This is a genomic window from Tistrella bauzanensis (genome assembly GCF_014636235.1).
GTDB lineage: Bacteria > Pseudomonadota > Alphaproteobacteria > Tistrellales > Tistrellaceae > Tistrella > Tistrella bauzanensis.
In genome coordinates this window covers 1-43,044 of record NZ_BMDZ01000049.1, presented here as the reverse complement: position 1 = coordinate 43,044, position 43,044 = coordinate 1, and the positions used below count along the sequence as shown (strand labels likewise).

At 66.2% G+C, this 43,044-nt stretch carries 37 protein-coding genes; 21 read left to right on the top strand and 16 right to left on the bottom strand.

Translation table 11 applies throughout. The features are described from left to right. The first annotated feature begins 215 nt into the window (after positions 1–215). The 10 genes from IEW15_RS18075 (at position 216) to IEW15_RS18030 (ending at position 11,477) form a co-directional block, all read left to right on the top strand. A complete protein-coding gene (locus IEW15_RS18075) occupies positions 216–2,861 on the top strand; it encodes an ABC transporter ATP-binding protein (protein WP_188580472.1) in 2,646 nt (881 codons plus the stop codon). Between the two features lie 63 nt (positions 2,862–2,924). Beyond that, a complete protein-coding gene (locus tag IEW15_RS18070; RefSeq protein WP_188580469.1) occupies positions 2,925–3,425 on the top strand; it encodes a cyclic nucleotide-binding domain-containing protein in 501 nt (166 codons plus the stop codon). A 338-nt stretch (positions 3,426–3,763) separates the two neighbouring features. Further along, positions 3,764–4,990: a 5-aminolevulinate synthase gene (hemA, locus tag IEW15_RS18065; RefSeq protein ID WP_188580467.1), complete on the top strand. Its 1,227-nt coding sequence runs from the start codon at positions 3,764–3,766 to the stop codon at positions 4,988–4,990. A gap of 200 nt (positions 4,991–5,190) precedes the next feature. Next, positions 5,191–5,448 (top strand): DUF6898 family protein, encoded by a 258-nt coding sequence (locus IEW15_RS18060; RefSeq protein ID WP_188580464.1) that lies wholly within the window; start codon positions 5,191–5,193, stop codon positions 5,446–5,448. A 521-nt stretch (positions 5,449–5,969) separates the two neighbouring features. After that, the gene (gene livH / locus IEW15_RS18055; RefSeq protein WP_188580462.1) at positions 5,970–6,884 is read left to right on the top strand and encodes a high-affinity branched-chain amino acid ABC transporter permease LivH; all 915 of its coding nucleotides are present in this window, start codon (positions 5,970–5,972) and stop codon (positions 6,882–6,884) included. After that, positions 6,884–8,206 carry a high-affinity branched-chain amino acid ABC transporter permease LivM gene (gene livM, locus IEW15_RS18050; RefSeq protein ID WP_188580461.1) on the top strand — a complete coding sequence of 441 codons (1,323 nt, stop codon included), beginning with the start codon at positions 6,884–6,886 and terminating at the stop codon, positions 8,204–8,206. Before livH ends, livM begins: the two co-directional genes overlap by 1 nt. A 19-nt stretch (positions 8,207–8,225) precedes the next feature. Further along, complete coding sequence (locus IEW15_RS18045) at positions 8,226–9,119, top strand: ABC transporter ATP-binding protein (RefSeq protein ID WP_188580458.1); 894 nt, start codon at positions 8,226–8,228, stop codon at positions 9,117–9,119. Continuing rightward, positions 9,119–9,829, top strand: coding sequence for an ABC transporter ATP-binding protein (locus tag IEW15_RS18040; RefSeq protein WP_188580456.1), 711 nt, complete (start codon positions 9,119–9,121; stop codon positions 9,827–9,829). The genes IEW15_RS18045 and IEW15_RS18040 overlap by 1 nt, the downstream gene beginning before the upstream one ends. A 79-nt stretch (positions 9,830–9,908) precedes the next feature. Then, positions 9,909–10,262 (top strand): DUF6867 family protein, encoded by a 354-nt coding sequence (locus IEW15_RS18035; protein WP_188580454.1) that lies wholly within the window; start codon positions 9,909–9,911, stop codon positions 10,260–10,262. 99 nt (positions 10,263–10,361) lie between these two features. Next, the gene (locus IEW15_RS18030; RefSeq protein ID WP_188580452.1) at positions 10,362–11,477 is read left to right on the top strand and encodes a branched-chain amino acid ABC transporter substrate-binding protein; all 1,116 of its coding nucleotides are present in this window, start codon (positions 10,362–10,364) and stop codon (positions 11,475–11,477) included. A 122-nt stretch (positions 11,478–11,599) separates the two neighbouring features. On the opposite strand, the gene IEW15_RS18025 is transcribed toward IEW15_RS18030, so the two are convergent. The 4 genes from IEW15_RS18025 to dusA all read right to left on the bottom strand — a co-directional run bounded on the left by IEW15_RS18025 (position 11,600) and on the right by dusA (position 15,342). Then, positions 11,600–12,916, bottom strand: a complete 1,317-nt coding sequence (locus IEW15_RS18025; protein WP_188580450.1) for a DUF1835 domain-containing protein — start codon at positions 12,914–12,916, stop codon at positions 11,600–11,602. A gap of 168 nt (positions 12,917–13,084) precedes the next feature. Further along, positions 13,085–13,471 (bottom strand): AzlD domain-containing protein, encoded by a 387-nt coding sequence (locus IEW15_RS18020; RefSeq protein WP_188580448.1) that lies wholly within the window; start codon positions 13,469–13,471, stop codon positions 13,085–13,087. Further along, a complete protein-coding gene (locus IEW15_RS18015) occupies positions 13,468–14,193 on the bottom strand; it encodes an AzlC family ABC transporter permease (RefSeq protein ID WP_188580445.1) in 726 nt (241 codons plus the stop codon). Before IEW15_RS18015 ends, IEW15_RS18020 begins: the two co-directional genes overlap by 4 nt. A 123-nt stretch (positions 14,194–14,316) precedes the next feature. Then, positions 14,317–15,342, bottom strand: a complete 1,026-nt coding sequence (dusA, locus tag IEW15_RS18010; protein ID WP_229708254.1) for a tRNA dihydrouridine(20/20a) synthase DusA — start codon at positions 15,340–15,342, stop codon at positions 14,317–14,319. A gap of 173 nt (positions 15,343–15,515) precedes the next feature. Between dusA and IEW15_RS18005 the strand changes: the two genes are divergently transcribed. Beyond that, the gene (locus tag IEW15_RS18005; RefSeq protein ID WP_188580443.1) at positions 15,516–16,355 is read left to right on the top strand and encodes a helix-turn-helix domain-containing protein; all 840 of its coding nucleotides are present in this window, start codon (positions 15,516–15,518) and stop codon (positions 16,353–16,355) included. Positions 16,356–16,491: 136 nt separating this feature from the next. On the opposite strand, the gene IEW15_RS18000 is transcribed toward IEW15_RS18005, so the two are convergent. From IEW15_RS18000 to IEW15_RS17950, 11 genes are all read right to left on the bottom strand, one after another. Further along, positions 16,492–17,646, bottom strand: coding sequence for an ABC transporter permease (locus IEW15_RS18000; protein WP_188580441.1), 1,155 nt, complete (start codon positions 17,644–17,646; stop codon positions 16,492–16,494). Continuing rightward, positions 17,643–18,641 carry an ABC transporter permease gene (locus IEW15_RS17995; protein ID WP_188580439.1) on the bottom strand — a complete coding sequence of 333 codons (999 nt, stop codon included), beginning with the start codon at positions 18,639–18,641 and terminating at the stop codon, positions 17,643–17,645. Before IEW15_RS17995 ends, IEW15_RS18000 begins: the two co-directional genes overlap by 4 nt. 155 nt (positions 18,642–18,796) lie before the next feature. Further along, entirely contained in the window at positions 18,797–20,821 is a 2,025-nt protein-coding gene (locus IEW15_RS17990) for an ABC transporter substrate-binding protein (protein ID WP_229708251.1), read from the bottom strand. Beyond that, positions 20,818–22,788, bottom strand: a complete 1,971-nt coding sequence (locus IEW15_RS17985) for an ABC transporter ATP-binding protein (protein ID WP_188580484.1) — start codon at positions 22,786–22,788, stop codon at positions 20,818–20,820. Before IEW15_RS17985 ends, IEW15_RS17990 begins: the two co-directional genes overlap by 4 nt. Positions 22,789–22,829: 41 nt before the next feature. Further along, positions 22,830–23,483, bottom strand: a complete 654-nt coding sequence (locus tag IEW15_RS17980) for a hypothetical protein (RefSeq protein ID WP_188580437.1) — start codon at positions 23,481–23,483, stop codon at positions 22,830–22,832. Positions 23,484–23,611: 128 nt separating this feature from the next. Further along, entirely contained in the window at positions 23,612–24,448 is an 837-nt protein-coding gene (locus IEW15_RS17975; protein WP_188580435.1) for a polysaccharide deacetylase family protein, read from the bottom strand. Further along, a complete protein-coding gene (locus IEW15_RS17970; protein WP_188580433.1) occupies positions 24,445–25,710 on the bottom strand; it encodes a glycosyltransferase family protein in 1,266 nt (421 codons plus the stop codon). Before IEW15_RS17970 ends, IEW15_RS17975 begins: the two co-directional genes overlap by 4 nt. 78 nt (positions 25,711–25,788) lie before the next feature. Then, complete coding sequence (locus IEW15_RS17965; protein ID WP_188580431.1) at positions 25,789–26,391, bottom strand: histidine phosphatase family protein; 603 nt, start codon at positions 26,389–26,391, stop codon at positions 25,789–25,791. Then, positions 26,388–27,581: a glycosyltransferase gene (locus IEW15_RS26495; protein WP_306432644.1), complete on the bottom strand. Its 1,194-nt coding sequence runs from the start codon at positions 27,579–27,581 to the stop codon at positions 26,388–26,390. Before IEW15_RS26495 ends, IEW15_RS17965 begins: the two co-directional genes overlap by 4 nt. Then, positions 27,581–28,933: a glycosyltransferase family 4 protein gene (locus tag IEW15_RS17955; RefSeq protein ID WP_188580480.1), complete on the bottom strand. Its 1,353-nt coding sequence runs from the start codon at positions 28,931–28,933 to the stop codon at positions 27,581–27,583. The genes IEW15_RS26495 and IEW15_RS17955 overlap by 1 nt, the downstream gene beginning before the upstream one ends. Further along, complete coding sequence (locus IEW15_RS17950; protein ID WP_188580429.1) at positions 28,893–30,194, bottom strand: glycosyltransferase family protein; 1,302 nt, start codon at positions 30,192–30,194, stop codon at positions 28,893–28,895. The genes IEW15_RS17955 and IEW15_RS17950 overlap by 41 nt, the downstream gene beginning before the upstream one ends. 259 nt (positions 30,195–30,453) lie before the next feature. Between IEW15_RS17950 and hmpA the strand changes: the two genes are divergently transcribed. The 9 genes from hmpA (at position 30,454) to IEW15_RS17905 (ending at position 40,505) form a co-directional block, all read left to right on the top strand. After that, positions 30,454–31,653 carry an NO-inducible flavohemoprotein gene (gene hmpA, locus IEW15_RS17945; protein WP_188580426.1) on the top strand — a complete coding sequence of 400 codons (1,200 nt, stop codon included), beginning with the start codon at positions 30,454–30,456 and terminating at the stop codon, positions 31,651–31,653. A gap of 73 nt (positions 31,654–31,726) precedes the next feature. Further along, complete coding sequence (locus IEW15_RS17940; protein ID WP_188580424.1) at positions 31,727–32,725, top strand: alpha/beta hydrolase; 999 nt, start codon at positions 31,727–31,729, stop codon at positions 32,723–32,725. Positions 32,726–32,917: 192 nt separating this feature from the next. Beyond that, positions 32,918–34,414, top strand: a complete 1,497-nt coding sequence (locus IEW15_RS17935) for a sigma-54 interaction domain-containing protein (RefSeq protein ID WP_188580422.1) — start codon at positions 32,918–32,920, stop codon at positions 34,412–34,414. 281 nt (positions 34,415–34,695) lie between these two features. Beyond that, positions 34,696–35,853, top strand: coding sequence for a substrate-binding domain-containing protein (locus IEW15_RS17930; protein ID WP_188580478.1), 1,158 nt, complete (start codon positions 34,696–34,698; stop codon positions 35,851–35,853). 139 nt (positions 35,854–35,992) lie between these two features. Next, entirely contained in the window at positions 35,993–36,790 is a 798-nt protein-coding gene (locus IEW15_RS17925; RefSeq protein WP_188580420.1) for an ABC transporter ATP-binding protein, read from the top strand. Between the two features lie 7 nt (positions 36,791–36,797). Next, complete coding sequence (locus IEW15_RS17920; protein ID WP_229708244.1) at positions 36,798–37,580, top strand: ABC transporter ATP-binding protein; 783 nt, start codon at positions 36,798–36,800, stop codon at positions 37,578–37,580. Continuing rightward, a complete protein-coding gene (locus IEW15_RS17915) occupies positions 37,577–38,584 on the top strand; it encodes a branched-chain amino acid ABC transporter permease (RefSeq protein WP_188580418.1) in 1,008 nt (335 codons plus the stop codon). Before IEW15_RS17920 ends, IEW15_RS17915 begins: the two co-directional genes overlap by 4 nt. 16 nt (positions 38,585–38,600) lie before the next feature. Next, complete coding sequence (locus tag IEW15_RS17910) at positions 38,601–39,656, top strand: branched-chain amino acid ABC transporter permease (protein ID WP_188580416.1); 1,056 nt, start codon at positions 38,601–38,603, stop codon at positions 39,654–39,656. A 3-nt stretch (positions 39,657–39,659) separates the two neighbouring features. Beyond that, on the top strand, positions 39,660–40,505 hold the full coding sequence (locus IEW15_RS17905) for an alpha/beta fold hydrolase (protein WP_188580414.1): 846 nt from the start codon (positions 39,660–39,662) through the stop codon (positions 40,503–40,505). Positions 40,506–40,780: 275 nt separating this feature from the next. Here the strand turns inward: IEW15_RS17905 and IEW15_RS26015 are convergent, their stop codons facing one another. Next, positions 40,781–42,613, bottom strand: coding sequence for a DEAD/DEAH box helicase (locus tag IEW15_RS26015; protein ID WP_229708242.1), 1,833 nt, complete (start codon positions 42,611–42,613; stop codon positions 40,781–40,783). Positions 42,614–42,728: 115 nt separating this feature from the next. On the opposite strand from IEW15_RS26015, the gene IEW15_RS17895 reads away from it, so the two are divergent. Beyond that, positions 42,729–43,010, top strand: a complete 282-nt coding sequence (locus tag IEW15_RS17895) for an isochorismatase family protein (protein ID WP_229708241.1) — start codon at positions 42,729–42,731, stop codon at positions 43,008–43,010. The last annotated feature ends 34 nt before the right edge of the window (positions 43,011–43,044 follow it).

The following is a 43,044-nucleotide window of genomic DNA, read 5'->3' as shown; positions in this document are numbered from 1 at the left end:
CTGTGGAAGCCTGTTGAATCACGCCAAACTATCGTGCGCCAGAGATTCCGATCACCGCGTTAACCTGAACTCGTTGCCCTGTCCCGCCGTCGGCGGGCTTGCAGGGACGGGCGGTGATGCTTAGGCTAAGCCGCCGCCGCACCATGATGTGCATCTGTGATGTATCTGGCAGTGGCAGTGTGTTTCAGGTCGGACGAGGAAAGGGTTGAGCGACGATGGAGCATTCCCTGTTCCGCTATATCGTACGCCACAGCCTCAGACAGCAGATCGTCCTGCTGATCATGACCGTGGCGTCCTTTCCTTTCCTCTACATCTTCCTGGATCTGCCCAAGATCATTCTGAATGAGGCGATTCAGGGAAAGGATTTTCCGAAGACGTTCTTCGGCTTCAACTTCGATCAGATGGAATATCTGATCGTGCTCTGCGGCATATTCCTGCTGCTGGTGATCGTCAACCAGGCCTTCAAATACATTATCAACGTCTATAAGGGCCTGTTGGGCGAACGGATGTTGCGGCGCTTGCGTTATGACCTGTTCATGCGGGTCTTGCGCTTCCCCTTGCCGCATTTCCGACGCACCAGCGCCGGCGAAACCATCCCGATGATCACCAGCGAGGTGGAACCGTTGGGTGGTTATGTGGCCGAAGCGATTGCGACGCCGGCCTATCAGGGCGGCACGCTGCTGACCATTCTGGCCTTCCTGTTCATTCAGGATCCGCTGATGGGGTTGGCGGCGGTTTCATTGTATCCGATCCAGATTTACCTGATTCCCAAGCTGCAGCGTAAGGTCAATAATCTCGGCAAGACCCGCGTGCGGCTGATGCGCAAGGTCTCGGATCGGATTGGTGAGACCATCGGCGGCATCCAGGAAATCAGGTCGAACGACACGGCCGCCTATGAACTGGCGGATTTTTCGGACCGGATGAACGGTGTGTTCAAGGTCCGGTACGAGATCTATATTCGAAAATTCTTTATCAAGTTTCTGAACAATTTCATATCGCAGTTGGGGCCATTCTTCTTCTTCGCGATCGGCGGCTGGCTGGTGATCCGTGGTGAATTGTCGGTGGGTGCGCTGGTGGCGGTGCTCAGCGCCTATAAGGAACTGTACGCGCCCTGGAAGGAGCTGCTCGCCTATTACCAGATGAAGGAAGATGCCCGCATCAAATACGAGCAGGTGGTGGCACAGTTCGAACCGGCGGGCATGGTCGAAGCGGAGCGCCTGCTGAACGATCCGGCCGCGATCGAACCGTTCACGGGCGAGGTGGTGCTGTCGAATGTCCGTCTGGCCGATGAGGGCGAGATCCAGCTGCTGGATGGGGTGTCCCTGCATCTGCCGCTCGACAGCCACACGGCGATCGTCGGCGGTGCCGGCAGCGGCAAGCACGAGCTTGCGCTGACGCTGGCGCGGCTGGCCGATCCGCAATCGGGCCGCATCACCATTGGCGGCAAGGATCTGGCAACCCTGCCTGATGCCGTGGTCGGTCGGCGGATCGCTTTTGTCGGATCCTCGACCGCCTTCTTCAATATGTCGCTCGCAGACAACCTGCTCTATGGCCTGAAGCACCGGCCATTGACCCCGCGTGAGCTTGACGACGAGAGCCGGCCGATCTGGGAACGTGACCTGAACGAGGCGAAACGGTCGGGCAATTGTGAATACGACGTGCGGGCCGACTGGATCGATTATGAGGCGGTGGGCGGTAAAGGTACCGAGGCGGTGGAGCGCCGGCTGGTCGAGGTGCTGAAGATCGTGCGGCTGGACGAGGATGTCTTCGCGTTGGGCCTGCGTGGCCGACTGGACCCCGCGGCTGAGCCCGAGCGGGCCGAACGGGTGCTGAAGGGGCGCGAGACCTTTCATCAGGCCCTGGCGGATGAGGGACTGGGCAAGCTGGTCGAGCCGTTCGAGGTCGACCGCTGGAACGACAATGCGAGTGTCGCCGAAAACCTGCTGTTCGGTGCGCCACGTGGCGATGGCGAAGATCTTGAGACCCTGACAGAGCACCCGTTCGTGGCCGAGGTGTTGTCGGAAGGCGGGCTCGACGCCGATCTGGTCGAGGCCGGACGTCGGATCGCTGCCACCATGATCGAACTCTTCGCCGATCTGCCGGCCGATCACGAGTTCTTCGAGCAGTACAGCTTCATTTCGTCTGAGGACCTGCCGGTTTATCAGGTGCTGTTGAACCGGATCGAGCGCGAGGGCGTGGGGACTCTGGATGCGCAGGAGCGCCGGCGTCTGGCGGGTCTCGCCTTCCGGCTGATTCCGGCACGGCACCGGCTGGACGTTCTCGATGACCGTGTCCGCGACCGTATGCTGACGGCGCGCAGGCGTCTGATGGACAACAGCCCTGACGACCTGAAGGGACGAATCGAGTTCTTCGACAGAACGAAGTATCATGCGCAGAGTTCGATTCAGGACAACATCCTGTTCGGACGGGTGGTTTACGGTCAGGCTCAGGCGCGTGGCCGGGTGGGTCAGAAACTGGCCCAGGTGGTCGACGATGCCGGGCTGCGCGACATGGTGATGGTGGTGGGCTTGAGCTTCCATGTCGGCTCGGGCGGATCGCGGCTGTCGAACGCCCAGCGTCAGAAGGCGGCCATCGCCCGGGCACTGCTGAAACGGCCCGACATGATGGTGCTGTCCGAGCCGACATCGGCCGTCGATGCGCTGGAGCAGGTGGAGATTATCGAGCGGCTGCGCGAGGCGATGACAGGGCGTGCCATCGTATGGTCCGTGCAGCGGCCGGTTCTGGCCCGGTCCTTCGATCGGGTGGTGGTCATGCAGGGTGGACGGGTGGTGCAGTCGGGGACGCCCGACGAGGTGGATATCGACGGCAGCGCGTATCGGCGTCTGGTCGGCGACGCGTGACGTCATGCAAGGCCGCGGAGCCGCGGGCCCATGGCCGCGGCCCGGGCATCGTTAGTCGTCCCGATGAGGGCATCGGGATGTGATCTGCTCCAGGTGCAGGAGGCGACAGTGAGCCTGATCCGTGACGTGGAGGTGCTGCGCAATGTGCCGATGTTCGCGAACATCGAGCCGGCGAAGCTCAAGCTCGTCGCCTTTACCAGCGAGAGGCTGACCTTCGATCCGGGCGACACGGTGTTCTCGGAAGGCGAGGTGGGCGATGCGGTCTATATCATCGTCGAGGGCAGCGCCGAGGTGCAGGTGGCGACACCGCGCGGGCCGCTGAAGGTGGCGGATCTGGGCCGAAACGACGTGGTGGGTGAAATCGCCATCCTCTGCGATGTGCCGCGCACGGCGACGGTGGTCGCGGCCTCGCCGGTCACGGCTCTCAGGATATCCAAGGAGCTGTTCTATCAGCTGATCGCCCAGGTTCCGCAGATGGCGATCGAGATCATGCGCGAGCTGGCGCGTCGCGTGGACCGCACCACTGAACGCTATCGTCTGGCGGTCAGCGGCGATGACCAGTGATCTGGCCCCGGCGATCTGATCTCCGGCTGACCACCTGACGCCGCCATGGCCGATCGGTCCGACGGGTCATGATGCCAACGCGGCGTTGTGTCGCGTTGGCGCCCGGCCTATGTTTATGGCATCAACATGCAACGCCTCGGGCGACGCCGGTCTGGTCGACCGCAACGCCGGTCCGGTGCGTGGCGTGTCCGCAGCAAGAGGAAGCGGCCGGTCTTACGGGGGCCATCGGATCTCCGATGCAACCATGTACCGGTTCAAGTCTTCCCGGCACGTGGGTCTGAAGCTCGCGGATGAACCGACGGGCAGACCACGTCACGACGTGTTGTGTGAGGTTTGTGATGGATTATCAGGCGTTCTTCGAGGCAGCCCTCGCCGATCTCAGGCGAGAGGGGCGTTACCGCGTCTTCGCGGATCTTGAACGCCGTGCCGGCGCATTTCCGCGGGCAACCCATCACGGCGCCGAGGGGCCGCGCGACATCACGGTCTGGTGCAGCAACGACTATCTGGGCATGGGCCAGCATCCCAAAGTGCTTGCCGCCATGCAGGATGCCGTGCGTGCCATGGGCGCCGGCGCCGGTGGCACCCGCAATATCTCAGGCACCAATCATCTGCACGTCCTGCTGGAAGCGGAACTGGCCGATCTGCACGGCAAGCAGGCGGCGCTGCTGTTCACCTCGGGCTATAACGCCAATGAAGCCGCGCTGTCGACGCTGGCACGCGGCATGCCCGGCTGCCATATCTTTTCCGACGCACTGAACCATGCGTCGATGATCGCTGGCATCCGCCATTCGGGTGCGGCGCGCCATGTGTTCAAGCACAATGATCCGGCCGATCTTGAGGCGAAGCTCGCCTCGGTCGACCCGGCGGCACCCAAGATCGTGGCCTTCGAGTCGGTGTATTCGATGGATGGCGACATCGCGCCGATCGCCGAGATTCTGGATGTCTGCGAGCGTCATGGCGCGTTCTCGTATATCGACGAGGTCCATGCGGTCGGCCTCTATGGTCCGCGCGGCGGTGGCGTTGCCGAGGCCCGTGGCCTGATGGACCGGATCGATCTGATCCAGGGCACGCTGGCCAAGGCATTCGGCGTGATCGGCGGCTATGTCGCGGCCTCGGCGGCGACGATCGATTTCATCCGCAGCAATGCGCCCGGCTTCATCTTCTCGACCGCGGTGCCGCCGGCGGTGGCAGGCGGTGCGCTCGCCAGCGTCCGTCACCTGAAGGAAAGCACCGCAGAGCGGACCCGCCATCAGGATCGCGCGGCCCGGTTGAAGCGGCTTCTGGCCGAAGCCGGCCTGCCGGTGATGCCGTCGGAAAGCCATATCGTGCCGGTGATGGTCGGCGATCCGGTGCTGTGCAAGGCGGCGACCGACATGCTGCTCGACGAGCATGGCATCTATGTCCAGCCGATCAATTATCCGACCGTGCCGCGCGGCACCGAACGCCTGCGCTTCACGCCGTCGCCGTTCCACGACGACGCGATGATGGATCAGCTGGTCACCGCGCTGACCGCGGTCTGGGCGGCACTCGGGCTGGCGCGGGATTGCGATGTGGCGGTCGCCTGACCAGGGTTCGTTCCCCCGGACATCATGACCAACGATCAGCGGGCGCCGGATGATGTCTTCCGGCGCCCGTTCGATTCTGCATTGGCCTATTTGCACCGGCCTGTGATCGCTCCGGGTGGCGGCTTGTCGCTTGCGCCCGCCGGGGCGTGGGAGGACACTTCGGAAGATCAGTCTTCCCGTCGCTGCCGGAGCCGACAGCCATGACCACCCCGTCCGACGACATTCTGCTGGAAATCACGGCCGCCGGTGTGTCGCTCCGCGTGGCGGCGATCGATGCGGCGACGGGCGAGGAGGTCACCTTCATTGCACCGCATGGCACCGCTGAAGCGGCGCTCGCGCGGCTGGCCCGCGACAAGCTTGCCTATGTCCGCGCCCGCAAGGCCGGGGCGGCCCCGACCCCGGCGGCTGAGCCGCGACCCGCCCCTGGACGCAAGGGGGGGCGGTCGATCATCGCCTGAACGGTACCTGTCCGATCGTGATGGCGGATCTATCCACCGGCAGTGGATCGATGCGGACAGGATGATCGAGTTGTGCGTGATACGGGGGCTTGCCGGAATGATTGCGATTGTGCAGGCCGGTTCTGGCAAATCTTCATCAACCGGCCAATCGATGCTTGCCGCACCGGTTCCCGCATGGCTACTCTTTTGTGAAGATCGATGACAGGGGATCGAGACCGCGGCTGCATGCCGCAGAGAAGTCTCGACACCGGGGGCTGCAAGACGTTTGCGGAATGACGGGCGATCTCGGATGACCAGGGGGAAGGTGTCATCCGTTCGGGCGCGGGTTCGATCGCATATGGCGGCGCGGGCAGGCATGCCGGCACGTCATGCGCGTGGACGGGGCGATGTCGCGGGACGGGGCAGTCCGGCATGACGCCCTTAATCCGCCCGGACGGACGCGATATCGATATTTTCCGGTTCAGAGACGTTCAGATGACCGCCCGTCGAACCGGCCGTGACCAAGACCGTATCGGGGGGTCATGGACTATTTTCTTCAGCAATTGGTCAACGGGCTCACGCTCGGCGGCATCTACGGGCTGATCGCCATCGGGTACACGATGGTGTACGGCATCATCGGCATGATCAACTTCGCCCATGGCGAGGTCTACATGATCGGTGCCTTCATTTCGCTCATCGCCTTCGCGGTTCTGGGCATGGCCGGCATCACCTATGTGCCGCTGGCCCTGCTGATGGTGCTGCTGATCGCCATGGCCTTCACCGCCGCTTATGGCTGGGCGATCGAGCGGGTGGCTTATCGGCCGTTGCGCGGGTCGTTCCGGCTGGCGCCGCTGATCTCGGCCATCGGCATGTCGATCTTCCTGCAGAACTATGTCCAGATCGTGCAGGGCGCGCGGACCAAGGCGTTGCAGCCAGTGATCTCGGGCGGGATCAGCCTGCATGGCTTCGGGGAGAACGCGGTCACCATCTCGTATATCCAGTTGCTGATCCTGTTGACGACGGTCGCCTCGATGACCGCCTTCACGCTGGTGATCAAGCGCACGCCGCTCGGGCGTGCTCAGCGGGCCTGCGAGCAGGACATGAAGATGGCGTCTCTGCTGGGCATCGATGTCAATCGCACGGTCTCGCTGACCTTTGTGATGGGGGCGGCGCTCGCGGCCGTGGCCGGGCTGATGGTCACCCTCTATTACGGTGTCATCGACTTCTATATCGGCTTCCTCGCCGGGTTGAAGGCGTTCACGGCGGCGGTGCTGGGGGGGATCGGCTCGTTGCCTGGCGCCATGCTCGGCGGGCTGCTTCTGGGCCTGATCGAAGCCTTCTGGTCGGGGTATTTCTCGGCAGAATACAAGGATGTCGCGGCATTCACGATCCTGGTGGCGGTGCTGATCTTCCGCCCGACCGGTCTGCTGGGCCAGCCTGAGGTCGAGAAGGTTTGATGGCGATGACCACGACAACCAAGACCGCTGCCGGCCCCAACCCTGTCGGTGCGGCGCTCAAGGATGCAGGGCTGGCGGCCTTCGTGGCCCTGGTCATCGCTCTGCCCATGCTGGGCTTGCGAACCGTGGCCGAAGGCGCCGTGGTGGTGGTGGAACCGCGCTGGAGCTGGGTGATCATCGCGGTCGCGGCGGTGTTCGCCGGCCGGCTGGCGCTGTCGCTGTGGACCGGCGTCCGGGGCCCCGGTGCCGGGCGCCGCAATCCGGCGAATGCCGGGCAGGGCGTTGCCAAGTATTTGAAAGCGATCGGCTGGGGCGGCGCCGTGGTGGCGTTGGTGCTGCCGATGCTGCCGTTCATGGACCGGACCTCGGTCGATCTGGCGACGCTGGTGCTGATCTATGTGATGCTGGGCTGGGGGCTGAACATCGTGGTCGGCCTGGCCGGCCTGCTCGATCTGGGCTATGTCGCGTTCTATGCCGTGGGCGCCTATTCCTATGCCCTGCTGAACGCCTATTTCGGCTGGTCGTTCTGGATCTGCCTGCCATTGGCGGGGGTGTTCGCGGCATCGTTCGGCATCGCCCTCGGCTATCCGGTGCTGCGTCTGCGCGGCGACTATCTGGCGATCGTGACACTCGGTTTTGGCGAGATCATCCGTGTGGTGCTGCTGAACTGGAGCTGGTTCACCGGCGGCCCCAATGGCGTCGCCAATATCCCGCGCCCCAGTTTCTTCGGGTTCGACTTCACCCGCCGGCCAGACGAGGGCGAGGTCGCCTTTCACCAGTTGTTCGGGCTCGACTATTCCTCGGAACACCGGGTGGTGTTCCTGTACTACATCATCCTGGTGCTGGCGATGATCACCAATCTGGTGGTGCTCCGCCTGCGCAAACTGCCGATCGGCCGGGCCTGGGAGGCCTTGCGGGAAGACGAGATCGCCTGCCGGTCGCTGGGGATCAACCCGACCAATGTCAAACTGTCGGCCTTCGCGCTGGGCGCCACCTTCGGCGGCTTCGCCGGGGCATTCTTCGCCACCCGCCAGGGCTTCATCAGCCCTGAAAGCTTCGTCTTCACCGAAAGTGCCGTCATCCTGGCGATTGTGGTGCTGGGCGGCATGGGCAGCCAGGTCGGCGTGGTTCTGGCGGCAATCCTGCTGATCCTGCTGCCGGAACTGGCCCGTGATCTGCAGCAGTTCCGCATGCTGTTCTTTGGCGGGGCCATGGTGCTGATCATGATCTGGCGGCCGCGTGGCCTGCTCGCCTTCCGCGAGCCGACCATGCAGCTTTCCCGGCTGAAATCGAGGCTCGGCCTCGATGGCCGGTATCAGTGACGCGCGGGGGCCTGACAGAATGACCGGATCCATCACCACTGATGCCGGCCGGCCGGCGCCCGTGACCGCGGCGCCGCTGCTGGAGGTCGAGCACCTCACCATGCGTTTCGGTGGCCTGACCGCCATTGATAATCTGAGCTTCACCGCCCGGCAGAACGAGATCACCGCCCTGATCGGCCCCAATGGCGCCGGCAAGACCACGGTGTTCAACTGCCTGACCGGGTTCTATCGCCCGACCGCCGGCGCCCTGACACTGCACACCGCCACCGGGGCCCATAAGCTGGAACGGATGGACGGCTTCCGCATCGCGCGGGCCGGCGTGGGCCGCACCTTCCAGAATATCCGCCTGTTTCCCAGCCTGTCGGTGCTGGAGAATCTGCTGATCGCCCAGCACAACCGGTTGATGGCGGCATCCGCCTTCTCGGTCGCCGGCCTGTTCGGTCTGCCATCCTATCGCAAGGTCGAGAGCGAAGCCCTTGATCTGGCGGCAAGCTGGCTGCGACGCATCGACCTGCTCGATCATGCCGATCGGCTGGCCAGCGAGTTGCCCTATGGTCATCAGCGGCGGCTGGAGATTGCGCGTGCGATGTGCACCCGTCCGGCGGTGTTGTGCCTGGACGAGCCGGCCGCCGGGTTGAACCCGCGCGAATCGCTTGAACTGAACAACCTGCTGCTGTCGATCCGCGATCAGGATCAGGTGGGCCTGATGCTCATCGAGCATGACATGAGCGTGGTGATGGCGATTTCCGATCATGTCGTGGTGCTCGACTATGGTCGCAAGATCGCCGATGACCGTCCGGAAGCGGTCAGGAACGACCCGAACGTGATCCGCGCCTATCTGGGCGAGGAGGAAGACGAGGCGCTGCCCGACGCGGTTGCGGCCGACCTTGGCATCGACCGGGAGGCGCATTGATGCTCGAAATTTCCGGGATCGAAACCTATTACGGCAACATCCAGGCGCTGAAAGGCGTGTCGATGTCGGTTGCCGAAGGCGAGATCGTGTCGTTGATCGGTGCCAACGGCGCCGGCAAGTCGACCCTTCTGATGAGCATCTGCGGCAATCCACGGGCGCGGACCGGCAGCATCCATTTCTGCGGCGAGGACATCACCCGGCGCGAGACCCATGACATCGTCCGTCGGGGCATCGCCCAGTCGCCTGAAGGCCGGCGGGTGTTCCCGCGCATGACGGTGATGGAAAACCTGCAATTGGGGGCGGTGACGACCGACTCTAAGTACTTCGCGCAGGACATCGAGCGGGTACTGACCTTGTTCCCGCGCCTGAAGGAACGTCGCAACCAGCGCGGCGGCACCCTGTCGGGTGGCGAACAGCAGATGCTGGCGATCGGCCGGGCGCTGATGAGCCGGCCGCGGCTTCTGCTGCTGGATGAACCATCGCTGGGCCTGGCGCCGCTGGTGGTGAAGCAGATCTTCTCGATCATCCGCGAGATCAACGAAACCGAGAAGATCACTATTTTTCTGGTCGAACAGAACGCCTTCCATGCCCTGAAACTGGCCCATCGCGGCTATGTGATGGCAACCGGGCAGATCGTGACCTCGGGCACCGGCCAGGCGCTTCTGGCCGATCCGGAGGTCCGGCGGGCCTATCTGGAAGGAGGGCATTGATGGTGGTCCTGGTCCATAGGCGGGCCATGCTGCGCCGCCGGGCGGCCCCGTCGCGCAGCAGCCTTGAAGGGAGCGGGCAATGGAGAGCATGATCGGCAGCACATGGCCCGTGTTCATCGGCGTGACGCTGGTGCTGACCGGGTTCTGCGCCTTCATGACCGGGCGGGCATTGGCGACCACCTGGCGGCCGGTGTGGCATGTTGCGCCCTATGGCGTGCTGTTGGCGGCGGCGAGCCGGTTTCTGAAATATGCGCTTTATGACGGTGTTCTGCTGTCGGGCGGCGGCTTCGTTCTGGACGCGGTGGTGCTGATCGCGATTGCGGCGATCGTCTATCGTGCCTATCAGGCGAAAATGATGGTAAAGCAGTATCCATGGGCTTTCGAGCGCGCCGGTATTTTCGGCTGGCGCGACAAGGGCGGGGCGGCAGGCTGATCGTCTGGACATCCAGACAGGCCAGCCGCTCAGACGGGTTTCCGGACCGGGGGAACGGGCATCAACGGCCTGTCGGTGCGGGTCAACAGGGAGACGACCATGACCAGGACTTCGATCAATCGCGGTCTCAAGGGCGCGCTGCTCGGCGCGGTGGCGACGCTGGCGCTGGCTGGCGCGGCGCAGGCCGAGATCGTGATTTCGGTGGCGGGGCCGATGACCGGCCAGTATGCCGTGATCGGCACCCAGATGCGCAACGGCGCCGAGATGGCGGTGAAGGACATCAATGCCGCGGGCGGCGTGAACGGCGAACAGCTGAAGCTGGTGGTCGGCGACGATGCCTGCGACCCCAAGCAGGCGGTGTCTCTGGCCAACAAGCTGGTGTCGGATGACGTGGTCTTCGTGGCGGGCCATTGGTGCTCGTCGTCGTCGATCCCGGCTTCGGACATCTATAACGAGGAAGGCATCGTCCAGATTTCGCCCGGCTCGACCAATCCGCAGCTCACCGAGCGTGGCCTGGAAGGCGTGTTCCGCACCTGCGGTCGCGACGATCAGCAGGGCGAAGTGGCGGCCGCCTTCATTGCCGACAAGTTCAAGGGCAAGAAGGTCGCGATCCTTCACGACAAGACCACCTATGGCCAGGGCCTGGCCGACGAGACCCGCAAGAGCCTCGACAAGCTGGGCTTCAAGGAGGCCATGTACGAGGCCTATACGGCTGGTGAGAAGGATTATTCGGCCCTCGTCACCAAGATGAAGTCCGAGAATATCGACCTGATCTATGTCGGCGGCTATCACACCGAGTCGGCGCTGATCCAGCGTCAGGCCAAGGAAGCGGGCCTCGACGCCGTACTGATGTCGGGCGATGCCATGGTCACCGAGGAATGGTGGTCGATCACCGGCCCCGCCGGTGAAGGCGCGCTGATGACCTTCAGTCCCGATCCAAAGCGCAACCCGGCCGCCGCCCCGGTGGTGGAGAAGTTCACCGCTGCCGGCTTCGATCCGGAAGGCTATACGCTCTATACCTATGGCGCGGTTCAGGCCTGGGCCCAGGCCGCCAATGCCGCCAAGTCGGTGGAGCTGGAGCCGGTCTCGGCCAAGCTGCACGAGATGACCTTCGACACCGTGCTCGGCAGCATCGGTTTCGACGCCAAGGGTGACGTCGCCGCTCCCGGCTACGTGGTCTATAAGTGGAGCAACGGCAAGTACGACTATTATTGATCGGACAGATCGTGGCCGGCTTATGCCGGCCGCGTCTGACCTGCTGAGAAAGGCCCCGTGGCGGAGACGCCCGGGGCCTTTCTCGTACAGGGCCAGTTCGCACGATCGACGCCGCCTCGTGGTCAGAGGATGGCGGGATGCAGGACCGGCCGATCCGCCTGCCGGTCCCAGCGCCAATGGGGTGCCGCCGGATCGATCCGGCAGCCGCCGACCCAGCGCACCGGCGGCGCCAGGGCCATGGCATCCAGCTCCTGGTAAAGCACGGCCTGCCCGTGTCCGGTCAGGGTGACCATGGCCGTGAACGGGTCTGCGGCAGGCGTCAGCGCGATCGCGGGCTGTGCTGCCCGGGCCAGTTCGGCGACGATCGCCAGATACATCACGTCCCCCAGGGCGGGCAGGGGGTCGCGCTCGCGCATCATCCGGCCGAACAGGCGCCCGATGGTCAACGGGGTATCGCCGGCCTCGGCCACAAGGTCGAGCGTCAGACGCTCGGTCAGCGACAGGCCGTCCTCAACGCCCGGAAGCTCGGCGAGATGGCGCCGCAGGGCCGGCGCCATCACCGGCAACGGTGCGGTGCCGTCCCCGGCAAGCCGGGCGAGGGGCTCGGGTGACGGATCGCTGAGGGCTGCCCAGACCCTGTGGCCCAATGCCAGATGGCGCGCGTCGAGCGGCACGCGTTCCGTCCACAACATCCGCAGCGCTTCCGGGTCCAGTTGTCCAAGGCCGATGAACCGCGCCCGGCCGGGGAAGTGGTCGCGCTGGATCAGCTCAAGCCGGGCGGGCGCGCCATGCTCGGCAAACACCGCCAGGCAGCGGGCCAGGATCAACTGATCATAGGCATCATGTTCCATCCACAGCACCACTCGCCGGTTTCCGCCGGCGGCGGCCCGAAGCGCACGCTCCGCCGCGGTCAGCTTGCCGGTCACCCCGTCCACATCCAGTGGCAGCACCGCGCCGTATTGGGCCACGATGAACGCGGCGCGGATCGCTATCAGGTCGCCGTCGGCGGGAATGGGCCCGTGGCAGAGCGGGTCCGACACCTCAAGGAAATCGCCGGTGAAGCCAGCCTGCCGCAGGCGCTCGCGGATATCGCTGCCACAGCGGATATGCAGCGTGTCGCTGTCACCATCGGGCGCGGGATCGCCATGGCGGATGGCCGCGCGTGCCCGGTCGAGCGCCAGTATATGGGCCTTGAGCCTTGGCCAGGACGCCAGCCCCAATTCGCGGGCGATGGCATGCTGGGCGTCGGTCAGTGTCGGCGGCTGGCCGGCGCGTGGGTGATGGCGGCGCAGGCGGTGGTCCGCCACGGCGTCGCCGTCGAGACAGGCGCGTAGCAAATCCCGGGCGCGCTTGCGCTGCTGATCGAGATGGAGATGAAACGGGTGGTCCGCCGCCGGCGCCGCCGTCGGGGCGGGCGCGTCAGGGCTATGGTCGTCCATGATGGGATCCCTTATCCGATCTCATCCGTATCCGCCGGCAGATGAGGACAAGGGCAGATGCAGGGATCGGCCGGATCGTCGTCAGGATCGCGGGCGCAGCCCTTTCCGCGGATGGGCGGGACCGACCGGGCCCGGTCCCACGACCTTAGACAGTGCCCCCGTCACGCGTCAAGTCACCAGCAGCATCGTCAGCAATGCGTGACTGGCCAGCCCCAGCGGCACGATCAGCAGCGGCCGGTCCAGCCGCCGCGCGATCAGGAAGCACGCGACCACCACCACCACCGATACCAGCGTGGCGCCATGGGCATAGCCCATCAGCGCGCGGCCGGGCAGGGGGGTGAGCAGCGCGCTGCCGATGATGCCGCCCAGAACGGCGAAGGCGGCGTAATCGAAGAACCGGAACAGCGGGCTCGCCGCCGCGTTCTCGGGCGGGCGCAGCACCACGAAGGGCAGCATCCGCAGGGCATGGCTGACCACACCGGCCAGCAGGATCGCCGCCCAGACCAGGGGATCGCCGGCCACACTGGTCATGGCGGCGGGATCGATGGTGGTCATGCGCGATGCCTCCGGGCCAGTTCCTCGACCGCGACGATGGCAAGGCCGGTGCACACCGCCACGATCATCAGGCCGAAGCCCGGTGCCAGCTGGTCCACGGGATCGACCAGGACGAACCCGGTCAGGCCGGCGACGAAGGGGGCAAGCCGGCGGGCGGCTTTGGCCAGCAGGGTGGTGAAATAAACCGGCATGACCAGCAGCAGCAGGGCGTTCAGCGCCGGCGGCAGAACATCGGCGACCACGAAACCGGCCGCCGAGCCGCCGGCCGCCAGCGGCAGCGATATCGCCACGACCCCCAGATAATAGCGGAATTTGAGGCCGGCGCCGATTTCCGGGTGGCCTGCGGCATAGGTATAGCCCAGCGCGAAGGTGCTGGCCGACAGGAACATCAAGGGCGGCAGGACATGGCGCTTCGCCAGCCCGCCATAATGTGGTACCAGGGCCGCCCCCATCAGCAGGATGCGGAAATTCACCACCAGCGCGATCCCGGCGACGGTCGCCCAGGCATGGGCGGTCAGGGGCCCCAGAATGACGAATTGCGCGGGGGCCGCGAACACCGCCACGGTCACCGCCACCGCCTGTGCGATACCGAGCCCGGCGTCGCGCGCCACTGCGCCATAGGCGGTGAAGATGAACAGAAAGGTCACCGCCACCGGAATGGCGTCGGTCAGGCCCTGGCGGAAGGGCTGCGGCACTGTGCTGACGGATGATATCGCTGGCATGTCCGCTCCCGCCCGGATGGTGATGGCGGCTGCAGTATGGAAGCAGGCGGCACGGCCTGCCAAGCGGGTAATGTGCGCGACGGTTGCAGATCTGCCGCGCGCAGATCCGCGCGGCGCGAGCTTCTATGCGGCGTCGCGGCGCCGGCTGCTTACTTCTTCGAGGGCTGCGACCAGAACCTCCGGGCCGGCGCCTTTGCGGGCATGATTCTCGCTCAACGATCGCCGGAAGCGCCGCGCCCCGGGCAGGCCCTGAAACAGCCCCAGCATATGGCGGGTGATCGCGATCAGGGCCGTGCCACGGCTGACCTCGGCCTCGATATAGGGCAGCATGCGTCGGGCGATCTCGATCCGATCGGCAATGGGTGCTGTGCCGCCGCCTTCGCCATAGATGCGGGCATCCACCTCGGCCAGGATATAGGGATCGTGATAGGCGGCGCGGCCCAGCATCACGCCATCAAGGCCGGCCGCGATCTCGGTTTCAGCCTGATCCAGATCGACCAGCCCGCCATTCAGCAGGATCTCAAGATCGGGCCGGGCGCGTTTCAGGGCATGCACCAGGGCATAGTTCAGCGGCGGGATCTCGCGGTTTTCCTTGGGGCTCAGACCCTTGAGCCACGCCTTTCGCGCATGGACATAGAATGTGCCCGCGCCGGCCGCGGCAACCGTCTCAACGAAGCGGAACAGGGTTTCCGTCTCGTCCTGATCATCGATTCCGATCCGGCATTTCACCGTCACCGGCACGTCGACCACCGCCGCCATTGCCGCCACACACTCGGCCACCAGGGCGGGTTCGGCCATCAGGCAGGCACCGAAGCGGCCCGACTGCACCCGATCGCTCGGGCAGCCGCAATTCAGGTTGATCTCATCATAGCCGGCATCGGCGGCGATCCGCGCCGCAATGGCGAGGTCGCGCGGATCCGATCCACCCAGCTGAACCGCAATCGGATGCTCCGACGGATCATGGGCCAGATGACGGGCGGCATCGCCGAAGATCAGCGCGCCTGTGGTGATCATCTCTGTGAACAGCAGCGCCCGCCGGCTGATCTGCCGCAGAAAATAGCGATCATGCCGATCGGTCCAGTCCATCATCGGCGCAATGGAAAAGCGACGGTCGACGGCAGGGCGCGGCATTTCGGGATGGTCGATCATCGATCCACAAGATCCTGAGAAAACAGGCCCATCCTCTACCATAGTCGGGGGGGCCGGATCATCGGCGAAGTTGTCATGCGACCCATGCATGATGCATGACCTGTACGGCCCGCGCATGCCTGGCACCATCAGCGTGACGAAACGTCACTCTATTCTGTTAACTGTTGCGTGCTATGATCGTCAGGCAAAAACAATGGCCGCGGGTCGCCTTGATCCTGACGGCAGATGCAACCCGAAGGTCCGTGTCCATGACAGATACAGTGTCTGCCAAGTTCGGGGGGCGCCCGGCAGGAAGCTGCGCCCGTGCTGAATGTGATGCCTGCGAGGTGCGATCCCTCACTTTCTGCGGCGATCTTGGTCATGACGCGATGTCGGCGGTTGCGGCCATCGTTTCCAAGGTTGATATGCCGGCCCATGCACTGCTGGCGGAAGAGGGCGAGCGGTCCGTCTATGTCTATAATGTCACGGCGGGTAGTGCAAAATTATACAAAAGTCTACCTGATGGGCGTACGCAGGTTCTTGGATTTCTTTTACCGGGAGATTTTCTTGGCCTTGGTGACGACCGGTTGGGCGGTCTTGCTGCCGAAAGCCTGACCCGGGTTTCGGTATGCCGGTTCCGCCGTCGCGAGTTCGAAGAGCTTCAGGACCAGTTTCCGGCCCTTGGCCGCCGCCTGCTGAGCCTTGCGCAGGACGAGATCGCGCGCTCCCGCGAGCAGATGCTGTTGCTGGGTCGCAAGAGCGCGCGCGAGCGGCTGGCCTCGTTCCTGCTCGGTCTCTATGACCGACTTGAGGCGCGGGGCGAGAAGAGCGACCCGTTGCCGATCCCGATGACCCGCACCGATATCGGCGATTATCTGGGGCTGACGATCGAAACCGTCAGCCGGACACTGGCGGTGTTCAAGCGTGACGGGATCATCTCGCTGGACGGCGTGCATGCCGTGCGCCTGCTCGATCCTGAGCGGCTGCGGTCTCTGGCCACCGGTGACGAGGCCGATCGCGCCGCCGCCTGTTGAGGCAGGCGCCTGTTGAGCCAAGGCGGCCCACCGGCCAGGACGACACACAGAACCGCGCGAACCGGGGCAGTATCCGGTTCGCGCGGTTCTTTTTTGTCGGGGGCCTGTTTTGTCAGTGGGCCTGTGCCTGGTCCGATCAGTTCTGATAGGGGTCGGCGGCGTCACGCAGGCCGTCGCCCAGAAAGTTGAAGGCGAGCACGGTCAGCACCACCGGTACCACCGGCAGCAGCAGCCACGGATACTGGGTGACGACATTGATGTCCTGCGCGTCGTTCAGCAGCACGCCCCATGAAATCAGCGGCGCCCGCACGCCCAGGCCCAGGAATGACAGCGCGGTCTCGCCCAGGATCATCGCCGGGATGGTCAGCGTTGCCGACACGATCAGGTGGCTCATGAAATTGGGCAGCAGATGGCGCAGGATCACCCGCTTGGGCCGGGCGCCCATCACCACCGCCGCGGTCGCATAATCTTCCTCGCGCAGCGCCAGCAGCTTCGATCGCACCGCCCGGGCAAGCCCGGTCCAGTCGAGCAGTCCCAGGATCACGGTGATGCCGATGAAGATCCACAAGGGGTGCCAGGTGACCGGCATGGCCGCCGACAGGGCCATCCACAGCGGCAGTTCGGGAAAGGACCGGATCACCTCGATCAACCGCTGAATGGCGCTGTCGACCCAGCCGCCGTAATAGCCCGACAGGCCGCCGAACAGAATGCCGAGCGAGAAGCTGATGGTGATGCCGATCAGACCCACGGTCAGCGAGATCCGCGCGCCTTCGATCACCCGCGATAGCATGTCCCGGCCCAGCCGGTCGGTGCCGAGCAGGAACAGCGTGCCGCCCTTCGGCGGGCAGATCAGGCGGATGTCGAGCGGGATCAGCCCCCACAACCGGTAGGGCTCCCCCTGGCACAGGAAGCGGACCGGCAGCGGCCGCGCGCGGTCTTCGGAATAAGTGCGGGTCAGCGTGTCCATGTTCAGCGCATAGCGCGTGCCATAGATGAAGGGACCGACGAATGCGCCGTCGTGGAACAGATGGATGCTCTGTGGTGGCGCATGGATATGGTTGGTGTGGCGGGTCGCCGGATCATAGGGGCTGAGCGGTTCGGCGAAGACCATCACCGCATAGATGGCGGCCAGGAACCACAGCGACACCGTCGCCAGCCGATGCCGGCGCAGGCGCCAGAACATCAGCCGCCATTGCGACGCCAGATAATAGCGTTCCTGCTTCGGTGTCAGAACCTCGTCATGGCGCGGATCGAATGGCGCGTCAGAGACATAGCGGTTGTCCCGGGTCATCGCGATCTCCCGCCATCGAGCCGGATGCGGGGGTCGAGCACCGCCAGCAGCAGGTCGGACACCAGCACGCCGACCACGGTCAGCAATGCCATGAACATCAGGAACGATCCGGCGAGATACATGTCCTGGGTCTGCAATGCCCTGAGCAGCATCGGCCCGGTGGTCGGCAGCGACAGCACCACCGAGACGATCGCGGCGCCGGACACCACCTGTGGCAGCACATTGCCCAGATCGGCAATGAACGGGTTCAGCGCCATGCGCAGCGGATACTTCACCAGCACCCGGGCCGGATGGAGCCCCTTGGCCTTGGCGGTGGTGACATACTGCTTGCGCAGTTCATCCAGCAGATTGGCCCGCAACCGACGGATCATGCCGGCGGTGTTCGATGTGCCGATCACCACCACCGGCACCCACAGATGCTGCATCACCGAGACGAACTTGCCCCAGCTGAACGGCTGGTCGAGGTATTCAGGATCCATCAGGCCGCCGATCGAGGTGCCGAACCAGATGTTCGAGAAATACAGCAGCACCAGGGCGAGCAGGAAGTTCGGCGTCGCCAGCCCCAGAAAGCCGATGAAGGTCAGCCCGTGGTCGAGCGGGCTGTACTGGCGGATCGCCCCGTAAATGCCGATCGGGAAGGCGACGGCGTACGAGAAGATGATGGTGGCGAACGACACCAGCATGGTCAGCCACAGCCGGTCGCCCACCACTTCCGACACCGGCAGCTGATATTCGAACGAATAGCCGAGGTCGCCGACCAGCAGGCCGCCGGCCCAGCGCAGATACTGTTCATACAGCGGCTGGTCCAGGCCATATTCCGCCCGCAGGAATTCGATCTTCGCCTGGCTCGCCCCTTCGCCCTGGGCTGCCAGTTCGGCTAGTTGCGTGGTCAGATAGTCGCCGGGCGGCAGCTGGATGATGACGAAGACCAGAATGCTGATCATGATCAGCGTCGGTATCATCATCAGCAGCCGTCGCGCGATGTACACAAACATCGCGGGCCTTGCTCCCCTTGCCGGGGCCGGCGGGATCTCGCGTCCCGTAACCGGCCCGTTCCCTCGATCGATGCGCCGGCCGCGATTGCTGTGGCCGGCCCCGTGCCTGTCGGTGTGGTTCTGTCGGTGTGGTCCGGTATCGTCCGTGCAGCCGGTCAGTTGTCGAGCCAGAACCGTTCCGGACGGTAGAGGCCGAAATGCGAGCCCGGATCCCAGTTGAACAGGCCCCGCTCCGGCACATTACGCAGCCGCGCATTCATCACCACCGGTTGCAGAACCCCGGCGACCAGCGAAATCGAGTAGACCTGATCGGCATTGATCGCCAGCATCTCGCGCCAGATCCGCGCGCGTGCCGCCGAAGACGATGCCACGGTCCAATCCTTGTACAATGACAGCAGCAGTTCCGCCGACGGTAGGTCCGGCGCCTCGCCCGACTTGCCGTTGGTTTCGTAATACTGCCCCCATTTCGGCCATTGCAGCGATTGCTGGCTGATCGGCGCCAGCTCCCACGGGTCGGTTTCCGCTGTGGCAAGCCCCGCCTCCAGGCCGAACCAGACGCTCATCAGGGTATCGCCCGCGAAGATCCGGTTGCGGAACAGATCGCGCTGCATCGGCCGGGCATAGATCTTGATGCCCAGGTCCAGCCACTGGTCGTGGACCAGTTCCAGAATGTCCATCTGTTCGGTGCTCTCACCCGCGGTTTCGACCACCATCTCAAGCGGCCGGCCATCGGGCATCAGCCGGATGCCGCGATCGTTGCGCCGGTCCAGGCCCATCTCGTCGAGCAGCTTGTTCGCCTGCGCGACGTCATGGGCGGCCCAGGCCCGGCGATAGGCAGGGCGCGAGAGAGGGCTTTCCTTCAGCACCGTATTGGCGCCACCGATGGTCAGGCCGTAATACAGGACGGCGTCGATTTCGTGACGGTCGACCCCCAGCGACAGGGCGCGCCGGAAGCGGGCGTCACGGAACAGGCTGCGCCAGCCGTCATCCCTGGCATTCAGGTTGGGATAGAGCGCCAGATGCGCGCCGCGGCCGGTGCGCCACAGGTTGACCTTGTAATCCGACCGCGCCGCTCCGGCCTTGAGGAAGGTGTAGTCGGTGAAGTCGAGCCCGCGCGCCTGCAGCAGCGCGTCGCCGGTGCCGGTCCGGGCCGAGATCAGCTTTCCGTCGACCACGTCGATTGCCAGGCTGTCGAGATAGGGCAACTGGCGGCCATTGATGTCGATGCGATGAAAATACGGGTTGCGTTCGGCCACGAAGCGGATCGATGGCGGCGCCGTCACCAGCCGCCAGGGCTGCAGGGTCGGATAGGCTGGGTTGCTGAAATCGGTCGCCGTATCCATACGGTTGTGGAGCGCCGCCCAGCTCGACTGTTTGCGGTCGTTCACCATCCGCAGCAGGGTTTCCGGATCGGCATAGCGCTCGTGGAATTGGCGCAGGTAATGCGCCGGCCGGTACAGGGTCAGCGGCAACGGCCCGGCGATCGCCGGCAGCAGCCGGGGATTCGGTTTCGACCAGCTATAGCGGACCGTGGTGTCGTTGATGACGGTGAAACGCGGCGGCTCGCCATCGACCAGCAGTTCGCGCGGCGGCCCGGCCGGATAGAGTTTGGGGTTGTTGACGACGTCTTCCCAGAAATAGCGGAAGTCGTCGGCGGTGAACGGTTCGCCATCCGACCAGCGATGGCCGGGCCTGAGACGCATGGTGAAGGTCCGGCCGTCCTGGATCTCGACCCTGTCCAGGATATCCGCCTCGAACGATAGATCCTGCGTATAGCGCACCAGCCGGGCATAGCCATAGACCAGCCCCATGCGCACATCCTTGGGCCTGCCGACCAGCATGGTCCAGGTGCCGCCCTGGCGGCCGGGCTGAAGATCGGGCCCGATGAAATCGTCGACCGCGGGCTTCGCCGGCAGCCGCTCGCCAATCGGCGGCAGAGTGCCTGCGGTGACGGCCGCTTCCAGAACCGACGCTTCAACCAGATGGTCCGGCATGGGCGCGCTGGGCGAGACCAGAATTTCGATCTGCGATCCAAGACCGCTCTCGGCCGCAAAGCCGCCGATCGGGCGGGTATCGCCGCCATCCTGCGCCCGTGCAGCACCGGCGCCTGCCAGAATCAGGGCGACCAGGGCGGCGGCGGCCAGCGTCTTCTGCCACAGGCCCTGCCAGCGGCCGCTCATGCCGCCGCTCCCGCATCGGCCATATCCGCGCCGACCCTGACGAAATGGCCGGGCGCGATCTCACTCATCCGCGAGGCGCCGCCCGGCAGCAGACGCCAGGGTTCCGGCCAGACCGCGGGGTCCGAGGCGCGGCCGTCCATCAGGGCGGCAAAATCAAGCCGACGGTCGGGATCGGCTTCGGGCACGGCGGCGATCAGGGCGCGGGTATAGGGATGGGTCGGTGCCGAGAACAGCCGGTCGCGCGGCGCGCTTTCAACGATCCGGCCGGCGCACATCACCAGAATGCGGTCGCACATGTAATCGACCACCGCCAGATTGTGGGAGATGAACAGGTAACCCAGGCCCAGCACCGATTGCAGATCCTTCAGCAGGTTCAGCACCTGCGCCTGCACCGATACGTCCAGCGCCGAAACGGGTTCGTCCAGGATCAGCAGTTCGGGCCCCAGCGCCAGGGCGCGGGCGATGCCGATGCGCTGGCGCTGACCGCCGGAGAAGCTGTGCGGATAGCGTCTGAGATGGCGGATATCGAGCCCCACCACCTTCATCAGCGCCTTCACCCGTTCGGCACGCTCCCTGGCAGTGCCGGCGCCGTGGATCTCCAGCGGCTCGGCGATGATGTCATAGACGGTCATCCGCGGATTCAGCGAATGGAACGGATCCTGAAACACATATTGCAGCCGGCGGCGGAACGGGATCCAGCCATGGTCAGACAAAGTGGCTAAATCAGTGGCTTGCACATCATTGTCGCCACGGAACATGATCCGGCCTTCATCGGCGCGGATCGCACCCAGCAGCATGCGTGAGGTGGTGGTCTTGCCGCAGCCGCTCTCGCCCACCAGGCCGACACTCTCGGCCCGGCCGACCGTGAACGAGACATTGTCGACCGCCAGCACGCCGGCGCCGCCGCCCCGGCTGAAGATGCCGGCGCCCCGGCTGACGAAACGCTTGGTCAGGCCTTCGACCGACAACAGGGGCGTGCCGGCCGCCAGGGCATCGCCCATATTCGCCGAGGTCGTGGTCGGTGCCGTTGTGGCAAGGCCGTGCTTGCCCACTGCGCTGACGGCGAGCTTGGGATCGAGCGCCACCGCGCGCAGCGGCACCAGCCGTTCATCCCGATCCATGCCGATCCGCGGCACGGCGCCCAGCAGGGCTTTCAGATAGGCATGGCGGGGATCACGGATCAGGGTATCTGCCGGGCCCGCTTCCATCACCTTGCCGCGATACAACACCACCATGTCGTCGGCAAGGCTCGCCACCACGCCAAGGTCATGGGTGATCAGCAGCACGCCCATGCCCATTTCGTCCTGAAGATCACGCAGCAGCTTCAGGATCTGGGCCTGCAGGGTGACGTCGAGAGCGGTGGTCGGCTCGTCGGCGATCAGCAGCGCTGGCTTTGCTGCCAGCGCCATGGCGATCACGCCGCGCTGGCGCAGGCCGCCGGACAATTCGAACGGATAGCGGTCGAGCGCCACCCGCGGATTGGGAAAGCCCACCCGGTGCAGCATGTCGGCCGCGACCTCGCGGGCATCGCTGCCGTCCAGTTGCAGATGCAGACGCACGGCCTCGGTGATCTGGTCGCCCAGCGTGTGCAGCGGCGACAAGGCGCTCATCGGCTCCTGAAAGATCATGCCGATCCGGCCGCCGCGAATCCGGCGCATGGCGCGGCTGTTGGCCGGCAGTTCAGCCAGATTTGTGGCCGTATTGTCGAGCGGGTCGGTGAACACGGCACTGCCGCCGTCGATGCGGGCAAGCGACGGCAGCAGGCCCATCACCGCCTGGGTCAGCACACTTTTGCCTGAGCCGCTTTCCCCGACCAGTGCTGTGATCCGCCCGGGATTGATGGTGAACGACACGCCGTCGACGGCCGTGAGGGCCCCTTCCGGTAGCGCGAAGCGCACCACCAGATCACGCACGGCCAATAATGGCCGGGTGACGGCCGGTGTACGGCTGCCGGTGAGCGGATGCATCGCGGACCGGCCGGCCGGCCGCAGGACGTGCCGGGACTGGCTCATGACCCGCCCTCACCAGTGCAGGTCGGGGGCACGCGCAGACCCAGCGCCGACAGATTATGGCGGGTCACCCCGTCCAGCACCAGGCGGCGAGCACCGGCGCCGGTCAGCGCCGTGGCGACCAGTTGATTGAAATCGCGAAGACTGTCTTCCACCGCCAGCACGTGACCAAGCTGGTCGGTCAGGATCAGGCGGAACCAGCCGCCGCCACGGCGTGGCGCATAATGCAGCAGTTTCAACCGGGAAAGCTGGTGGAGGGCGATCCGTCGCCGACCGGTCAGACTGTGCCGTTCGATGAAACCGTGCGGGCCGGGCACCGCGCGCCAGACCTCGGACAGCCGGATGGCGCGCTGGATGCCGAAGCCCGCGAACAGCGCCACCAGCAGCGACAGCACGCCGACCGCCACCATGCCCAGGCCCTGGACCACGAACAGCGGCAGGGCGACGACGAGGCTGCCGAAGCCTGCGCGGAGCATGTCGGCCAGAAGCGGCCCGCGATGGTGGCGCAATACCAGACCGGTGGTCGTGGCCGGAACTGCCGCCGGGCGATCCTGTGTGAACATATCGGTCCTGTCGTGGCGCAGGGCCTCATCGCCGTTATGCCGGCGACCGGACATCAGGGCATCGGGGGCGGGTGTCATGCGGGCGGTCACGATCCTCGATCGTCCTGAGGCGCGGCCCCTCTGCCGCGCAAGCGATAGGATGCCCGTTCGTACCGGCGACTTGCAAGCCGTTACGCCGGCCGATGTGGCCAGCCGTCGACATATCGGGAGGGACGCGGTCACCGGGGCGCCGTTTCAATCGGCGGAAGACGGTTTGCCGACGGCGTGAACAGATGGGCCGGATCGTCCCACACCGCCGCCGGATGGCTGGTCAGCCGGACCGAAAGCCGGTCCAGAAACGCGTCAAGCGCGGCGCTGTGCACAAGATGATGGGTCAGCAGGCCGGTCGGCTCATCCGGATCGGCAAGCCCCGCGCGCCGGGCCGCCAGATGGCGGGTGATCGCTGCCAGGGCCGCGTCCTCGCCCACGAAGTCGCCGGTGCCGCGCCAGTCGATCGGGTCGACATGGGTGTTGATCTCCACCACATTCGCGGCCGGCATCGGGCGTTTGCGCGGCTTGAACCGGCTGAGGCCGTTGATGCCGATCTCGGGCAGGCGCTGGATCAACGGCACCGGCAGACGGTTCCAGGGCGGTGTCAGCACGGCCAGACAGCGGCTGGCGAACAGCGTGGTCAGGCGGTCACGGCCCCGTGCCAGATCGTCCAGCATCTCGTCCAGCGGCCGTCCGCAGGCAAGCTCGGATTTCTTCTTGTCGGGCCGGGCGTGGTTCTGGTGCGACCAGCCGTGAAGAAGCACCCGCAATCCCGGTGGTTCCGCGTCGAGCCGCCGGGCCAGCGCCTCGGTCGCGGTGGCGGGGATCACCGCCAGCGCCAGCGGCAGCCGGTGATGCCGCGCCCGGTTCAGCAGCCGGTCGAGCGCCGGCCCGGGTGCTACGGCGTCGTCGTCGCGCCACCAGAACCGCGCCGGCCGGCCCGCCGCCTGCCAGGCGTCCAACTCGCCATCCAGTGCCGCCCAGCCGCCGGCTGCGGGGCTGTCCGTCGTGGTGGTATCGGTCACGGCGCCACGCGCGTGGCCAGCATATCGGCCAGCAGATCGGCGCTGGCGGTGGCACCATCCATGTCGATCGCCGGCCAGCGGCGGTCGCGCGTGGCGGCGGCACGGGCGGCGGCATCGGCCAGCGCCGCAGCCGTCAGCCCCGCCTCGTCCACCACCTCGATCAGCCCCTGTTCGGCGACCAGCCCGGCGCGTAGCCCCTGTTCGGTTTCAAGCCCGCCGGCATAGGGCACCACCACCGCCGGCACCCGGTTTTCAACCACTTCCAGCAGAGTGTTATAGCCGGCCTGAGAGATCGACAGCGCCGCCCGGCCCAGCATGGCGACGAAATCGGGGCGCGCACGTTCGACCGTGAAGCCCGGTTCTGCCGTAAGAGCCCGGATATCGGCAGCCATGGCGGCGGCGCGCAGATCGGCCAGGATCGCGTCATCCAGGTTCCAGCCGACCAGCAGCCGCCAATGCCGTGCCGACAGGTCGGGCCCGCTGCCGGCGCGGGCGGCGATGGCGGCCCGGAACAATGCCTCGCTGACCGCGCCACCGCCGGCCGAGACCAGCACCTCGCCGGTGCCGTCGCGCGCATCGCGGCCCGGCGGCGGCGTGTGGTTGCGGTTCCGGTCAACCACATAGCCGGTGTAATGCACCAGATCGGCCACCTCGGCCATCAGCGGAAAGGTCCGCTCGAACGGCACCAGGGCCGGGTCGCCATGCACCATGACCAGGTCGTAATAGCGCCGCGCACGGTCGAGCATCTCGTGCCGGCGCTCTTCCTTGGGCGGTTCCACCAGGATATCGCGCACCGATGCGGCGATCAGCGCCGGCCGGGGCAGGGCCCGCGCCGCTTCGATCATCGGGACAATCTCGGACGCCAACTGTCTGCGGCCGAAGGGAAACAGCTCGGTGATCAGGATCGCCGGCTGCACGCGCTGAATGATCGCGATCAGCAGATCGCGGCGGCGCATGCGCCAGTCATCGTCGATCACCCGCCCGTCGGGACCGACCAGAACCTTGAAGAACTTGTCGACCGCGCGTGCCGGCGGCAGCTGCACCAGATCGGCAGCACCGGTGTCGAGCCCGCGGACCGGAAAGCCGCCGCTGACATAGGTGACGGCAAAGCCTTTGTCTTCGAGCGCGCGGGTCAGGGTCGCGGCCCGCTTCTGGTGGCCGATGCCGAGCAGATGCTGGACGTAGAGCACGATCCGTGGCCGCAGGGACCGGCTGAGATCGGGCCGGGGCAGGGGAGCGGAACCGGTATCTGCTGTGGTCACGACGGCATCCTCGGTAACTGAAAGAAACTGAAAGAGTGGTGTGGCGCGGTATGGCTGCGGCGCCCGTTGCCTCACGGATCACGACAGCATCAGGTTCAGGTGGTGAACCGCCACGGTGCCATCGGGGGCCACTTTGAACAGATGGGCGGCGTTGCGGGCCAGACGGTGCGGCGGCTTGCCGATCATCGGCCAGCCGGTCGCCTGGGCCATCACCGCCCGGATCACGCCCTTGTGGCTGACCGCCGCGACATTGCGCCCGCGCGCGGCCATGGCGGTCAGCCAGGGCGCCACCCTCTGCTGAACCTCTCGCGGACTTTCACCCCCCGGCGGCCGGAAGTCCAGCCCCCGGGCTTCCAGCGCGGTCATCCGGTCGCCAAGCTGCAGCCGCAGATCGTCGAGCCGCTGCCCCTCCCACGCGCCCCATGACATCTCGATCAGCGCCGGCGCCGGCCGCGCGCCGGGGGCGCCCAGCCGCGCTGCGGTTTCGCGCGCCCGCAGCAGTGGCGAGGTGTACCAGTCATAGCCGGTGGCGATCGGTGCGGGCAACTGCCAGCCGGTCACCTCGTCGCGCCCGGCATCGTTGAGCGGCTGGTCGCTCTGACCCTGAAGCCGGCCCTGATCGTTCCAGTCGGTGCGGCCGTGGCGGATCAGGGCCAGAATGATCGACGGTGAGGTGCTCATTGCATGGCATTCCCGGGCCGGTGGCGCGTTGCGCGCTGGCGATGATTGGCGGTGGCCAGCCGCAGGGCTTCGTTCAGTGCCGCCGCGGCGGCGGTGATATCACGCCGCGCCGCCTGATCGGCGGCCGCGCGCGACATGGCCTCGCGGCCGTTCGGGTCGTCGAGCAGGGCGGCCACGGCGGCGGCCAGTGCCGGGGCATCCTCGGGCGCTGCCAACCGGCCGGTGACCCCGTCGGTCACCAGATCAGGCACGCCGCCGCTTCGGCCCGCGACCACCGGCAGCCCGGCGGCCTGGGCTTCCAGCAGAGCCATACCATAGGCCTCGCGCACGGCGGGCCAGACCATGATATCCGCGGCCGCCAGCACATCGGCCAGGGCCGCGGGGGCCAGGGCGCCCAGCAACGTGACCCGATGGTCGCGATCGGCATCGAGTGCCGCGGCCACCGCCGCGCGGGCCGGGCCGTCGCCGGCCACCAGCAGGTGAAAGCCCCGTCCGGCCAGTGCCGGATCGGCCAGCATGCGCCCGATCACCCGATAGCTGTCCAGCTTGTCGCCGATTCGCATCATGCCCACGGCCACCAGCCAGGGCAGGGTGATGTCGAGGCCCCGCGCTGTGGCCAGATCGCGGCGGATGGCGTCCCGCCGTTGCGCCGCGGCGGCGAACCGGGCGCTATCGTCCAGAAACGGTGTCAACCCCTGGATATGGCCGGCCGGCAGCAGCCGGCTCAGGCAGACCGCGTCCAGCCGGGTCATCGGCATCACCAGATCGGCGGCGGCCAGGGCCGCGCGGGCCGCTTGAAATCCGATATCCCAGGCGCCGCCGGCGCGCTTGGGCGCATCCGAGGCTTCCACCACCAGATAGGGAATATCGAGCGCTGCCGCCACCTGTGGCCCCAGATGATCGGGGGCTTTGTGATAGAGATGATAGGTGATCCAGGCCTCGGGGCGCGTTGCCGCCGGACGCGCCGCCAGCCTTGCCACCAGCCGCCGGGCCAGCCTGAGGCCGGCCGCCATGATCCGGGCCTGACGCTCAGGATTGCCGCGGCCGTCGCGGCTGCTGAACCGGCAGACGAGTTCCGGCTGATGACCGCCCGCCGCCAGGGCGGCCATGATCTGCCGGGCCATCCGCCGGTCGCCGCTCGGCACCGGGTGGTCGGGATATTTCAGGGGGCAATAGACCGCGACCCGCATCAGTCGTGCCGCGCCTCGCCGCCATGTTCGACCGCCGCCGACAGCCGTGCGATCAGGGGGGCGACCGAGGCATCCAGCGAGAAGGCGGCATCCAGCCGGGCGCGGCCGGCGGCGCCCATCCTCTGCCGTAGCGCCGGGGCCGCGACCAGCGTGGCGATGGCATCGGCCAGCGCGCGCGGCTGGTCCGGCGCGACCAGCAGCCCGGTCTCGCCGTCGCGGATGAATTCGGGGATCGCCGAGACCGTGGTGGCGACCACCGCCAGACGCTGCGATTGCGCCTCCATCAGCACATTCGGCAGGCCGTCGCGGTCGCCATCGCCGGCAATGCGGCTGGCCAGCACGAAGATGTCGGCCTGTCCATAGGCGGCCAGCACCTCGGCCTGTGCCATGGCGCCTTGCCAGGTGATCCGATCGGCAATGCCATGTGCGGTCGCCTGCGCCTGCAATCGGTCCTTCAGCGGGCCTCCGCCGATATGGGTGAAGTGCCAGGCCATGGTGTCCGGCAGCAGCGCCAATGCCTCCAGCACCGTGTCCCAGCCCTTCTTCTCCACCAGACGGCCAACACCCACCAGCCGCACCGGGCGGGCCGGATTGCTGCCATCGCGGTCATTGCCGGTATCGCGGCCATGGCCCATGGTGGATGCCGGATCTGTGGCCGACAGGCCGGTCGGATCCGGAAACCGGCTGAGATCCAGGCCGTGATAGAGCAGGTCGACCCGGCCCGGCGGCGCGAGGGCTGCCAGATGATCGCGGTTCATGGCGGTGCAGGTGACGGCCCAGGCGCAATCGGCGAGCTTTTCAGTCTTTTCCCAGTCGGGACTGGTCCAGATATCCTTGGCATGCGCCGACACCGCCCAGGGCAGGCCGCGCATGATCGCCGCATATCGTGCCACCGATGCCGGGGTGTGCAGGAAATGGGCATAGATCATCGCCGTGTCGGGTTCCAGTTCCGCCGCCAGAACTGCCGCCTGACCGAAGCGGCGGATGCGGTTGCGACTGCGATCGCGGGCAAGGTCGCGCAGCCAGACCGCACGGGCGCGGGCAAAGCCCGGCAGCCGTGCCACCCGCCACAGGGATTGCAGCACCCGCAGCGGCTCCTCATGCAGGTATTCGGGCAGATAGCGGACATCGGCGGTGATCTCGCGATGCACCGGATGTACCGCGCGATCGGTCGGCCGGCGCAGCGACACCAGCCGCAGGGCCAGGCCTGCCACCTCCAGCGCCCGGATTTCCTGGGCGATGAAGGTCTCGGACAGGCGCGGATAGCCTTTCAGCACCACAGCGATGGTGCCGGGGGGGGATGTGCCGGCGTCAGGGTGCGGCACGGCGCTTGATGTCCAGTGGCCCGGCATCATCGGTCCAGGCATTGTCCGTGTCAGGTTCGGCCGTGTTGTCACCGGCTGGCGCCGGGCTCAGGACGGTGCGACGATTGCGCCGGTCAAGCTCGGCACCAACCAGCCGCGCCACGGCCTCCAGCCCGTCGAGCATCGAGGACGGCATGGCGGCCGATGGCGGCGCCTGACCGGCCAGAGCCACCAGAGCATCGGCCATCGCCGCGGCACTGCGCTCAGGGCCGGGGTCGAGCAGCATGCGCACAAGGCCCAGCTTGTCCGCGCGGTCGGCGCGGATGAACTGTTCCAGCCTGGGTTCCGTGCGCGGCACGATGATCGCCCGCTTGTCCAGCGACAGGATTTCACAGAAGGTGTTGTAGCCGCCCATGGCCACCACGCCTTCGGCACCGGCCATCAGGGTTTCGATCCGGGCGTCGAAGGTGATGGTGTCGACCCGGTCGAGCTTATGGGCTCGTGCCCCGAACCGCTCGCGCGCCTCGCGGCTCATGAACGGGCCCAGCACCAGCACGGCGCGATGGGGCAGCCGGTTGCCGTGCTGTTCATAGGCCTGTATCACCCAGTCGATCAGTTCCTCACCGTCGCCACCACCGCCGGTGGTGGCCAGGATGTAGGGATCGCCCTCCACCAGCGCCTGGATACGCTCCGATACCGCGCCCTGCGGCGCCGCGCGCCGCAGATATCCAGTATAGGTCATCTTCGCGCGCACATCGGCCGGCAGGTCGATGCCTTCGAGCGGATCGTGGATCTCCGGCAGCCCGTAGACCCAGATATCGTCGTAAAGATCGCGCAACGCCGGCAACACCCGCTTGCGCTTCCATTCGGGCGCAAGCTGTGCCGGTTCATCCATCACATCGCGCAGGCCCAGCACCAGCCGGGTTCCGCGCCGCTTCAGCCGCTTGAGCGTGCGGGCAACCTCGCCCCGCAAGCCCAGCGGCTCCTTGTCCACGATGAAGACATCGGGTTCGAACACCTCGGCCGTGCGCTCGATGATCGCCCCCCTGAGTTTCAGGATATGGTCGATGTCCATCTTGAGCTTCAGCGAGGTGTAGTCACCATTGCGCAGCTTGATCACCCCCGGCACCCGGACGAAGTCGGTGCGGGTGCGGAAGTCGAAGCTGCCGATGATCGGCGACCCCGAGAGGATCAGCACCGACATGTCGGGGAATGCCCCGACCAGCCCGTGTGCGATCTCGCGGCATCTGCGCAGATGACCGAGCCCGAAGCTGTCGTGGCTGTAGATCAGCACACGCGAGCCATTCATGCCTCTCGGAACCTCCCGCTTGCGGCATAACGGCCGGACTATCGCACAGGCCGGGCGCGCTCGGAAAGTGGCGATGTCGCGGCGCGGAAACTCCGTCATCCGGGGTGGCGCCTGCGACATAATATGCATTTCATATGCATATATAGTGACGGGAATAAAAATCATCTGCTATACATCTTCTGTGGTTCACGAGAGATGGCAGTCCGGGACGGCCACAGGCCGCATCCGGGCAGGCCGCAGGAACGGGAATGGACGGGATATGCTGACGGAAACGACGATCACCCTGGTGAAAGCCACGGTCCCTGTGCTGCGCGCCCATGGTGAAGCGATCACGAGCCGGTTCTATGAACGGCTTCTGACCCAGCCCGAAATCGCGGCGATGTTCGATCCGGCGCATCAGCGCGATGGATCGCAGCCCCGGGCGCTGGCGGCCGCGGTGCTGGCCTATGCCGAACATATCGACAACCTGTCGGCACTGGCAGGCGCGGTGGAACGCATCGCCCATAAGCATGTTGCGGTGCAGGTGCGCCCCGAACAATACGATGTCGTGGGCGCGGAACTGCTGGCCGCCATCTCGGACGTGCTGGGAGATGCGGCGACCCCGCCGATCCTGGCCGCCTGGGCCGAGGCCTATGGCGTGCTGGCCGGCGTGTTCATCGGGCGCGAAGCGGTGCTGGCCGATGAGGTTGCGGCGCGGCCCGGTGGGTGGCGCGGTTTCCGGCGGTTCATCGTTGATGCCGTCAATGACGAAAGCCGGGTGATCAAGAGCTTCCGGCTGACGCCTGAGGATGGCGGACCGCTGCCGCCCTTCAGCCCCGGTCAGTATCTGACCCTGCGCCTGACCCGCGACGACGGCACCACCAGCCTGCTGCGTCATTACAGCCTGGCCGGCAAGCCCGATGCCCGGCATTGGCGGATCGCGGTCAAGCGCGAGCCTGAAGGTCGCGGCTCCGGCATGATGCACGACATGATCAAGCCCGGTGCGGTGATCGAGGCGGCGCCGCCTGCGGGTGAATTCGTGCTGGATATGGACGGGTCACGCCCGATCCTGCTGCTTGGCGCCGGCGTGGGGCAGACCCCGTTGCTGGCGATGGTGGAGACGCTGGCCGAGATGCGGCCCGATCATCCGGTCGTCTGGGCGCATGCGGCGATCGATGGCCGGACCCATGCCTTCGGCCGTCATCTGCGCGATCTGGCCGCAGCGACCCCGGGCCTGTCGGTTCATGTCGTCTATGAGCGCCCGGATGCGGAAGACCGGCAGGGGCGGGATCATGACCGGATCGGCCGGATCGATGCCCAGGCCCTGCGCGATCTGCTGCCGGCCATGGATATCGATGTCTATATGTGCGGGCCGCGTGGCTTCCAGAAGGCGCAGGCGGCGCAGTTGATCGAGATCGGCGTGCCGCGCGACCGGATCCGGTTCGAACTGTTTGGTGTGACCGACGAACAGATCCTCTGAAATGCGATTGAGTCGCAGTCAAAATTAAGGTCGGATGCCGCCTCTGGAAAACGGACCGGAGGATGCGGTGACAATGCGGACCTTATCGCCCGGGCGATACCGGCGGCCACGTCATGCGGTCGCCATCGCCTGGGTGCTGGCGCTGGTGGCGGCGGTGACGATCGGCGCAGGCCTGGCTGCCGTCCAGGTGGCCCATGCAGATGACCATCCGGGTGCCCGGCCCGCGATCGTTCCGGACGACCGCGGGCCGGTGACTGTGCCGGGCAGCCACTGGTTCGACATCACGGCCCGGCGCAACGGGCTGGTCTATCGCATTCAGGTGGCGATACCCGACGGCATACCGCCCGAGGCCGGCTTCCCGGTTCTGTATCTGCTCGACGGCAATGCGATGTTCGGTCTGGCGGCACAGACCGCGCGGCTGCTGGCTGCGCGTGAGGGCAGCCTCGCCGTGGTCGCCATCGGCTATCCCGGCGATGCCCCCTTCGACATGACCCGTCGCTATCTGGACCTGACATCGCCGGTGACGCCGGCGATGCTGGCCCTGATGGGGCCACGGGCACCGGTGGTGCCGACCGGCGGCCAGGATGCCTTCCTGGACGTGATCCTGAACGAGATCCGCCCGGCCATCGCCCACCGATTTCCGGTCGATCCCGACCGCGCGACCCTGTTCGGCCATTCGCTGGGCGGGCGCTTCGTGCTGCATGCGGCACTCACCCGGCCGCAGGCGTTCAAGGGCTATGTCGCCTCCAGCCCGTCGATCTGGTGGAATGATGGCGACGTGGCCGAGGATGCTGCGGCCTATGCCGCGCGCGATCGGCGCCCGCCGCTGAACCTGCTGCTGACGGTGGGCGGCGAGGAACAGGCAGTGTCGATCGGGGCGGAAAGCCCTGAGCGGGCCGCCTTCCGCCGCATGGCGCGCATGCTGGACAATCTGGCCGGGATGGCCGACCGGCTGCGCGCGTTGCAGGTGCCGGGCGCACGGATCGATCAGGTGGTGTTCGCCGGCGAGGGCCATATGACCACCGTGCCGGCGGCGATCAGCCGTGCCGTGGTCTTTGCATCCGAACCGTGATCCCGCCCAACCTGCCATCTCGCCCCCACCTGCCATCCGGCCCCGACCGCCACTCCCGACCCGTCTTGCATCGGCATCGCCACCGTCCTAGGCTTGACGCCGCAGCCCCGTGCGAGAAGAGGTGCTTACCGGTGCCCCCGCGGGGCCGGCCGTGAGCTGCGGCCGACAGGGCAGAGGGAGACGCTGGAGAGCATGGAGCGGCTGGTCGACGGCGTGGCGGCGCGCAGGCGTCGGGCTGCGTCCGCGCGTGAGGCGGGCCTTCGGGACCGGATCGCGCGGGCGGCGGTGGAGCTGTTCGATCAGCTATATGAAGGCGCTGTCCTGATCGATGCCGGCGGGCAGATCCTGTGGATGAACGACAAGTACCGCGCCATCCTGGGGCTGAACGGCATGGACCCGGTCGAGGGCCGGCCGGTGGAGGAGGTGATCCCCAACAGCCGGCTGCGCGAGGTGGTGGCCTGTGGCCGCGCCGATCTGATCGACATCTTCGAGGTCGAGGGCCGGCAGCTTGTGGTGAGCCGCATCCCGTTGAAGGACGAGGATGGCCGCGTCACCGGCGCCGTCGGCATGATCCTGTACGACCGGGTGCAGTCGCTGAAACCGCTGGTCGACAAGTTTCAAGGGTTGCAGCGCGATCTGGATGCCGCCCGCCGACAGCTGGCCGATGCGCGCCGGGCGAAATACGGCTTTTCGCAGTTCATCGGCAATTCCGAGGCGGTGCGTCTGCTGAAGCGTCAGGCGCGGCGGGCGGCCGAACGGGACATCACCGTGCTGCTGCTGGGCGAGACCGGCACCGGCAAGGAGATGCTGGCCCATGCCCTGCACGCCGCCAGCGGCCGGCAATCGGGGCCGATGGTGCGGGTGAACACCGCGGCGATCCCTGAAAATCTGCTGGAAGCGGAACTGTTCGGCGTGGCCCCCGGCGCCTTCACCGGTGCCGGTGCCAAACCGCGTGACGGCAAGATCCGCCTGGCCCATCGCGGTACGCTGTTTCTGGATGAAATCGGCGACATGCCGGTCAGCCTACAATCCAAGCTGCTGCGGGTGCTGCAGGAACGCGAGATCGAGCCTCTGGGGTCGAACCGGGTGATTCCGGTCGATGTGCGGGTGATCGCCGCCACCAGCCGCGATCTGGGCCGGATGGTCGAGGAAGGCCTGTTCCGGGCCGATCTGTATTACCGCCTGAATGTGCTGCCGCTGCGCCTGCCGCCGCTGAGGGAACGTCTGGATGACATCGAACCTCTGTGTGAGGTCCTGCTCGACCGGCTGGCGATCGATCAGGGCGGCCGGCCACGCACGCTGACCGACCATGCCCTGCTGCGGCTTCAGGCCCATGACTGGCCGGGCAATGTCCGCGAACTGGCCAATCTGCTGGAGCGTGCGGTTCTGCTGACCGATGATGCCGAGATCGATGCCGGCCATATCGACAGTCTGATGGCCACGCATATGCCCTCGGCGGCAGGTGTGGCACCGGTCACCATGACGGCATCGGTCGAACCTGGCGAGACGGTGGAGCCTTTGCGCGAGGCCCTGGCCGCCGCCGAACGCGACGCCATCCGCCGGGCGCTTGCCGCGGCCGGCGGGGTCAAGACCCAGGCGGCGAAGCTGCTGGGTATTTCCCGCGCCCAGTTCTATGAAAAACTGGCGACACATGGCATCGAGACCGTGACGGCCTCGTCGCGCCCCTGATCCCGTCACACCGTCCGGTTTACCGGACACGAGCCTGACTGTCCGGAAATCCTGACAGACAGACGTCCGGGTTGCCGGACAGGATGCGCTGCCGCAACTGATGGTGCAGCGCGGCAAGTTGTTGCTTTCCATTGATGTCATGAAGATGGCACAGGCCTTGCTGGTAATGTCTCAACGCGGTGCGCCGGACTTACCGGCGATCGCGATGGCACAAAGACCAGGGTAGGGAGGCACCACCCCCAATGTCGCTCAATTGGAAGCACCTCGCCGCGGCCGCGGTGATGGCGGCCATGGCCGGCACCGGACCGGCGCTCGCCGCCGATCCGATCAAGATCGCGCTGATCTCGGGCAAGACCGGGCCGCTCGAAGCCTATGCCAAACAGACCCATACCGGCCTGATGATGGGCCTGGAATATGCCACCCAGGGCACGATGGAGATCGATGGCCGCAAGATCGAGGTCATCGAGAAGGACACCCAGTTGAAGCCGGAAATCGCCCGCGCGGTGCTGGCCGAAGCCTATGGCGACGACGAGGTCGACCTTGCCATCGGCCCGACATCATCGGGCGATGCGCTGGCGATGCTGCCGGTGGCGCAGGAATACGAGAAGATCCTGCTGGTGGAGCCGGCGGTCGCCGACTCGATCACCGGTGACAAGTGGAACCGCTATATCTTCCGCACCGGGCGCAATTCTTCACAGGATGCGATTTCGAACGCGGTGGCACTGGGCAAGCCCGGCGTGAAGATCGCCACGCTCGCGCAGGATTACGCCTTCGGCCGCGACGGCGTCGCCGCCTTCCGCGATGCGCTGGCCTCGACGGGCGCCGAGATCGCGCATGAGGAATATGTTCCCCGCGACACCACCGACTTCACGGCCCCCGCACAGCGCATCTTCGATGCGATGGACAAGGTCGAGGGCGACAAGGTGCTGTTCGTGATCTGGGCCGGTGCCTCCACGCCCTTCGCCAAACTGGCGGCGATGGAGCCAGAGCGTCGCGGCATCAAGATCGCCACCGGCGGCAACATCCTGCCGGCCATGGCCGCCTACAAGGCGCTGCCGGGCATGGAAGGCGCCACCTATTATTACTATGACATCCCCAAGAACCCGGTGAACGACTGGCTGGTGACCGAGCATCAGACGCGCTTCAATTCGCCGCCAGACTTCTTCACCGCCGGCGGCATGAGTGCTGGCATCGCGGCGGTCGAGGCGATCCGCAAGGCCGGCTCCACGGAGACCGAAGCCCTGATCACCGCCATGGAGGGCATGAGCTTCATGTCACCCAAGGGCGAGATGACCTTCCGCAAGGAAGACCATCAGGCGCTGCAGGAGATGTATCACTTCCGCATCAAGGTCGACGAGAACGTCGCCTGGGGCATCCCTGAACTGGTCCGCGTGATCGGCATCGACGACATGGACGTGCCGATCCGCAACCAGCGCTGAGCTGTGCGCGGGTCGTGCCGGACGGGCCGGCATACCTCCCCCGGGTGCCGCGCCGCCCGGTGCGGCTCGCGTGCTGCCGTATTTCTCGGTTCATGGCCTCCGCCGGACCGGCGGATGGCCAAGCGAAGACGGACCCCGGATGACCCTATCTTCCGCCGCGGAGACAGCGGGCGCCGTTCCGGCGCTCGAAACCCGCGATCTGACCGTGCGCTTCGGCGGCCATGTCGCCGTCAATGGCGTCGGCTGCCGGTTCACACGCGGTACGCTGACCGCCATCGTCGGGCCGAACGGCGCTGGCAAGACCACCTATTTCAACCTGATTTCGGGCCAGTTGCGGGCGACGGCAGGATCGGTTCTGCTCGACGGGCACGATCTGTCGTCGCATGGCGCTGCCGGCCGCACCCGGCGCGGCATCGGCCGCGCCTTTCAGTTGACCAACCTGTTTCCGAACCTGACGGTGCGCGAGAACATCCGCCTGGCGGTGCAGGCGCGGCGGGGCCGGGGCTTCGACATCTTCTCGATGGCAGCGCATGGCCGGCATCTGATCCAGCGCGCCGACGCGATCCTGGAGCAGGTGCGGCTGGGCGTTCGCGCGGATGACGTCGTCGCGACCCTGCCGCATGGCGACCAGCGCAAGCTGGAGGTGGCAATCCTGATCGCGCTTGAACCCCGCATCTTCATGTTCGATGAACCCACCGCCGGCATGAGCGTCGACGAGGTACCGGTGATTCTGGACCTGATCCACGGCATCAAATCCGATCCGGCGAACACTGTTCTGCTGGTCGAACACAAGATGGATGTCGTCCATTCGCTCGCCGATCGGATCATCGTGCTGCACAACGGCTATCTGGTCGCCGATGGCGACCCGAAAGAGGTCGTGGCCTCGCCGATCGTGCAGGAAGCCTATCTGGGAATGGGGGCCTCGACCCATGTCTGAGCGGTCGATGCCAGAACGGGCCGGGGCGGCCGGGGCCCGCGACGGCGGTGTCGGTGATGCAGCGCAGGCGGGGGCACTGCTGACGCTTGCCGGCGTGCACACCCATATCGCCCAGTATCATATCCTTCAGGGCGTGGATCTGGTGGTGCCGCGAGGCGGGCTCGCCATGCTGCTGGGCCGCAATGGTGCCGGCAAGACCACCACCCTGCGCACCATCATGGGGCTGTGGCACGCGTCCCAGGGCCGGATCACCTTTGATGGTCGCGACATCACCGCGGCCGAAACCCCGGATCTGGCCAAGGGTGGTATTGCCTATGTGCCGGAAGACATGGGGATCTTCTCAAGCCTGACCGTGCGCGAGAACATGCTGCTGGCGGCGCGCTCCGGTCCGATGGACGACAGGCGTCTGGCCTGGATCTTCGACCTGTTCCCGGCGCTGGAGAAGTTCTGGAACTGGCCTGCCGGCAATCTGTCGGGCGGCCAGAAGCAGATGCTGGCGATCGCGCGGGCGATCGTGGAGCCGCGCGCGCTGCTGATCGTCGACGAGCCGTCGAAAGGATTGGCACCGGCGATCATCGGCCATCTGATCGAGGCCTTCCGCGAGTTGAAGGCCACCGACACGACCATTCTGATGGTCGAACAGAATTTCAGCATGGCGACCGCCCTCGGCGACACCGTGGCGGTGATGGATGACGGCCGCGTCGTCCATGCGGGCTCGATGCACGAACTCGCCCATGACGGAGATCTTCAGCGCCGTCTGCTCGGCCTCAGCCTGGACAGTCACCAATGACCGCGCGCGCCCTCAAGACCGCCGGAATGGTGGAGCGGCATGCCCCGCTCGCCATGGCCGGCCTGATCCTGTTCCTGCCACTGATCCTGATCGACCCCGGCACCTGGCTGGTGCTGGCCATCGCCGGCCTTGCCATGGGCATGATGATCTTCCTGATGGCCTCGGGCCTGACGCTGGTCTTCGGCCTGATGGACGTGCTGAACTTCGCCCATGGTGCCTTCGTTGCCGTCGGCGCCTATCTGGCGACCGGGCTGCTCAGCCCCGGCGGGCCGTTCGCCGGCCTGATGGGGGTATCGCTTCTGGGCGATGTCGGCGCGATGCTGCTGGCGATCCTGGTCGCCTGTGCTGCCGCCGGCGTGTTGGGGCTGGTGTTCGAACGGGTCATCGTGCGCCGGGTCTATGGCGCGCATCTGCGCCAGATCCTGATCACCGTCGGCGGGCTGATCGTCGCCGAACAGTTGATCACGGTGATCTGGGGTGCCGACCCGATCCCGCTGCCCAAGCCCGAAACCCTGCGCGGCTCGATATTCATCGGCGATATCGCTGTCGAGCGTTATCGGCTGGTGGCCTGCGCACTGGGATTGGTCGCCTATCTGGGCATGCATTTCGCCTTGAATCGCACCCGCATCGGCCTGCTGGTCCGCGCCGGCGTGGAAAACCGCGAGATGGTCGAGGCGCTGGGCTATCGCGTCCGCCGGCTGTTTGTCGGCGTGTTCGTGGCCGGTACCGCACTTGCCGCCGCTGGTGGCGTGATGTGGGCGCTCTATCAGGAAATCGTCACCGTCCATATCGGTGCCGATGTGATGATCCTGGTGTTCATCGTGGTGATCATCGGCGGCCTGGGCTCGGTGGGTGGCTGCTTTCTGGGCGCGCTGCTGGTGGGGCTGACCGCGAATTTCATGGGCTATCTGGCACCCACGCTGGCGCTCGGCTCGAATATCCTGCTGATGGTGGCGGTGCTGCTCTGGCGTCCCCGCGGGCTCTATCCCGCGACCAAGAATTAAGCCGGAGGCGGATCAGATGCTCAACTGGATCATTTCCGGCGACCGGCCGCGCAGCCGCATTCTGGCGGCGGTGCTGATCATCATCCTTCTGGGGCTGCTGCTGGCGCCCTTCGTCTTTCCGGGCACCCGCTCGCTGGCGGTCGCGGCGCGGATCTGCGTGCTGATCGTGCTGGTGGCCTCTTACGACATCCTGCTCGGCTATACCGGCATCGTGTCCTTCGCCCATACCATGTTCTTCGGCATCGGCGCCTATGGCGTCGCGATTGCCCTGAACGCGCTCGGCCCCAGCTGGGGCGCCGTGGGGCTCGGCACGGTCGCCGGTGTCGCGGTATCGATTGCCGCCGCCGCGGTCATCGGCCTGCTGTCGTTGAGGGTGCGGGCGATCTTCTTCAGCATGATCACGCTCGCGGTCGCCAGCTTCTTCCTGATCCTGGCCTCGCAGCTGTCGTTCATCACCGGCGGCGAGGATGGCATGTCCTTCCGGGTGCCGCGCATGCTGACCCCCGCCTTCAAGCTGTTCGAGGACGAGATCTTCGGTCAGCGGTTCAATGGCCGGCTGGTCGCCTATTACCTGGTGTTTATCAGCAGTCTGGTGCTGTTCCTGTTCATGCTGCGGGTGGTGAACTCGCCCTTCGGCCGGGTGCTGCAGGCCATCCGCGAGAATGATTTCCGCGCCGAGGCGCTGGGCAACCGGGTTGTGCTGTATCGCACGGCCGCGTCCTGTCTGGTAGCGGCCTTGGCGGCCCTGGCCGGGGTTCTGAATGCGCTCTGGCTGCGCTATACCGGGCCGGATGCCACGCTGTCCTTCGCCATTATGCTCGATATTCTGCTGATGGTGGTGATCGGGGGCATGGGCACGCTGTATGGTGCGGTGATCGGTGTCGTGATCCTCAGCCTGGCGCAGTTCTATCTGCAGGATCTGATGGGTGCCGCCTCGTCGGCGCTTGCCGGGATTCCGGTGCTGCCCGAATTGATCGCCGCCGATCGTTGGATGCTGTGGCTCGGCATCCTGTTCGTCCTGTCCGTCTATTTCTTTCCGACCGGCATTGTCGGCAAATTGAGGGAACGCTGAACCATGACCGCCCCCCAGCCCGCTTCGGAATACCTCACCGCCTGCGGCCACGAAATCCACTACATGCATTGGTCGTCGGACCAGTCGGACCCGATCGTCATGTGGCATGGTCTAGCCCGCACCGGCCGCGATTTCGACCCCTGCGCCCGCCGCTTCGCCGACCGGTTCCGGATCGTGGCGCCCGACACCATCGGCCGCGGTCTGTCTGGCTGGGCGAGCGCGCCGGAGGCCGAATACCGGCTGGAGCATTATGCCGAGGTCGCGGTCGAGATGCTCGACCGGCTGGGCATCGAGCGGATGCGCTGGGTGGGCACCTCGATGGGCGGGGCCATCGGTATGATGCTGGCCGCCGGGCCGCTGAAGGGCCGGATCACCCATCTGGTGCTGAACGATATCGGCCCGGCGCTGGCGCCGGCGGCGATCAACCGGATCCGCTCCTATGTCACTCAGCCGCCGGTGTTTGACACGGTTCTGGAACTGGAGACCTATCTGCGCACCATCTATGCCCCCTATGGCGCCATCAGCGACGAGCAGTGGCGGCAGATGGCCGAAACCTCGACGCGTCGGCGCGATGACGGCAAGTTGACCGTGCATTATGATCCTGCCGTGATGCGCGTTTTTGCAGAGACCACCGGCGATTTCGAGATGTGGGATGCCTGGGATGCCATAGAAGCCAAGACCCTGGTGCTTCGCGGCGAAACAAGTGACCTGCTGACCCAGGACACGGCGGAAGAGATGACGAGGCGCGGGCCGAAAGCATCCCTTGCAGTCATTCCCGGCTGCGGGCATGCTCCGGCCCTCAATGTTCCAGACCAGCTCGATCTGCTCGACCGATTCCTCACCAGTTGATCGCAGCACTTGATCCCGGGTGGGATGACCTGATTTGCCAGCTTCCCCCGATGGCCGCTTTTGCGAGTGGTCCCGGGGGCCTCGATCGGCGGGGCCGGGAGACAGCCCGCCGGTCGATACTGAACCGCCCCGGAGATGCTCTCCGGGGCGGTTTTTTCATGACGGGCGGGCGTATCCTGGCCCACCTGCCGGTCAGAATAAAACCCCCGGCATCGGAACGCCGGGGGTTTGTCATTTTGTCCAGGCGCCGGACTGGCCTGTACCGCCTGACAAGGTCAGGGGACGGTCCGGTCGGTGCGGGCGGATTTCAGCATGAAGGCTGGAATATCCTTGCCGAAGCCCAGCGGCGTATTGTCGTCGCGGGCGCTACGCTCGCGCTCGGGGCGCTCCCGTTCCGGCTGTTCCCGGTCGTCACGGGCAGGTTTCTCGGCAGCACCATTACGCGGGCTGGCAGCATCCGCAGGGGCCGCAGCAGTCCGGCTCCGGCGAGGCGGGCGGACGGGATGCGAGGGTCGCGCGGCTTCCGCGACCGGTTCCGCGACATCATCCGCAGCCGCAGGGGATACATCCGCAGCGGCCGTGTCGTCCTCAGCCGCAACAGTCGCGGCAGATACCTCCACCACCTCTGTGGCGCGGGCGCGACGGCGGCGCGGCGGGCGGGCGGGCTTTTCGGCTGCCACGACGTCCGGCTCGGCAACCTGTGCAGGCGTCGCCGGCATATCGCTGAGATCGGCAGCATCGGACCCGGCCGGGACGGCGTCGACCAGGCTGGTCGGGGCATCGGTCGCTGCCGCCACAGCGGCTTCCTCGACCGCCGGTTCCCGGCGGCGGCGCTGACGCGTCCGTGCTGGACGAACCGCTGCAGTCGCATTCTCACCGGCGGCGGGCGACGCCTCGACCGGTGTGGCGGCGGTCTCACCGTCTGTTTGACCATCGGGCGCGAGGGCAGGAGCCGCCTGGGCACCGCCTGTCACCGCCAGAACACCCGACAAATCGGTCACCGTTTCGATCGCCTTGCCGCCCAGCAGGGCGACGACGCGGTCATACAGCTTCCGGTCTTCCGGGGTCACAAACATGATCGCGGTGCCTGTGCGGCCGGCGCGGCCTGTGCGGCCGATGCGATGGATGTAATCTTCCGCGGCCAGCGGCACGTCATAGTTGAAGACGTGGCTGACGTGCTCGATATCCAGCCCGCGACCGGCGACATCGGTTGCGATCAGGAACTTGATCTTGTTGTCGCGGAAGGCCGCCAGCGTCTCGTTGCGCGCATCCTGGGTCATGTCGCCATGCAGGGCGCCGACATCGTGTCCGGCGCGCTTCAGCGACTCATAGAGGGTGGCGACGGTGCGCTTGCGGTTGCAGAAGATGATGCCGTTGCCGACCGGTTCCCGGACCATCAGGGTTTCCAGGGGACGCCGCTTGGCCCGCTCGTTCGCGACATGCACCACCAGCTGGCGCACGGTCGCGGCCGCGGTCGACTGCGGCGCCACCGACACTTCCTTGGGGTTCATCAGGAACTTGCCGGCCAGACGGCGGATCTCGGGCGGCATGGTCGCCGAGAACAGCAGGGTCTGGCGGATCTGCGGCAGCAGGCTGGCGATGCGCTCAAGATCCGGAATGAAGCCCATGTCGAGCATCCGGTCGGCCTCGTCGACCACCAGGATGCGGACATCGGTCAACAGCACGCGGCCACGCTCGAAATGGTCCAGCAGGCGGCCGGGGGTCGCGATCAGCACGTCGACGCCCTTGTCGAGCGCCTTTTCCTGATCGTTGAACGACATGCCGCCGATCAGCAGCGCCATGGACAGCGGCGTGTGCTGACCATAGGTGTGGAAGCTCTCGGCGATCTGCTGGGCAAGCTCACGCGTCGGCGTCATGATCAGCGAGCGCGGCATGCGCGCACGCACCCGGCCCTGCGCCAGGATGTCGATCATGGGCAGGGTGAAGGATGCGGTCTTGCCGGTGCCGGTCTGTGCGCAGCCCAGCACGTCACGGCCCTGCAACACCCAGGGGATCGCCTTCTCCTGGATGGGGGTCGGCTGGGTATAGCCGGCGTCATTGACGGCCCGCAATACTTCGGCGCTCAGGCCCAGATCTTCGAATGTCATGCGAGACGGTACGCCCGATCTGCTTGTCGATGTTCACACGTGTGGGCCATATATAACCGCCATGGCGCTCAAGTCAATCACAGTCACCGGTCAGAACTTCCAAGGAGGCAAGCACTTGACCACCGTCAGTCCCCGCAGGCCATCCAGCCGCCCCCGCCCCGAAAGTCCGCTGATGTCCGCCACCGACAGTCTGCTGGTGGTGATCGACCTTCAGGCCCGGCTGATGCCGGCGATCAGCGGCGGGCACGAAGCGGTCGCCGCCGCCGGCCGGCTGATCGATGGCGCCCGGGCGCTGGGCGTGCCGGTGATGGCGACGGAACAGTATCCTCAAGGGCTTGGCGCCACCATCGCAGGGCAATCGGGTGAAACTGTGCGTGACAGAGCGGAAAAAGTCTGAATCTCTCGTTGTCGACCTTTTTGGCTTGGGAGGG

Bases quoted from the DNA above. Each gene is read 5' to 3' on its own strand.
- IEW15_RS18075 (WP_188580472.1), top strand. From the start codon at position 216: ATGGAGCATTCCCTGTTCCGCTATATCGTACGCCACAGCCTCAGACAG.
- IEW15_RS18070 (WP_188580469.1), top strand. From the start codon at position 2,925: ATGAGGGCATCGGGATGTGATCTGCTCCAGGTGCAGGAGGCGACAGTG.
- hemA (WP_188580467.1), top strand. From the start codon at position 3,764: ATGGATTATCAGGCGTTCTTCGAGGCAGCCCTCGCCGATCTCAGGCGA.
- IEW15_RS18060 (WP_188580464.1), top strand. From the start codon at position 5,191: ATGACCACCCCGTCCGACGACATTCTGCTGGAAATCACGGCCGCCGGT.
- livH (WP_188580462.1), top strand. From the start codon at position 5,970: ATGGACTATTTTCTTCAGCAATTGGTCAACGGGCTCACGCTCGGCGGC.
- livM (WP_188580461.1), top strand. From the start codon at position 6,884: ATGGCGATGACCACGACAACCAAGACCGCTGCCGGCCCCAACCCTGTC.
- IEW15_RS18045 (WP_188580458.1), top strand. From the start codon at position 8,226: ATGACCGGATCCATCACCACTGATGCCGGCCGGCCGGCGCCCGTGACC.
- IEW15_RS18040 (WP_188580456.1), top strand. From the start codon at position 9,119: ATGCTCGAAATTTCCGGGATCGAAACCTATTACGGCAACATCCAGGCG.
- IEW15_RS18035 (WP_188580454.1), top strand. From the start codon at position 9,909: ATGGAGAGCATGATCGGCAGCACATGGCCCGTGTTCATCGGCGTGACG.
- IEW15_RS18030 (WP_188580452.1), top strand. From the start codon at position 10,362: ATGACCAGGACTTCGATCAATCGCGGTCTCAAGGGCGCGCTGCTCGGC.
- IEW15_RS18025 (WP_188580450.1), bottom strand. From the start codon at position 12,916: ATGGACGACCATAGCCCTGACGCGCCCGCCCCGACGGCGGCGCCGGCG.
- IEW15_RS18020 (WP_188580448.1), bottom strand. From the start codon at position 13,471: ATGACCACCATCGATCCCGCCGCCATGACCAGTGTGGCCGGCGATCCC.
- IEW15_RS18015 (WP_188580445.1), bottom strand. From the start codon at position 14,193: ATGCCAGCGATATCATCCGTCAGCACAGTGCCGCAGCCCTTCCGCCAG.
- dusA (WP_229708254.1), bottom strand. From the start codon at position 15,342: ATGATCGACCATCCCGAAATGCCGCGCCCTGCCGTCGACCGTCGCTTT.
- IEW15_RS18005 (WP_188580443.1), top strand. From the start codon at position 15,516: ATGATCGTCAGGCAAAAACAATGGCCGCGGGTCGCCTTGATCCTGACG.
- IEW15_RS18000 (WP_188580441.1), bottom strand. From the start codon at position 17,646: ATGACCCGGGACAACCGCTATGTCTCTGACGCGCCATTCGATCCGCGC.
- IEW15_RS17995 (WP_188580439.1), bottom strand. From the start codon at position 18,641: ATGTTTGTGTACATCGCGCGACGGCTGCTGATGATGATACCGACGCTG.
- IEW15_RS17990 (WP_229708251.1), bottom strand. From the start codon at position 20,821: ATGAGCGGCCGCTGGCAGGGCCTGTGGCAGAAGACGCTGGCCGCCGCC.
- IEW15_RS17985 (WP_188580484.1), bottom strand. From the start codon at position 22,788: ATGCATCCGCTCACCGGCAGCCGTACACCGGCCGTCACCCGGCCATTA.
- IEW15_RS17965 (WP_188580431.1), bottom strand. From the start codon at position 26,391: ATGAGCACCTCACCGTCGATCATTCTGGCCCTGATCCGCCACGGCCGC.
- IEW15_RS26495 (WP_306432644.1), bottom strand. From the start codon at position 27,581: ATGCGGGTCGCGGTCTATTGCCCCCTGAAATATCCCGACCACCCGGTG.
- IEW15_RS17955 (WP_188580480.1), bottom strand. From the start codon at position 28,933: ATGCCGGGCCACTGGACATCAAGCGCCGTGCCGCACCCTGACGCCGGC.
- IEW15_RS17950 (WP_188580429.1), bottom strand. From the start codon at position 30,194: ATGAATGGCTCGCGTGTGCTGATCTACAGCCACGACAGCTTCGGGCTC.
- hmpA (WP_188580426.1), top strand. From the start codon at position 30,454: ATGCTGACGGAAACGACGATCACCCTGGTGAAAGCCACGGTCCCTGTG.
- IEW15_RS17940 (WP_188580424.1), top strand. From the start codon at position 31,727: ATGCGGACCTTATCGCCCGGGCGATACCGGCGGCCACGTCATGCGGTC.
- IEW15_RS17935 (WP_188580422.1), top strand. From the start codon at position 32,918: ATGGAGCGGCTGGTCGACGGCGTGGCGGCGCGCAGGCGTCGGGCTGCG.
- IEW15_RS17930 (WP_188580478.1), top strand. From the start codon at position 34,696: ATGGCGGCCATGGCCGGCACCGGACCGGCGCTCGCCGCCGATCCGATC.
- IEW15_RS17925 (WP_188580420.1), top strand. From the start codon at position 35,993: ATGACCCTATCTTCCGCCGCGGAGACAGCGGGCGCCGTTCCGGCGCTC.
- IEW15_RS17920 (WP_229708244.1), top strand. From the start codon at position 36,798: ATGCCAGAACGGGCCGGGGCGGCCGGGGCCCGCGACGGCGGTGTCGGT.
- IEW15_RS17915 (WP_188580418.1), top strand. From the start codon at position 37,577: ATGACCGCGCGCGCCCTCAAGACCGCCGGAATGGTGGAGCGGCATGCC.
- IEW15_RS17910 (WP_188580416.1), top strand. From the start codon at position 38,601: ATGCTCAACTGGATCATTTCCGGCGACCGGCCGCGCAGCCGCATTCTG.
- IEW15_RS17905 (WP_188580414.1), top strand. From the start codon at position 39,660: ATGACCGCCCCCCAGCCCGCTTCGGAATACCTCACCGCCTGCGGCCAC.
- IEW15_RS26015 (WP_229708242.1), bottom strand. From the start codon at position 42,613: ATGACATTCGAAGATCTGGGCCTGAGCGCCGAAGTATTGCGGGCCGTC.